Genomic DNA, 57,671 nt, shown 5'->3' with positions numbered 1-57,671 from the left:
TGTACCAGACCATCGGCATCGTTCGGTACTCCGGATGCAGCGGCAGCGCCACCCTGTGCACCTTCGCCAGCTGGTAGACCGGGGACCGGCGCGCCGCGTCGAGCCAGTCCTCGTCGATGCCCTGCTCGCGGGCCACCCCCACGACCTCGGGGTCGTCCGGGTCGAGCAGCAGGTCCAGTTGCGCCTCGTACAGGTCCTTCGGGTCCTTCGTGGTCGCCGCCAGCGCCACCCTGTCGGCGTCGTAGAGGAACAGGCCGAGGTACCGCAGGCGACCGACGCAGGTCTCGGAGCAGACCGTCGGCTGCCCGGCCTCCAGCCGCGGATAGCACAGGGTGCACTTCTCGGCCTTGCCGGACTTGTGGTTGAAGTAGACCTTCTTGTACGGGCAACCGGACACGCACATCCGCCAGCCGCGGCAGGCGTCCTGGTCCACCAGGACGATGCCGTCCTCGGCCCGCTTGTACATCGCCCCGGACGGGCACGATGCCACGCACGAGGGGTTGAGGCAGTGCTCGCAGATGCGCGGCAGGTAGAACATGAATGCCTGCTCGAACTCCAGCTTCACCTGCGTGGAGAGCTTCTGCAGCACCGGGTCCGCCGGAGCGTGCTCCGGTGCCCCGCCGAGGTCGTCGTCCCAGTTCGCCGACCACCGGATCGCCATCGGCTCGCCGGTGATCATCGACTTCGGACGCGCCACCGGGGTGTGCTCCTGCGCCGGCGCGCTGAGCAGCATGTCGTAGTCGTACGTCCACGGCTCGTAGTAGTCGTCCATGGACGGCAGCCGCGGATTGCTGAAGATGGTCGACAGCTTGTGCAGCCGTCCTCCCGCCTTCAGCCGCAGTCGCCCCCGGCGGTCCAGCGTCCACCCGCCGCGCCACTCCTCCTGGTCCTCGTAGCGGCGGGGGTAGCCCAGGCCGGGCCGCGTCTCCACGTTGTTGAACCACACGTACTCGACACCGGTGCGGTTGGTCCACGCCTGCTTGCAGGTCACCGAGCAGGTGTGGCACCCGATGCACTTGTCCAGGTTCATGACCATCCCCATCTGGGCCATGACCTTCATCAGTACGCCACCTTCCAGCCCTCGTCCGCTTCTCGATCCCGGCCCATCTGGGCGATGACCCTCATCAGTACGTCACCTCCTGCGACCGGCGACGGATGACCGTGACCTCGTCGCGCTGGTTGCCGGTGGGGCCGTAGTAGTTGAAGCCGTAGGACAACTGGGCGTAGCCCCCGATCAGGTGCGTGGGCTTCACCAGCAGCCGCGTGAGCGAGTTGTGGATGCCGCCGCGTCGGCCGGATGTCTCCGCGATGGGGACGTCCACCGTGCGGTCCTTGGCGTGGTACATGTAGACGGTCCCCCGCGGCATCCGGTGCGTCACCACCGCCCGGGCCACCACCACGCCGTTGCGGTTGTACGCCTCGATCCAGTCGTTGTCCTTCACCCCGAGGGTCGCGGCGTCCTCCACCGACATCCACAGGTCCGGTCCGCCACGCGACAGTGCCAGCATGAACAGGTTGTCCTGGTACTCCGAGTGGATGGACCACTTCGAGTGCGGCGTCAGGTAGCGCACCGTCACCTGCGCCTCGCCGTAGCCGTCGTCCTGCTGCGAACCGAAGATGCGGTGCATGTTCAGCGGCGGCCGGTAGACCGGCAGCTGCTCGCCGACCTCCGTCATCCAGTCGTGGTCGAGGAAGAAGTGCTGACGCCCGGTCAGCGTGTGCCAGGGCTTGAGCCGTTCGACGTTGATGGTGAACGGGGAGTAGCGCCGCCCGCCGTGCTCCGAGCCCGACCACTCCGGCGACGTGATGACCGGCTGCGGCCGGGACTGGGTGTCCGCGAACGTGATCTGCCGCCCCTCGGAGTCACGCGCGAGATCCGCCAGCGGTCGGCCGGTGCGCTGCTCGAGCACCTCGAAGCCGGCAGTGGCCAGCCGGCCGTTGGTGGTGCCCGACAGCGCGAGGATCGTCTCGCAGGCGTGCTCGGCGCGGTCGAGCCGCGGGCGGCCGTCCGCGGGCCCCCCGTGGACGGTGCCGTTCACGCGCTTCAGCCGCTCGACCTCCGGCTCCGGCTTCAGCGCGATGCCCTTCACCACGGTGCCCAGGTTCTCGACGTTGGGGCCGAGCGCCGTCATCCGTGCGTATGTCGCCGGGTAGTCGCGCTCGACCACGACCAGGCCCGGCATGGTCTTCCCCGGAACCGCCTCGCACTCCCCGGCCCGCCAGTCCAGCACCTTGCCACCGGGCTGCGCGGTCTCGCCGGGGGTGTCGTGCATCAGCGGGACGGCGACCACGTCGCGCCGCACGCCGAGGTGCTTCTCCGCCAGGATGCTGAACACCCGCGACAGCTCCACGAACGCGTCGTAGTCCGATCGCGTCTCCCACGGCGGCGAGATGGCCGGGTTGAACGCGTGCACGAACGGGTGCATGTCCGTCGACGACAGGTCGTGCTTCTCGTACCAGGTGGCCGCCGGCAGCAGGACGTCGGAGAACAGCCCGGTGCTCGTCATCCGGAAGTCCAACGAGCACAACAGGTCCAACTTCCCGATCGGGGCGTCCGCGCGCCACACGACGTCGTTCGGGCGCGCGTCCGGACCGGTCTCCTCCGCCCGGACCGACCCGTCGGTCCCGAGCAGGTGCCGCAGGAAGTACTCGTTGCCCTTGCTCGACGAGCCGAGCAGGTTGGCCCGCCACACCGTGAGCACGCGCGGCCAGTTGGCCTCGGCGTCGGGGTCCTCGCAGGCGAACCGCAGGTCACCCGAGCGCAACTGGTCGACGACGTACGCCGGCGCCTCGACCCCGGACTCCGCCGCCTCGTCCGCGAGGGTCATCGGGTTGCGGTCGAAGGTCGGGTACGACGGCGTCCAGCCCAGCCGGACCGCCTGCGCGTACGTGTCGGCCAGCGCCCGGTCGGCGAACAGTCCCTTGCCCAGCGGGCTGGAGATCGCGTCCGCGCGGAACCCGTCGTAGCGCCACTGGTCCGTGGCGAGGTACCAGAACGCGGTGCCGGCCATCTGCCGCGGCGGCCGCGACCAGTCCAGCCCGAAGGCCAGCTGGGCCCAGCCGGTGAACGGCCGACACTTCTCCTGGCCGACGTAGTGCGCCCAGCCCCCGCCGTTGACGCCCTGGCATCCGGTCAGCACGACCAGCGACACGATGGCGCGGTAGATCGTGTCGGAGTGGAACCAGTGGTTGGTACCCGCGCCCAGCATGATCATCGATCGGCCGCCGGACCGCTCGGCGTTGTCGGCGAACTCGCGCGCGATCCGGACCACCTGTCCGGCCGGGACCGAGGTGATCTCCTCCTGCCAGGCGGGGGTCCCCGGCTGCGGGTCGTCGTACCCGGTCGGCCACTCGCCGGGCAGGCCGTCGCGGCCCACGCCGTACTGCGCCAGCATCAGGTCCAGCACGGTCGTGACGAGCCGCCCCCCCACGGTGCGCACCGGCACACCACGCAGCAGCACGCCGCCGTTCTCCCCGGTCTCCTGACCGAGGTCGAACCTCGGGAGGGCAACGGTCCGGGAGTCACCGGTCGATCCGGCGTAGACCGTCAGCGCCGGCTCGACGCCGTCGAGGTCGAGGTTCCACCGGCCGGCGCCGGACGGCGTGTGCCGGAACCCCAGGGACCCGTTGGGCACCACCGGGTCACCGGTGGCCGAGTCCAGCAGGACGGTCTTCCACTGCGCTGCCTCCTGCTGGCCCACCTCGCCACCGAGGTCGGCAGCGGTGAGGAAGCGGTCGGCCACCAGCACGCCGGGCTCACGCTCGGCCAGCGTCACCAGGAACGGCAGGTCGGTGTAGCGGCGCGCGTACTCGGCGAACGCCGGCGCCAGCCGGTCGACGTAGAACTCGCGCAGGACCACGTGGCCCATCGCCATGGCCAGCGCACCGTCGGTGCCGGGGTGCGCCGCCAGCCACTCGTCGGCGAACTTGGTGTTGTCGGCGTAGTCCGGGCTGACCGTTACGACCTTGGTGCCCTTGTAGCGCGCCTCGGTCATGAAGTGGGCGTCGGGCGTGCGGGTGGTGGGGATGTTGGACCCCCACATCACCAGGTACGACGCGTTCCACCAGTCCGCGGACTCCGGCACGTCGGTCTGGTCGCCCCAGACCTGCGGCGACGCGATCGGCAGGTCGGCGTACCAGTCGTAGAAGGACAGCATCGCGCCGCCGAGCAGCGAGGTGTAGCGCGCACCCGCCGCGTGGGACGCCATCGACATGGCCGGGATGGGCGAGAAGCCGGCGACCCGGTCCGGTCCGTACGTCCGGATCGTGTGCACCTGCGCGGCCGCGACGATCTCCAGCGCCTCGGCCCAGGTGGCGCGGACCAAGCCGCCCTTGCCGCGCGCGGACTGGTAGCGACGCCGCTTGTCCGGATCGTCGGCCACCTCGGCGAACGCCTCGACCGGGTCGCCGAGGCGCTGCTTGGCCTCGCGGTACAGCTCCAGCAGGGTGCCGCGCACGTACGGGTAGCGCACCCGGGTGGGCGAGTAGGTGTACCAGGAGAACGCCGCGCCGCGCGGGCAGCCGCGGGGCTCGTACTCGGGGCTGTCCGGCCCCACCGACGGGTAGTCGGTCTGCTGCGACTCCCAGGTGATGATCCCGTCCTTGACGTACACCTTCCACGAGCAGGAGCCCGTGCAGTTCACCCCGTGGGTGGACCTCACGACCTTGTCGTGGCTCCACCGGTCCCGGTAGAAGACGTCGGCCTGACGGCCGCCCTCCTTGGTGATCGTGCGCAGGTCGCCCGACACTGCGTCACGCGAGAAGAAGCGGCGCGCCTTGAGCAGGGTCTGCTCCACGTCCCCGTCCAGCCGGCCGGTCCCGGGGGCGGGCACTGTCTCGGTCATGGTCATCCTTCGCGGTCCGGGACGCGCGCGTCCGGAGTCACTGCCCGGGGCGCTCCCCCGGGCGGGAGTCACTGCCCGGCGGAGTCCCCCGACCCGCGTTCCGTCGGGGACGTGCTCCCCTCCCGCGCCAGCAGGGAGACCTGGCAGCGGGTGGGGCTAAGCCGTACGTCGAGCCCGACGGCCGCGATCGGAGCGCCGAGCCGCTCGAGGGTGCCCTCGAGCAGTCCTTGGTGGACGCCGCACACCACCGGCAGATCACGGGCCGGGGAGCCGTCGAGGTAGGGGCACGCGTGCAGCGCGATCCGTGACCGGGCCGGGTCGGGGCGGGGGTCGAAGCCGAGGTCCTGCATGAGCGTGACGAGCGCCTCGTACGCCTCCGCCAGGGTGGTGACCGGGTGCTCCTCGGCCAGGTCCTGGGTGGCCGCCGCCCAGGTGCGCCCGGCGACCCGGGCGATCTCGTGGGCCTCCCGTGCCGATCCGGCCCGGGCGGCGATCTGCTGGACCAGGACCCGGGCGAGGATCCGGTAGTTCGCCGCGGCGACTGCGGACTGCTCATCGGGCACGGGGCGAGCGGTCGCCGCATACAGGATCCGCGGGCGGCCGGGGCTGTTGCGGTGCTCGGTGGTCCGGTTGAGGAAGCCGGTGTCGGCGAGCAGGTCGAGATGCCCGCGCACGGTGTTCACGTGCAGCCCGACGGCCTCGGCCACCTCGGCGACGGACATCGGCCGATCGGCAGCCCGGACGACCTCGAACACGTCCGCCCGGCTGTCGCCGGCCAGGACGCGGTGCGCGTCGCGGTCACTGCTCACGTCCCCATCCTGCGCCCCGTTCGCGGATAAACACATGTTTGACCGTGAAAACGGGACGGATGCCCGGAACTGGGGACCGAGGTCCCGGGACAATCACCGACCACCCCGGTCCCCGCCGCACCCCGTGCCGCGGGCGGTACTCGGCCCGCGCCCCACCCGCGGCCGACCCGAGGGACCGACACCGGCCGGTCGCTGCACCACCCGACGGCCCGGCAGGGCTAGCGTCGGGCCGTGGCCGGACCCAGGGAGCACCTCGGGCTCGACGACGAGCCCTCGGCGGGCGGCCGGCTGAGCCTGCCGGTCCGCCGGTTCAGCCCGCTGCGCAACATCGGCGTGCGGGTGCTCATCGCCGTCGCCTGCGTCGTGGTCGTCACGGCGATCGCCTACCTGGAGCGGGACTGCTACTCCAACGGCGACACCACCGGCACCCTGACCGTCCTCGACGCGCTGTACTACGCGACCGTCACGCTGTCCACCACCGGCTACGGCGACATCGCCCCGGTGTGCGAGACCTCGCGGCTGGTGAACGTCGTCGTGGTCACGCCGCTGCGGTTCCTGTTCCTCATCGTGCTGATCGGCACGACGATCGAGGTGCTGACGCGCCGCACCCGCGACGAGTTCCGCACGTCCCGCTGGAGGCAAAGCGTGAAGGACCACACCGTGGTCATCGGCTTCGGCGTCAAGGGCCGCAGCGCTGTCCGCACCCTGCTCGACAGCGGCCTGGACCCGCTGCGCATCGTGGTCGTCAGCCCCGACCCGGAGTCCATCGCCGAGGCGACCCGGATGGGCCTCGCTGGAGTGGTGGGCGACGCGCGCCGGGAGGACGTGCTGCTCGACGCCGCCGCGGACAAGGCCGCGCGCATCATCGTCGCGACCGACCAGGACGACACCTCCGTGCTGGTCACCCTCACCGCCCGAAGACTGAGCCCCAACGCCACGATCGTCGCCGCCGTACGCGAGGCCATCAACGCCCAGGTGCTCCGGCAGAGCGGCGCCGACGGCGTGATCCCGACCGCTGAGTCCGCGGGGCGCCTGCTCGGGCTGTCCCTGCTGTCGCCCACCGCGGGCAACCTGATGGAGGACCTGCTGGACTCCGGCCGTGGGCTGGAGGTCGTCGAGCGCGACATCACCCGCGAGGAGCTCGGGGTGTCGCCGGCGGAGCTGGACGCGCGCGGCGAGATCGTGCTCGCCGTCATCCGTGGCGGGATCGTGCACCGGTTCGACCGGCACGACGTACGCCTGCTGCAGAAGGACGACCGCATCGTCGTCATCCGGTCCTCGCCGGAGATCTGAACCACGCCCCGTCGTCGTCGGCCGCGTACGCTCACGCGGGTGCACGCGATCCTCGTCGACGAGCCGGGCGGACCGGAGCGGATGCGGTGGGCGGAGGCGCCCGACCCGGTGCCCGGCCCGGGAGAGGTCCTGCTCGACGTGGCCGCGACCGCGGTCAACCGGGCCGACCTGCTCCAGCGCCAGGGGTTCTACCCACCCCCGCCCGGGGCGTCGGACATCCTCGGACTGGAGTGCTCGGGGACGGTGGCAGCACTCGGCGAGGGCGTCGACGGGTGGGCCGTCGGCGACCCGGCCTGCGCGCTGCTGGCCGGCGGGGGCTATGCGGAGCGCGTGGCCGTCCCGGCCGGTCAGCTCATGCCGGTGCCCGACGGCATCGACCTGGTCACCGCGGCCGCGCTGCCCGAGGTCGCCTGCACGGTGTGGTCCAACCTCGCCATGGTGGCCGGCCTGCGCGAGGGCGAGCTGCTGCTGGTGCACGGTGGCGGCGGCGGCATCGGCACGACCGCGATCCAGGTGGGCCAGCTGATGGGGGCACGCGTGGCGGTGACGGCCGGCTCCCCGGAGAAGCTGGCCCGGTGCGCGGAGCTCGGGGCGCAGATCCTCATCGACTACCGGACCGAGGACTTCGTCGAGGTGGCGCGCGCCGAGTCCGGGGGCGCCGGTGCTGACGTCGTGCTGGACAACATGGGTGGGGCGTACCTCGGCCGCAACGTCGACGTCCTCGCCCGCAACGGCCGGCTCGTGGTCATCGGCCTGCAGGGCGGCGTACGCGGGGAGCTGGACCTCAACGCCCTGCTGCGCAAGAACGGGACCGTGCACGCCACCTCGCTGCGCCCCCGACCGCTGGACGAGAAGGCCGGGATCTGCGCGCAGGTCCGTGATCGGGTGTGGCCGTGGGTCTCCGACGGGCGGCTGCACCCGGTGGTCGACCGGGTACTGCCGCTGCCGGACGCCGCGGAGGCGCACCGCGTGATCGCCGACGGCGAGGCGGTGGGCAAGGTCGTGCTGGCGGTGCCCGGCCGGCCCTAGGGCTCGGCCGGGTCTAGCGTGCCCCGGAACGCGTCGATCACCCGGATCGGTCGCATGCCGACGCCCTCGTACAACCGCGTCGCCCCCGTGGTGTTCTCGCTGTCCACGGTGAGCGCCACGCCCGTGTGCCCACGGGCGGCCGCGTCGGCGAACGCCACGTGGAGCAGCCACCGTGCCAGCCCCCGGCCCCGCGCCCAGGGCAGCACCCCGAGGGTGCGGACGTAGCCGTCCCCCAGCTCGGCCCGGGAGTCGTCGAGCACCAGCAGGGCGGCCGGGCGGCCGTGCAGGCGGATCACGTACCAGCGATCCGGGTCGGCACCCGGCGTCGCGCCGAGCATGGTGATCCACTCCTGGTACGGCCGCACCACGGTGCCCCAGTGTTCCCCGAAGGACCCCACGAACAGCTCGTGCAGCAGCCGAGTGTGGTCCGCGTCGCGAGCGACCTCGATCGTCACGCCAGAGGGTGGCGGTGGCGCCTGCGGCCCGATCCCGTTCTCCCCCAGGTCGATGCGCATCCGCCAGAAGCGGCGGGCGGGGACGAGCCCGTGCGCGAGCAGGACCTCCCGGTAGGGCTCGTCCGCGGCGAAGGCCCCGGCATCCACCTGCCACGCGGTGCCGCACGGGTGCACGAGATCGGCGTCGGGTCCGGGCCCGGGCGCCGGGTCCGCCTCAGCGGTGGCGTAAGCGGCGACGACCCCGTCGGCCACCAGCGCGGCCAGCAGCCCGTCCGGTGCGGCCGGGTCGACGTACGCGTCGACGAAGACGTCGCGCCCCTCGCTGTCGACCTCCACGACGAGCAGCCCGGCCGCGCGGCCGTCGACGGTCGCCAACCGGCACGCCTCGAGCGCGGTGCCGGGTCCCTCGACCAGGGCCCGGACGTCCTCCCGCGTGGTCTCCGACTCCCCGACGGCGGCCCGCTCGCAGGCGTCGGCGACCTCGTACGCCGCGGCCAGGTCGGCCGGGTCGGTGGTCAGGGGTCGTACGTCGACCTCGGCGGGGTAGCGGACCTCCGCCGGCCGGGGCACCCGTCCCGCTCGCATCACCGGGGGATCCTCCCCCTCGCGGAGCCCCCGGGGCCACCGCGTATTCCCCCGCCCCACCCGTCACCCCCGGTGGAACGCACGACCGCCCGAACCACGCCTGGGGATGGCCGGAGGTTCCACCAGCGGGGGTCCGGGGCGATGCGGGGGCGTGGGCGCGGACCGGATGGAACGATGGGGCGCATGACGGACCAGCCCCAGGAGCCGACCCAGCCCACCGGACCCGCGGCCGACGACGAGGTGCCGGAGCACCGGGTCATCGTGGTGGGCCCGGACGGCCGTCCTGTCGGCGAGGTCGTCGGCGGCGTCGTGGTGGAGCCCGGCGGCGAGGGCGGCGACGGGGAGGGCCGCAGCATCACCGACCTGGTGGAGCACCCGGCCAAGGTGATGCGGATCGGCAGCATGATCAAGCAGTTGCTCGACGAGGTCCGGTCGGCCCCGCTGGACGAGGCCGCGCGGGTCCGGCTGAAGGAGATCCACGAGCGGTCGGTGCACGAGCTCGAGGACGGCCTGGCGCCGGAGCTGATCGAGGAGCTGGACCGGCTGTCCCTGCCGTTCTCTGACGACGCGACCCCGAGCGAGGCGGAGCTGCGGATCGCGCAGGCCCAGCTGGTGGGCTGGCTGGAGGGCCTGTTCCACGGCATCCAGACCACGCTGTTCGCCCAGCAGATGGCGGCCCGCGCGCAGCTGGAGGAGATGCGCCGCCGGGCCATCGCGCCGGGACCCGGCGGGGTCCCCGGCATGGTCGTCGGGGCCGACGAGGACGCCGCTCCGCGCCGGGGCAGCAGCGGCCCGTACCTGTAGCCCGGTCGCCGCCGCCTAGGCTGGCGCCCATGCTCGACCCCCGCGTCCTGCGTGACGACCCCGACCGGCTGCGCGAGTCGCAGCGCCGCCGCGGCGAGAGCGTCGAGCTCGTCGACGCCCTGGTGGACCTGGACAAGCGCCGTCGCGCGGCCCAGCAGGCGTACGACGAGCTGCGCGCGCAGCAGAAGCAGCTGTCCAAGCGGATCGGCCCGCTGCAGGGCGCGCTGCGCAAGGCCTCCGACGAGGAGCGACCCGCGGTGCAGGCCGAGGTGGACGCGCTGATGGCGCAGGCGGCCGAGCTGTCCGAGCGGGTCAAGGAGGCCGACCGGATGGCCACCCTCACCCAGGAGGAGGCCGACGAGCTGTGGCTGGACGTGTCCAACCTGGTCGAGGCGGACGCGCCCGTCGGCGGTGAGGAGGACTTCGTCGTCCTCGAGCACGTCGGAACCCCGCGAGACTTCGCAGCCGAGGGCTTCGAGCCGCGCGACCACCTCGAGCTCGGTGAGCTGCTCGGCGCGATCGACGTGCAGCGCGGCGCGAAGGTGTCGGGCGCGCGGTTCTTCTACCTCACCGGGCCGGGGGCGCTGCTGGAGCTGGCGCTGGTCAACCTGGCCATGGCCCACGCGGCCCGGCACGGACTGGTGCCGATGATCCCGCCGGTCCTGGTGTCCCCGTCGGCGATGGAGGGCACCGGCTTCCTCGGCCAGGCTGCCGAGAACGTCTACCGGCTCGAGCAGGACGACATGTACCTCGTGGGCACCGCCGAAGTGCCGCTGGCGGCCTACCACTCAGGCGAGATCCTCGACGCCGCAGCGCTTCCGCTGCGCTACGCCGGTTACTCGTCCTGCTTCCGACGCGAGGCCGGGACGTACGGCAAGGACACCCGGGGAATCATCCGGGTGCATCAGTTCGAGAAGGTCGAGATGTTCTCGTTCTGCCGGCCGGAGGACGCGGTCGAGGAGCACCGGCGACTGCTGGCCTGGGAGAAGGAGTTCCTCGACGACCTCGAGGTGCCGTACCGCGTCATCGACGTCGCCACCGGCGACCTCGGGTCCAGCGCGGCCCGGAAGTTCGACATCGAGGCGTGGATCCCGACGCAGGACAAGTACCGCGAGGTCACGTCCACGTCGAACACCACCGAGTTCCAGGCCCGCCGGCTGCAGATCCGGATGCGCGACGGCGACGAGGTCCGGCCGCTGGCGACGCTCAACGGGACCCTGTGCGCGATGCCGCGGATCATCGTGGCGCTGCTGGAGAACCACCAGCAGCCCGATGGCTCAGTGCGCATACCGGTCGCGCTGCAGCCGTTCCTCGGGGGCACCGAGACGTTGTCGCCCGCAGCGGCTGGACGCTGACCTCCGGACGTTCGAGCGGAGCACTGCGATGACCGAGACGCGGCCGATGCCGGAGACCCTGTTCGCTGTCGACCGCCTCGCCGCCGCCGGCTGGCGGCCGGGACTGGTGGCCGTCGACGTCGACGACACGCTGGTGGGCCGAGACGGGATCGTGGGTCAGCGCGTGCGGGACTCATTCGCACGGGCCCGGGCCGCGGGGACCGAGGTGGTGCTGGCCACCGGGCGGACGCTGTCGACGACGGCGCCGGTCGGCGTCGCCGCCGGGCTGGACGGCTGGGCCGTGTGCAGCAACGGCGCGGTGCTGGCCAGGGTCGAGCCCGAGCAGGTGGTGGAGACCGAGACGTTCGACCCGGGGCCGGTGCTGTCACGGCTGCGCGAGGCCCTGCCGCACGCGGTCTTCGCGGTGGAGGACGTGCACGGGGTGTTCCACACCACCGAGCCCTTCCCCACCGGTCCCCTGGGCATGTCGATCCTGCACGCCCCGATGGAGCGGCTGCTGGCCGAGCCGGTCGTACGCCTGGTGGTGCGCAGCGAGGAGCACGCGGAGAACGGGTTCGGCGAGGTCGTGCGCGAGCTCGGCCTGCACGGAGTGATCTTCGGCGTCGCCGACGTGGCCTGGATGGACATCGGGCCGCGTGGGGTCTCCAAGGCGTCCATGCTGGATCACGTGCGGGAGCGGCTCGGGGTAGCGCCGCAGGACACGATGGCGTTCGGGGACAACTACAACGACGTCGACATGCTCCGGTGGGCCGGCCGCGGGATCGCGATGGCCTCCGCCCCGGAGTCGGTGGCCGCCGCCGCGGACATCGTCACCTCCGGCACCCCGGGCGACGGCGTCGCCGACGTGCTGGACCGTCTGTTCCCCTGACCCCTCCCGCCGACCCCCTCCCGGACCCCACCCGTCGAGAGAGGCGGGGCTACCAGCGGTCGTGGACGTGCTCGCGGATGCTGCGGTCGTACACGTCGCGGACGGCCGCCTGGATGGCCATCCCGAGCGGGGGCAGGTCCGCGGCCGCGGCATTGCCCCGGGCCTGCTCGGCGTTGCGCGCCCCGGGGATCACGGTCGTCACGCCCGGCTGATCGATGATCCAGCGCAGGGCCAGCTGTGCCGTGGTCGCACCCGCCGGCGTGTACGCCGAGATCTCCCGCGCCGCGGCGACGCCGACGTCGTACGGAACACCGCTGAACGTCTCGCCCACGTCGAACGCCTCGCCGTGGCGGTTGTAGGTGCGGTGATCGTCCGCGGCGAACGTGGTCGTCTCGTCGTACTTCCCGGAAAGCAGGCCGCTGGCCAGCGGCACCCGGGCGATGATTCCGACGCCGGCCTGCGCCGCCGCGGGCAGGACCCGCTCCAGCGGCTTGCGCCGGAATGCGTTGAGGATGATCTGGATGCTCGCCACATGCGGGCGCGCGATCGCCGCCAGCGCCTCGTCGCAGGTCTCGACGGAGACGCCGTACGCGGCGATGCGCTCCTCGTCCACCAGGGTGTCGAGCGCGTCGAACACCGCGTCGGAGCCGTACACCGCCGACGGCGGGCAGTGCAGCTGCACCAGGTCGAGCCGGTCCACGCCCAGGTTGGTGCGGCTGCGGTCGACCCAGCCGCGGAACGCGTCGAGCGTGAACGCTTCCGCCACATGGGGATCCGCGCGTCGCCCCATCTTGGTGGCGACGAACAGCCCGGCGTCCGGTCGTTCACGCAGCAGCCGGCCGACGAAGCGCTCGCTTCGGCCGTCGCCGTACACGTCCGCGGTGTCGAGGAACGTCACCCCGGCGTCGACCGCTGCATGCAGCACCGACATCGCGTCGGAGTCGCCGACGACACCCCAGTCGGCGCCGAGCTGCCAGCAGCCCAGGCCGACCACCGAGACGTCGCGGCCGATCCGCGGGAGGGGCCGGACCTCCATCAGCACGCGCTCCCGACCGTCACCCGACCGGGACCTCGGGCAGCGTCTGCAGCGCGGCGGCGAACCGCTCCTCGCTGACCGCCTCGTCGGCCATCCGGCCGTTGAGGTAGTCGTCGTACGCGGCCAGGTCGAAGTGGCCGTGGCCGCACAGCGCGGTGAGGATCACCGTCTCCTCGCCGGTCTCCTTGGCCTTCAACGCCTCCTGGATGGCCAGCGCGAGGGCGTGCGTCGGCTCCGGCGCCGGCACGATGCCCTCGGTGCGCGCGAACTGCACCGCCGCGGCGAAGCACTCCGTCTGCGGCACCGCCTGCGCGTCCATCAGCCCGAGCTCGTAGACGTGGCTGATCAGCGGCGCCATGCCGTGGTAGCGCAGGCCGCCCGCGTGGATGGGGTCGGGGACGAAGTCGTGGCCGAGGGTGTGCATCTTCATCAGCGGCGTCATGCCGGCGGTGTCGCCGAAGTCGTACGCATAGACGCCGTGCGTCAGCGACGGGCAGGAGGCGGGCTCGGCGGCGAGGATGCGCGGCGAGATCCGCCCGGCCATCTTCTCGCGCAGGAACGGGAAGGACAGCCCGGCGAAATTGGAGCCACCACCGGTGCAGCCGACGATGAGCGTCGGGGTGTCCCCCGCCTTCTCCATCTGCAGCAGCGCCTCCTCGCCGATGACCGTCTGGTGCAGCAGGACGTGGTTGAGGACGCTGCCGAGCGCGTAGCGGGTCTCCGGGTCCTGGGCCGCGACCTCGACGGCCTCCGAGATCGCGATGCCGAGGGAGCCGGACTGGTTGGCAGGGTTCGCGCCGAGCGCGCGGCCCGCCTCCGTGAGGTCAGAGGGCGAGCGGTGCACCTTCCCGCCGAACGCCTCGATCATCAGCCGGCGGTACGGCTTGGAGTCGTACGACGCCCCGACCTGCCAGACCTCGCAGTCCAGGCCGTACAGCGCGCACGCGAAGGCCAGCGCGGTGCCCCACTGGCCGGCACCGGTCTCGGTCGTCAGCCGCTTCACGCCCTGCTTGGCGTTGTAGTACGCCTGCGGGACCGCCGTGTTGGGCTTGTGCGAGCCGGCGGGCGAGACGCCCTCGTACTTGTAGTAGATGCGCGCCGGGGTGCCGAGCGCCTGCTCGAGCCGGTGCGCGCGGAACAGCGGGGTCGGCCGCCACTGGCGGTAGACGTCCAGCACCCCGCCGGGGATGTCGACGAACCGGTCCTGCGTGACCTCCTGCAGGATCAGGTCCATCGGGAACAGCGGCGCGAGGTCCTCGGGGCCGACCGGCTGCATGGTGCCGGGGTGCAGCGGCGGGGGCGGGGGCTCGGGCAGGTCGGGGACGATGTTGTACCAGGCCGTCGGCATCTCGTCCTCGGTCAGCAGGTACTTGTGCTGGCGCACGGCGTCGTCCACGACGACCCTCCCTCGGTGTCGGACTCCCTCGGCGGCAGACCGCGGACCACGCCCGGCGGACTCCCGGGGCGAACCTAGCGGGCGGCTGCGAGGCTGGGGGGCGTGACCCCCGTTCCGGTGCCGGCCGACGTGCGACTCGTCGCCACCGACCTCGACGGCACCCTGCTGCTGCCGGACGGGTCGGTCGGCGCGCGGACCCGGGCCGCGCTGGACCGGCTGGCCCGCGCCGGTCACCCGGACCTGGTCATCGTGACCGGGCGCCCGCCGCGGTGGATCTCGCCGGTCGCGGAGATGACCGGGCATACCGGCACGGCGATCTCCGCCAACGGGGCGGTGGTGCTGGACCTGCACGACGGGGTGGTCGTCGAATCGTTCCCGCTGGACCCGGCCGTCGCCGCGCTGGCGGTGCAGCGGCTGCGCGAGGCGGTCCCCGGGGCGGTGTTCGCGGTCGAGCGCGTCCGCCCCGGGTCGGTGCTGTCCCGGACGCGTGCGGCGTCGTACGCCGACCTGGACGCGCACGGGGCGGACCCGACGGAGTACGCGCTCGGGCTGGACTACGTACCCCGGTGGCCGGTGCCGGAGGGGACGCTGATCGCCCCGATCGAGGACCTGGTGGGGTCGGGTGACGTGGTGAAGCTGCTGGCCCGGCCGGCCCCGGAGCACGCGCACGACGCGGACTCGTTCCTCGCCGCGGCGGAGGGTGCCCTAGCGGGGCTGGTGGAGGCGACGCACTCCAACACCCGGGACGTGCTGCTGGAGGTCAGTGCGCCGGGGGTCAGCAAGGCCACCACGCTGGCCCGGGTGGCGGCCGAGCGCGGGGTCGGCCCCGAGGCGGTGGTCGCGGTGGGCGACGCGCCCAATGACCTGCCCATGCTGCGCTGGGCGGGCACCGCGTACGCCGTCGCCAACGCGCACCCGGCGGTCCTGGCCGCGGCCCGGCACGTGCTGCCCGACCACGCCGACGAGGGTGTGGCGGACCTGCTGGAGGCGCTCGCGCCCCGCTGATCCTCGGCCCCCCGTCCCCCCTCACCCTGTGGTGCCGCTTTCGCGACCCCTGGCTCACGAAAGCGGCACCGCAAGGAGAGGGAGCGCGGCCGTGCGGAGGCGAGGTACGCGAGGTCCGCCCCCGTACGCGAGGTCCGCCCCGTACGCGAGGTGCGCGGGCCAGGGAGGGAGGCCCGAGGCGTCGAGGCCCGATGTCGTCCCAGGAGTCACATCCGTCACGTGAGCCTCGTCACATCGGGCGACCACGGTCCGTAGTGCCCCCGGGGGTATCGGTGTTCCTACTCGTGAGTAGTTGAAGGCGAACGATTACTTTCCGTATCTGATGTGACGGTTCTGCGACGGGGCCGTCACTCTGTGCCCATGTCCGTTACCCGGACGAGGATTTGGCGTGACCTATTCGTGACCTTATGGTCCTCCGAGTCGTCCGTTCGACCGATCCGCACCCGCGGGTCGCGGACGACCCGCCTAATCGGCGCGACGGACCGCCACCCCGCGGCCCCGACCGTCGACCCGGGGACCCACCGGTACCGATCCGGACGCGCCAGGTGCGCGCCGGCCGGAGCCAGGGGCGAATCCGCACGGCCGACCCGGCCACCGCGGTAGGGCGCACCTTTCCGCCCGAGCCCGACAGCTGACCTGGGCGGCGGTGCGAGAAGGAGCCCTACTTCCCCATGCGTTCTCCCCTGCGCGCCCGCATGCGCTCGGCCGCCACCCGCACCGGCATCGTGCTGGCCGGAACCGGCCTGCTGGCCACCACCGCGTTCGCCGCCCTGCCGGCCCACGCCGACGACGCCGTCCCGGCCACGCCCGCCACCCCGGCGGCACCCGCGGACCCGGCCACGCCCGCCAGCCCGGCCGCACCGGCGACGCCCGCCCCCGCGGCGACGCCCGCCAAGCCCGCCAAGCCGGCCCTCACCCCGGCTCAGATCAAGGCCAAGAAGCAGAAGGCCCGGGCCAAGGCCCGCGCCAAGGCCTACCGCGCCCGCGTCGCCAAGATCGAGCGGCTGCGCGCCGACGTCGTCAAGGTGGCCAAGAAGCAGATCGGCGACTCGTACGTCGCCGGCGCCTCCGGCCCGAACGCCTTCGACTGCTCCGGTCTGACCCGGTACGTCTACCAGGTCGCCACCGGCAAGAGCCTGCCGCACTACTCCCGCGCCCAGTACGCCGCGGTCAAGAAGGTCTCCCGCAAGAACGCCAAGCCCGGCGACCTGGTCTTCTACTTCCGCAACGGCGCGCACCACGTCGGCGTCTACATCGGCGGCGGCAAGATGGTCCACGCGGCCAACCCGCGCAGCGACGTCCTGGTCAGCCACATCATGGGCCCGTGGTACGGCTCCCACTACTCCGGCATGGGCCGCGTCCTCACCGTCTGACGACCGTCTGACGCACCCCCGCGCCCCCTCGGACACGCGGGCGCCCATCCCACCCTTCGCACGGAATGAGTCCGGGCGTCGTGATGGTCCCGCAGAGCGGGTCAGAAGCGACGCCCGGACTCATTCCGTCGCGGGGGGCGACAGACCTCCCGCGGACCCTGGGCATCGGGCCGGGCGCGCTGGGAGGATGCGCGGGTGACCGACATCGTGCCCTTCACCGACAACTACCGGGACCTGTCCAACACCGACGGGTACCAGTTCGAGTTCTTCTGCGAGCGCTGCGGCAACGGCTACCGGTCGCCGTTCCAGGCCGACCTGATGGAGAAGGGCCGCGGCCTGCTCCGCTCGGCCGGCGGCCTGTTCGGCGGCGCCCTGTCCAACATCACCGGGGCCGCCGACGACCTGATGGACCGGGGCACCAACTCCGCGGCCAAGGACAAGGCGCTGGCCCAGGCGGTGGAGGCGGTCCGCCCCCAGTTCCGCCAGTGCCGGGCGTGCGGCAACTGGGTCTGCGTCGATGTCTGCTGGAACGCCGAGATCGGGCAGTGCGCCACCTGCTCCCCGTTCGTCACCGACGAGCTGTCCCGCGCCCAGGCCGCCGCCCAGGTCCAGCAGATCCAGGAGAAGGTCAAGGAGACCGACTGGACCGCGGACATCGACGTCACGACGCGGGCGAAGGTGGCCTGCCCCTCCTGCGGCGCCCCGGTCGAGGGCGGGAAGTTCTGCTCGTCCTGCGGGGCGAAGCTCAGCCCCACCGCCTTCTGCACCGAGTGCGGTGCCGAGATCAAGGCGGGGGCGAAGTTCTGCGGCGAGTGCGGCACCCCCGCCCCGGCGTAGCGGCGCCTCGCCCCTCGACACCAGGACCGTGACCGCGTACCCCGGCCGCCTCGCCGGCGAGCCGACCACCCTCACCGTCGCCGAGGACGGCGCGACCGTTGGCGACCGTCACCTGGACTGGCTGGACGTCGACGACGTGCGGTACGGCGCGCACGCGCTGACTTTCGTCCTCCCCGACGGCGAGGCGGTCGAGGTAACGCACCTGGGCCGCGGGTTCGACGCGTGCGCGGCGCAGGTACGCACGCTGCGGGGTGCCGCGCGCCGCCCGGCGCTGACCCAGGGCGCGTTCGACCCGCTCGTCACCTTCGAGGCTCGGGACCTCCGCGCGGCCACGGCCGGCGCCGAGCCCCCCGTCACCGACGTCCTGCTGTTCCCGCACGCCCTGACCGTGGAGCCCCGCGGCGGCCCGGCCACCTGCCTGCCGCTACCTCTCGTCGCCGCCGTCGAGAGGGACGGCTGGACCCTCACCCTGCGGATGCGCGGACTGGACGACGTGACCCTGTCCGGCCTGGGCGCGCGTACCGACGAGCTGCTGCAGCGGCTCGACGCCGCCCGGGCCGAGCTTCAGCGGGCCACCGACGCCGCGTACGCCGAGACCGACCCCTCGCTCACGGGGATCGACGCGCCGGACGGCTGGGCACTCGGCCCGGAGGACGCCGGCCCGCGCTGGGAGCCGATGCGCGCAGCATGGCTGGCACGCGCACGCGGCGAGCAGGCGCGCACCCTGGTCGGCCTGGCGGCGCCGGACGGCCTGCGGCTCGGCCTGTGGACCGAGGGCGGCACGCTGCGGCTGCCGTTCCTGCTCGCGGCCAGCGGCACCGGAGCGGCCGCGCGGGTCGCCGTGGAGGCCGTCGACGCCGACGACCGCGCGACGTTCGTCTTCGCCACCGACGACCTCGACCGGCTCAACGCGGCCCTGGTGCAGACCGCGTTCCGGCGAGACGCGCTCGCGCTGCCGGACGCGGAACTGGGGCGGTGGGCGGTGGCGGTGCGCACCCAGCCGGTGGTGCGGTGGGCCCGCGAGAGGCTGGTCGCGCGGGTCGTGCACGACGTCGGCTGGACCGCCGCGGTCACCGCGGCCCTCGCCGCCGACCTCCACCCGCGTGCAGAGGGGGATGGTCGCTAACTCGGCCGATCCGCCCGTGTGATGTCTCACCACTTACCGGACAGTTCTGTCTCATGAGTTACCGGACAGTCCGGTGGCGTGACGGATGACCATCGGATCCCGGTTCATGTCCGGTTGGCGATCGCGAACTGGCCCGAGGACGCGCCGTGGGGCGCGGTGTCGGCGTTCTGCCGGCAGCACCGGATGTCACGGTCGTGGTTCTACGAGTTGCGCCGCGTCGCGGCGCGGGAGGGGCCGCTGGCGGTGAGCCGGCGACGGTCCACCGCGCCCAAGAAGCCGGCCGGCGGCACCCCGCAAGCGGTGGTGGCGGCGGCGCTGGCGATGCGGGCGGAGCTGATCGCCGAGGGCGGCTACGGCGGCCCGATCAGCGTGCGGCACGCCCTGCGGGCCCGGGGGCTGCCCGCGCCGTCACGGGCCACCCTGGCGCGGATCTTCACCCCGGGCCGGGGTGGCCCAGGCCAACCCGCGCAAGCGTCCGGCGACCCGGCACCGGTTCACCTACCCGGCCCCGAACGAGTGCTGGCAGCTGGACGGGTTCACCCACCCGCTGGGTGACGGGACCACCGCGACGGTGCTGCAGGTCCTCGACGACCACTCCCGCCGGGTCCTGGCCTCGCGCGCCGCACCGGGGGAGACCACCGCCGACGTCCAAGCCGTGCTGGCGGCCGCGATCAACCGGGCCGGTGTCCCCCAACGGTTCCTGTCCGACAACTCCGCCGCCATCAACCCCGCCCGCCGCGGGCGACGCGGCGTGGTGGAGACCTGGCTACGCGGCAAGGGAGTCCAGGTGATCACCTCCACCCCGGGGCACCCCCAGACCACCGGCAAGAGCGAACGGCACCACCAGACCAGCCAACGTTGGCTGGCCGCCCGACCCGCCGCGGCCACCCTGGACGACCTGCAGCACCAGCTCGACGCCCTGGAGGACTACTACAACCACCGCCCCCACCAGTCCCTGGGCATGATGACCCCGCTGCAGGCGTGGGCCGCCACCCCGGTCGCCCCACCCCCACCGGCACCGGACGGTCCCGGCGACGGCTACGACCCCACCGGGGACGCGATCATCACCCGCACCGTCACCGGCCAAGGCGTCGTCCGGCTCGGCAACGTGCGGATCATGCTCGGCGTCCAGCACGCCCACGCCACCGTCCTGGGCACCCTCGACCACGACCGCATCCACGTCTGGGACCGCGACGGACTACACATCCGCACCATCACCACCACCCCCGGCCTCCGCTACTACGGCAACGGACGACGACCCGGCCGCCCCAAACCACCCAGCGAACTGTCCGGCAAGTGATGAGACATACCAACCGTCCGGAAGGTCATGAGACATCGCACGGCCGATCCGCCCGAGTTGACGACCATCGGACTCTGCGCGCCGCGGAAGGGGATCGGCGCGGAGGGGGAGCGCCCGCCGCGGAACGAAGGGGGACGGGCGCCACGGTGCGTCAGTGCGCGCGGCCCTCGCGCATCCGGGCCAGCCAGGCCTGCGCCTCGGTGAAGTCCGCGTCGGTGACGCCGCTGCGCAGCACCGGCTGCCGGCCGTCGTGCCGCGGGTACGAGCCGAGGAACCGCACCTGCGCGCACACCCGGTGCAGCCCCATCAGCGCCTCGCCGACCCGGGAGTCGTCGATGTGGCCCTCGCAGTCCACCGAGAAGTAGTAGTCCCCCAGCGCCTTCTTGGTCGGCCGCGACTCGATCCGGGTCAGGTTGACGCCGCGCACGGCGAACTCGGTGAGGATCTCCAGCAGCGCGCCGGGGTGGTCCTCCCGCATGAACAGCACCAGCGTCGTCTTGTCCGCGCCGGTCGCCGTCGGCACCTCGCCGGGCCGCTCGGCCAGCACGAACCGCGTCCACGCCTCCTCGTTGTCGCCGATCCCGTCGGCCAGGACCTCCAGGCCGTACGTGTCCGCGGCCAGCCGCTGGCTGATCGCCGCCTGGTACGGGACGTCCGGCTCGCGCAGCCCGGCGGCCGCCGCCGCGGTCGACATCGCCGGGATCACCTGCGCCTCCGGCAGGTTGCGGGCCAGCCAGCCCCGGCACTGCGCCTGCGCGTGCGGGTGCGTGGCCACCCGGCGGACGTCGGCCAGGGAGGTGCCCGGCCGCGCCATCAGGGTGAACCGCACCGGCAGCGCGACCTCCTCCACGATGACCAGCGGCGCTCCCGCGCCGAGCTCGTCGAGCGTCGCCGGGACCGAGCCCTCCACCGAGTTCTCGATCGGGACCAGCGCCCCGGTCACCTCCCCCGCGCGCGCGGCGTCCAGCGCCGCCGTGACGGTCGGGTACGGGACCAGCTCGGCGCCCGCGGACAGCGGCATCGTCCGCAGCGCGGCCTCCGCGAACGTTCCGCGCGGGCCGAGGAAGGCGTACGTGCGCACGGCCGCGTCCTCGCCGGGCGCCGTCATGCCACGCCCCCGTGCATGGCGGACTCGATGGCCTGCTCCTCCTCGGGTGACAGCACGACGTCGGCCTTGCCGGAGCGCACGCCCTTCATGTAGGCCCGGGTCTCGGTGCGGCCGTGGATCGACGTGAGCACCAGCCCGTCTCCGCCGTCGTCGAGCAGCGCGGCGCTGAACGACAGCCGGCCGCCGAGGTCGCCGAACGCGTCGTAGCGGACCACCGACACGTGCCGGATGGCGTCCGCGAGCTCGGTCCGCGTACGGCCGAGCAGCCCGTCCAGGCGGGCCACGTCGGTGCGCAGGCCCTCCACCTCGTGCGTCATCCGGGCGACGGAGTCCAGGAACGACTCCGGCCCGTCGTCGGCCTGCAGGAGCGTGTAGTCCCGGCGCATCCGACGGGTCCGCAGCAGGGCGAGGAACCCGAGGAGGAGGGCCACCGCCGCGAGGGCGACACCGACGATGACGAGCACGTCCCGGGCGAGGGGGTCCAGCGACACGGCGACAGGGTATCCGCCGCTAGTGTCGGCGCCCGTGGGGCTTCAGCCGCCGACGGACGGACCCGGTGATGCGGGTGACACGGGTGCCGCGGGCTGGCACGACCTGGGTTTCGCGCGCCTGGACACCCACCGCGAGCACCGGACCGGCGACCCCGAGGTGGTGTACGGCGCCGGCAAGTCGCCGGCCCAGACGGTCGCCCTGCTGCGTGCCCTGCGGGAGGCCCACCCGGAGCGGGCGGCGCTGGCGACCCGGCTGCCCGACGAGACCCTGCACGCGGTCCGGGCCGAGCTCGACGGCACGGGGGACACCCTCGTGGTGGACGAGGTGGCGCGCGCCGTGGCACTGGGCCCGATGCCGCCGCCGCGCGGCCTGGTCGGGGTCGTCGCCGCCGGGACGTCCGACGCGCCGGTCGCCGCGGAGGCCGCCCTCACCGCCCTGGTGTTCGGCGCAGGGGTGGAACGCATCGACGACGTCGGGGTCGCGGGGGTGCACCGGACGCTGTCGGTCCGGGACCGCTTCGACGCCTGCGACTGCCTGGTGGTGGTCGCCGGGATGGAGGGCGCGCTGCCGTCCGTGGTCGGCGGCCTGACGGGGACGCCGCTGGTGGCGGTGCCGACGAGCGTGGGCTACGGGATGTCGCTCGGCGGCGTCGCCGCGCTGCTCGCCATGCTCAACTCCTGCGCCCCGGGCGTCGTGGTCGTCAACGTGGACAACGGGTTCGGCGCCGGCGTCCACGCGGCGCGGGTGGCCCGCGCCAGCGCCCGAGCGCACACGCGGCCCGCCCCCGATGGCGGGACCCCGGGGTCCGCGTGAGCATCGCCTGGGTCGACGCCTCGGTCGGCGTCGCCGGCGACATGCTGCTCGCTGCCCTCGTCGACGCCGGTGCCTCGCTGGACGCCGTACGGGCCGCCGTCGCGGCGGTGTCCGACGAGCCGCTCGACGTCGACGTCGAGGTCGTGCGGCGCGGGGGCCTGCGCGCGCTCCGCGCCGAGGTGACGTACGCGCCGACCACGACGCGCCGGACCTGGTCGGACCTCCGGGCCCGCCTGCAGACAGCCGCGCTGGACGACGCCGTCCGCGCCGACGCGCTGCGGGTCTTCGGCCTCCTGGCCGACGCGGAGGCGGCGGTGCACGGCACCGCCGCCGACGACGTCCACTTCCACGAGGTCGGGGCGCTGGACAGCGTCGCCGACGTCGTCGGGGTGTGCGCCGCGATGCGCGCGCTCGGCATCGACCGGCTGACCTGCTCCCCGGTGGCGGTCGGGTCCGGGACGGTCCGCACCGAGCACGGCCTGCTGCCGGTTCCCGCACCCGCGGTCGTCCGGCTCCTCGCCGCGGCCGGCGCCCCGTCGTACGCCGGCCCGCACGCGCACGAGGCCTGCACGCCGACGGCGGCCGCCTGCTCGCCGCCCTCGCGACCGGCTGGGGGCCGCAGCCGCCGATGGTCGTCCGCGCGGTCGGCATGGGGGCCGGCAGCCGCGACCTCGACGGTGCGCCCAACCTCGTCCGCGTGCTCGTCGGCGAGGCGGCCCCCGAACCCGGCAGCGAGCGGGCCCCGATGGGGACCGACGATGCCGTCGTGCTGTCGGCGAACGTGGACGACATGGACCCGCGGCTGTGGCCCGGGGTGCTGCGCGCCCTGCTGGCCGCGGGCGCGCTGGACGCCTGGCTGGTCCCGATCCTGATGAAGAAGGGGCGCCCCGCCTCGACGCTGCACGTGCTCGCGCGACCGGCGGACGTCGCGGGCCTGGGCCGCGTCGTCGTCGAGCACACGACGACGCTGGGGGTCCGGGTGGCACCGGTCTCCCGGCTGGTGCTGGACCGCGAGGTGCGACGTGTCCTGGTCGCCGGCATCGAGGTCGCGGTCAAGGTCGCGCTGCTGGACGGCCGGGTCGTGACCGTGCAGCCGGAGTACGAGGACGTGGCCGCCGCGGCGGAGGTGCTCGGCCGGCCCGAGCGCGCGGTCCTGGCGGCGGCAGCGGCTGCGGCGGACGCGGGCGCCTGGGTCTGACCCGCCGCGGCACTGCCCCCGGACGACAGAGCTCGGGCACCACCGACGGGGGATGCGGCAGTGCCCGAGCAGGACGTGACGGTAGGCCCCGTTCCCCTGCACCACAAGGGGCACCGGGTCCACCGATCGGATGGATCTGCGCCACCGGTCCGCTCCGCGGGATGTGCGAATGCGCTGTGCTGACCGGTCGACAGCGCAGTGTGATCGGCGCAGGGTGATCAGCGCCGTGGGATCAGCGCAGCGTGATCTGCCGGGTCTGCAGACTCGACCGGGCCCGGCGGGCCTCGTCCGGCAGCGGCGAGCCGTCGGCCAGCGCCTCCTCCAGCCGCGCCAGGAACTGCGCGGCCGGCTCCTCCACGTCCTCGGCGGTGTCCCCGGGGGCGAGGTCCCACACCGGGACCAGCAGGCCGTGGGCGCGGAACGTCCCCAGCAGGCGGGTCCCCGGGCCGAGGTGGTCGGCCTCGGCGGCCCTCAGCCGGGCCAGCGCGTCCAGCAACGGCTCCTCGTCGTACGGCAGCACCCAGCGCAGGTGCTCCTTGGTCCCGATCTGCACCCAGTACGCGGCCTCGACCCCGGTCAGCCGGCGGGTCGGCACGACGCCGGCGTTGGCCCGCTCGAGGGAGGCGCGGACGGCGCCCCCCGCGTCCTCCACGCCCTCGACCCAGAAGTCGAACCCGTCGTGCAGGGTGATCCGCAGCGGCTGGTCCGGGTCCAGCAGGTCCTGCAGCCGGGGCCCCTCGTCCGGCAGGCCCTGCGGGGGGACCGGGTTGCCCGGCTCCGCGGTGGCCGCCCGCACCAGCGCGTCGGCCACGTCACGGCTGGCATCGCCGGACCCGCCGTTCACCTGCAGGCCGACGAACACCGAGCCGTCGGTGCGGACCAGCCCGGGCCAGGCCAGCGGCAGCACGGTCGCGAGGGTGACCGACGGAGGCTGCTCCACCACGCCGGCCGCGGCCAGCGCCCCGGGGCGCAGCGCCAGCGGGGCCGTGGCCGCGGGCACGATCTCGCGCAGTGCCACCCAGTCGCATTCCGACGCCAGTCCCTGGAACGGCCGCGTCACCAGGTGCTGCCCGCGGTGCGCGGCCGCCCGGCCGTGGCAGGCCTTGTAGCGGCGGCCCGACCCGCACGGGCACGGCTCGCGCATCCCGACGACGGGGACCTCGTCCGCGCTCACGGGTGCCGCGGTCGCGGCGGGTTCGGGCCTGCGTCGCTTCGCCATGGCGTTGCAGCCTAGGCGACCCGGGGTCAGGCCCGACCCAGGTGCTCCAGCACCGCCAGCGGCCGGTTGGTGATGACCGCGTCCACCCCGAGCCGCACGCACAGGTCGACGTCCGCGAGCCGGTCGGCCGTCCAGACGTACACCTGGCCGCCCTGGTCGTGCACCCGGCCGACGTACCGCGGGTGCGCCTTGAGGACGTCCACCGAGGGCCCGGCGACGAGCGCGCCGTACGGCCGGGTCCCGTCTCGGAAGCGCAGCGGGACCCGGTCCATCAGGAACACGGTCGGCACCCCGGGCGCCAGCGACCGCATCCGGCGCAGCGCGATCTCGGCGAACGACATCACCCGCACCGGCGAGCTCAGGTCGCCGCGCGGCAGCCGGGCCAGCCCGTAGCGCTCGAGCGCCTCCACCACCGCCTGCTCGACCCAGCCGGCGTAGCGCGTGGGGTGCTTGGTCTCGATCAGCAGCCCGAGCGGTCGGGGGGTGTCCACGACGAGCTCGAGCAGCCGGTCCAGGGTCAGGACCGAGCGGCGCTCCTCGTCGTACTCGGGCGGGTCCTCGAAGTCGTCCCACGAGTCACGCCAGGCACCGAAGTCGTTGCGGGACAGATCTTCCAGCGTCTTGGCGGACACGACACCGAACCCGTCGGAGGTCCGGTCGATCCTGCGGTCGTGGACGCACACCAGGGTGCCGTCGCGGGTCATCCGGACGTCGCACTCCAGCGCATCGGCGCCCTGCTCCACCGCGCGGCGGTAGGCCGCCAGCGTGTGCTCGGCGAGCTCCTCGCTGGCCCCCCGGTGCGCGACCACCAGTGGGTTCCGGTCGGGCATGCCGACGTGTGCAGGCAGCCCGCCGCGGGCAGGGTCCCCGTCCCCGGTGGCCTGGGAGGAGCTCACGCCGCCGAGGATGCCAGGTACGGGCACCGGGTGCGCGACCGCGGGGCGAGGGGCGGGTGTCGGCCGCGCGAACGGCCAGGTCGGCTCTCGCGCCAGCCCGCCGGGGTCAGCCGGTCGGGTCGTCCAGGAGCACCCCGGGGTTGAGCAGGCCGTCCGGGTCCAGGGCCCGCTTGAGCCGGCGCATCGTCGCGATCTCCGCGGCCGACCGGGACAGCGGCAGCCAGTGCGCCTTGGCCCGCCCGATGCCGTGCTCGGCGGACACGCTGCCGCCGTGCCGGGCGATGGTCTCGACCACGAGGGCGTCGGCCTCGAGGTCGTCGGCGTCCGGGCCGGAGATCTCGACGTGGATGTTGCCGTCGGCCAGGTGGCCGAAGACGCCCACGCGGTCCACCGAGTCCAGCGCGGCCACCGCCTGCTTGAGCTCGGCCGCGCACCGGGCGAGCGCCGGCAGCGGCACGGACACGTCCAGCTTGTGGATCACGCCCAGGGAGGAGAAGGCCTCGGACTGGCGCTCGCGGTACTGCCACAGCCGTTCCTGGTCGCCGGCGTCGAGCGCGGCGGCCACGTCGGCGTCGTCGGGGACGACCAGCCCGTCTCCGGTCCCCCCGTCCTCGACCTCCAGCAGCAGCACCAACGGGTGCGGTCGCTCCAGCGGCCAGGGCAGCCCGGCCACGGCCATCACCAGGTCCATGCCGACGTCGTCGACGAGCTCCGCAGCGAGCAGCCGGGTGCCGGGTGCGACGTACGTGCGCACCGCCGCCATGGCCTCGTCGTACGAGTCCACGCCGACGAGCACGACCGTGGTCGCGCCGACCGGCCGGTGCAGACGGAGCCGGACCGCGGTGATGACGCCGAGGGTCCCCTCGCTGCCCGTCAGCAGGGCGCCGAGGTCGTAGCCGGTGTTGTCCTTGAGCAGCCCGCCGAGGTGGGAGACGACGGTGCCGTCGGGCAGCACCGCCTCGACGCCGGCGACCTGCGCCCGCGTCATGCCGAAGGCGACGACCCGGATGCCTCCGGCGTTGGTGGCCACGGTCCCGCCGACGGTGGCGGAGTCCCGCGCGGCGAAGTCGACGCCGTACTCCCAGCCCGCCGCGGCGACGTGCCGGCGCAGGTCCCCCAGGGTGACCCCGGCGCCGGCGGTCACCTGGCCGGACAGGTCGTCGACCGGGTCCAGCCGGGTGAGGCGGCGGGTGGACAGGACCACCGGGGGTCCGGCCGGTCCGGGGGCCGAGGCCGGGACGCCCCCGCCCACCAGACCGGTGTTGCCGCCCTGCGGGAGGACGGGAGCGCCGGCCGCGACACAGGCCCGCACGACCGCAGCGACCTGCTCGGTGTCGGCAGGTCGGACGACGGCGCGCGCGGGTCCGGCGAAGCGGCGGCTCCAGTCCACCGTGTACGGGGCGACCAGCTCGGGGTCGGTCAGCACGTGCTCGGCGCCCACGACGTCGCGAAGCACATCGAGCAGGGGGTCGGTCCTCGGCGCGGAGTCCACGTGGCCATCCTGCCCGGACCGGTTCGTGCATCCGAAGTGCGCACCCGGCCGGAAGGGGATACAACAGTGCTCCGCCCACCGGGGCGGTACTCGGGATCATCACAGGAGGAACGAATGCGGATCCGCCGCACGCTCGCCATCGCCACCACCACCGCGCTGGTCGCCGGTGCCGGGCTCGTCGCCGCCGCCCCGGCGCAGGCAGCCACGAGGACGACCTACTCGGGCAACACCGCCATCACCATCCCCGGCGCCATCACCAACGCCGCCCTCGGCGCCGGCCTCGGTGTCTACACCGTGGCTCCCGGCACCGCCTCGCTCGGTGCCGGCAACGCTCTGACCGTCAACTTCCCGGTCTCCGGGGCCACGGGCGGCATCAACCACAAGGGCACCCTGGTGTTCACCAACGGCGCGGCGGGCAAGATCGTCACGTTCGCCAACCCGACCATCGACCCGTCCAACAAGACCATCACCGGCGTCGTCGGCGGCGTGGGCGCGCCCTTCGACGGCCAGCGGCTGCCGATCCTCGTCTACAGCGGCGGCAAGACGGTGACCAAGACCGTGACCGTCAACAGGACCACGAAGCGGACCACGACCACCATCACCGGGGTCAAGGTCGCGCTGAACTCCGCGGTGGACGTGTCCGGCGTGCTCAACAACGCCCTGAGCACCACGATCTTCCAGAACGGCATGACGATCGGCTCGGCGAAGGTCGTCTCGATCAAGACCGTCGTCCGGCGGTGATCCCAGCCCGCTGAGGCGGGCATGACGCAGTACCGATCTCCCTCCTCGAGATCGGACGGGCCCGGTCCCCACCACGGGGGCCGGGCCCGTTCGCGTGCGCGGCCCCACGGCCCCGCGGGACCTCCGTCCCTCGTACGTCCGCCGCCGTGGGACGAGGCTGGAGGCACCAGGAACCCTCGGGGGCGCCTGGTGCACCGCGCCGCGGCGCCTCCCGGAAGGGAGGAGCCATGCGCATGGGCAGCGGACGGCGCGCGGCGCTCGCGGCCGTCATCGGGGCGGTGCTCCTCGTCCCGCTCACCACCAGCGCGCTCGCCGCGGACGCCACCGGGTGCTCGGGCAGCGCGATCTCGTTCGACGCCGACGGCATCCCGATCGACAACGTCAAGGCACCCGGCGAAGGCGGAACCCAGGCCGACCCGTTCCTCATCGACCTCGACGGCGAGGTCGCCTGGGTCGGCAGCACCTCGACCGTCCTCACCGACGCGACCTGGTCGGTGAACGCCGGCGGCATCCCGATCCTCAGCGGCGAGTTCGCCAACGAGGAGGGGAAGACCAAGGACGCGGGGCGGCTCTCGATGTCCTCGACCCTGCCCGGCCCGGTGGCCGCCTTGCTCAAGGGCAGCCAGGTCGTCCCGGTCAGCGGGTCCATCGTCTCGACGGCGGGCACCTGCGAGGGCAGCGGCTACATCAGCGCGGGCCTGCCGGCCTTCGGGACCCCAATGTGGATCACGGCGATGGCACTGATCGTGCTGTCGCTGCTGCTGCTGGGGTTCCTGTTCCTGCGCACCGAGATCATCATCCCGGGCATCACCTACGCGCCGCCGCTGTGAGGAGGGGACCACGATGACGACCACGACCCCCGGGTACGCGGCTCCCGAGACCCCCGCGAAGGTCCGACGGCACCCCGTGCTCGGCTTCTTCGCCGGGCTGCTGCTGGGGCTCGGCGTGATCCTGATGCTGTTCGTGTACGGCCTGGTCCCGATGACCTGGATCTGGCTGGTCGTCGGCGCGGTGGCCGGTGCGGCCGTCGGCGTCGTGCTGGCCTACCTCGCCCCGGCCCGCCACCGCGCACCTCCGCCCACCCCCACCGGCTGACCCCCAGCCGGGGTGTCTCGGGCACACGATCCGCTTAGCGGATCGTGTGCCCGGGTGGGGTGGCGTGTCGCGGGCGGACTCGGTCACACGATCCGGGTCCGGTGACGGATGAGTCGGGTGTGACAGTCCGTGGCCCGCGTCAGACCAACGGGTCGTGCATGATCTCGCGGACCTCCTGGGCGCAGCGGCACGCGGCGGCGATCCTGGCCGCCCACTCCAGGGCCTCGGCGTGGGTGGGCACGTCGATGATCGAGAACCCGCCCACGACCGCCTTGGTCTCCGGGAAGGGCCCCTCGGTGACCGACCCGTCGGTACCCACGATGCTGGCCCGCTGACTCTCCAGCCCACCGCCGGTCACCCAGACGCCCGCCTCCTGGGCGGCGCGGACCACGGCGTGCGCGGCCTCGTCGACCTCAGGCAGGTCCTCCTCGGGGAAGGCCATCGCCCCGTCGTCGAACGAGATCAGGTATCGCGGCATCGCCACTCCTCCGCCCTACCGGCCGGCCCGGGACCCTTCTGCGTCCGGGACGACCCGGCTCCGCCGCAGCATGCCAAGGCGGGAGCGCTCCCGTCGACCTCCGGGACCGTGCCCCGACTCGGAGGCGGGAGCCTGTCGCATCGCGACCGTCGCCAGGGAGGCGCTCCGCGCACCTGGCCGGCGCGGTCCGGGGTCCGACCCCGTACGCGGTCGGACCTCACCATGCGCCCCACCTGTCACCACGCCCGGATCGTATGACCGGTTCGCCCCGCGACACGCCGTCCGACCTGGGCAAACGATCCGCTAAGCGGATCGTGTGCCCAGGTCCTTGGGGGTGGACGGTGGGGGCGGGGTTACGCGGCTGACGGGGTGACGGTCAGGGACGCGCCGTCCGGGGCCACGTCCACCACGACCGTCTCGCCGTCGTGGACCGCGCCGGACAGGATCTCCTTGGCCAGCTGGTCCCCAATCGCGGTCTGCACCAGCCGCTTCAGCGGCCGCGCCCCGTAGACCGGGTCGAACCCCTTGTCCACCAGCCACTCCCGGGCCGCCTCGGACACGTCCAGCTCGATCCGCCGGTCCTGCAGCCGCCACCGCAGGTGCTCCACCTGGATGTCGGCGACCTTCTTCAGCTGCTCGCGGCCGAGCGGCTCGAACATCACAATCGCGTCGAGCCGGTTGAGGAACTCCGGCCGGAACTGCTGGCGCACGACCGACAGCACCTGCTCGCGCCGCTGCTCGTACGGCACCGTCAGGTCGATCAGGAACTGAGAGCCGGAGTTGGACGTGAGGATGAGGATGGCGTTGCGGAAGTCGACCGTACGGCCCTGGCCGTCCGTCAGCCGGCCGTCGTCGAGCACCTGCAGCAGCACGTCGAACACCTCGGGGTGTGCCTTCTCGACCTCGTCGAGCAGCACCACGGTGTAGGGCCGGCGCCGCACCGCCTCGGTCAGCTGGCCGCCCTCGTCGTACCCGACGTAGCCGGGAGGCGCCCCGACCAACCGCGACACGGAGTGCTTCTCGCCGTACTCGCTCATGTCGATGCGCACCATCGCGCGCTCGTCGTCGAACAGGAACTCCGCCAGCGCCTTCGCCAGCTCGGTCTTGCCGACGCCGGTCGGGCCGAGGAACAAGAACGACCCGGTCGGCCGGTTCGGGTCGGCGATCCCGGCGCGCGAGCGGCGTACGGCGTCGGACACCTCGCGGACCGCCTCGTCCTGCCCGACCACCCGGCGGGAGAGCTCCTCCTCCATCCGCAGCAGCTTCTGGGTCTCGCCCTCGAGCAGGCGGCCGGCCGGGATGCCGGTCCAGGACCCGACCACCTCGGCGATGTCGTCCGGGCCGACCTCCTCCTTGACCATCGTGTCCTGGGCCAGCTTGTCCTCGGCGGTCGCGCGCTCCAGCTCGGCCTCGAACGCCGGGATCTCGGAGTACAGGATCCGCGACGCCTGCTCGAAGTCGCCCTCGCGCTGCGCCTTCTCCGCCACCGAGCGCAGGTCGTCGATGAGCACCTTCAGCTCGCCGATGCGGTCCAGGCCGCGCTTCTCCTGCTCCCAGCGGGCCCGCAGCCCGCGCAGCTCCTCGTCCTTGTCGGCGATCTCGGCGCGCAGCTTGTCCAGTCGCGCCTGCGACGCCTCGTCGGTCTCCCGCGAGACGGCGAGCTCCTCCATCCGCAGCCGGTCGACCTGGCGCTGGAGCACGTCGATCTCGACCGGAGAGGAATCGATCTCCATGCGCAGCCGGGCCATCGACTCGTCCATCAGGTCGATCGCCTTGTCCGGCAGGAAGCGCGAGGTGATGTAGCGGTCCGACAGCGTCGCCGCCGCCACCAGCGCCGAGTCGGAGATGGCGACCTTGTGGTGCGCCTCGTACTTCTCCTTGATGCCGCGCAGGATCGCGATGGTGTCCTCCACCGACGGCTGCCCGACGAACACCTGCTGGAACCGGCGCTCCAGCGCGGGGTCCTTCTCGATCCGCTCGCGGTACTCGTCCAGCGTCGTCGCGCCGATCATCCGCAGCTCACCGCGCGCCAGCATCGGCTTGAGCATGTTGCCGGCGTCCATCGCGGAGTCTCCGCCGGCACCGGCACCCACGACGGTGTGCAGCTCGTCGATGAACGTGACGATCTGGCCCTCGGACTCCTTGATCTCCTCGAGCACGGCCTTGAGCCGCTCCTCGAACTCGCCGCGGTACTTCGCCCCCGCGACCATCGCGCCGAGGTCCAGCGAGATCAGCGTCTTGCCCTCCAGCGACGTGGGTACGTCGCCCTCGACGATGCGCCGGGCCAGGCCCTCGACCACGGCGGTCTTGCCGACGCCGGGCTCGCCGATGAGCACCGGGTTGTTCTTGGTCCGGCGCGACAGCACCTGCACCACGCGGCGGATCTCGTCGTCACGGCCGACGACCGGGTCGATCTTCCCCTCGCGGGCGCGGGCCGTCAGGTCCACGCCGTACTTCTCCAGCGCCTGGAAGCTCGCCTCCGGATCGGCGCTGGTGACGCGCTGCGAGCCGCGTACGGAGTCCAGGGCGGCCAGCAGCACCGCGGGCGTCGCGCCGGACTGTGCGAGCACGTCCGACACCCCCGGGCCGCCGTCCTTCGCCAGCCCGATGAGGAGGTGCTCGGTCGAGACGAACTCGTCGCCGCGGTTCTTCGCCAGCTCCTGCGCGGCGGTGAGGACGCGGTAGGTCGCGTTGCTGAACGACGGCGAGGCCACCGAGCTGCCGCTGGCGCTGGGCAGCCGGCCCAGGTCCTCGCGCACCCGTCGGGTGAGCGTGGCCCGGTCGGCGCCGGCCTCGTCGAGCAGGGCGGTCGCGATGCCCTCGCCCTGCTGCAGCAACGAGTCCAGGACGTGCAGCGGCTCCACCTGCGGGTTGCCCTGCGACGCGGCGATGCGGACCGCCGCTCCGAGCGCCTCCTGCGCCTTGGTCGTGAAGTTGATGTCCATGTCGTGTCGTCAGTCCTGTGCGTCCGTCGTCGTCTTCTTCGGTGTCGTCGTCGGTGTCGTCGTTCCCATGCCGGCCACGCTCAGGCGCGCCGCTGCTGCGGGCGCCACACGACCAGGGCGGTGGAGGTCTTCTCCCGGGTCAGGTTGTCGACCCGGTCACGCAGGGCCGCCAGGTCCCGCTCCAGTTCGAGGATGCGCTGGATGCCGGCCAGGTTGATGCCGTCGTTGGCCAGCCGCTGCACCCGGCGAAGCCGTTCGATGTCGCGCAGCGAGTACAGCCGGTTGCGCCCGGCGGTGCGGTCCGGGGACACCAGGCCGAGCCGGTCGTACTGGCGCAGCGTCTGCGGGTGCAGCCCGGACAGCTGGGCGGCGACCGAGATGACGTAGACCGGGGTGTCCTCGTCGACGTGCACGCGGTCGTGGGCGCGGGCGTCACGGGCGGCCATCAGGCACCCCCGCGCGCCGCCGCGTCCGCGGCCGTGCTCATCAGGTCGGCCCGCGGGTCGTGGTCCTGCGTCGCGGCCCGGTAGGCCTCCAGCGCCTCGCGCGCCTCGCCGGACAGCTTCTGCGGGACGGAGACCTCCACGGTCACCATCAAGTCGCCCTTGCTGCCGTCCCGCTTGGTCGCCCCCTTGCCGCGCACCCGGAAGGTGCGCCCGTTGGCCGTGCCCGCGGGCACCTTGAGCTTGACCGTGCTGCCGCCGGGCGTGGGTACGGAGACGTCGGCGCCCAGCGCCGCTTCGCTGAACGTGACCGGGACGGTGACGGTGAGGTTGTCGTCACGGCGCCCGAACACCGGGTGCGGGCTGACGTGCACGACGACGTAGAGGTCGCCGTTGGGTCCGCCGCGCTCGCCCGGGGCGCCCTTGCCCTTCAATCGGATCCGGGCGCCGTCCTTCACCCCGGCGGGGATGCGCGCCTGCACGGTGCGGGTGCTCTGCCCGCGGCCGGAGCCGTGGCAGGTCGGGCACGGGTCGTCGACCACGAGTCCGCGGCCGCGGCACTCCACGCAGGGCTCCGCGAACGCGAAGCCACCGGCGTTGCGCGACACGTGCCCCGAGCCCTCGCAGGACGGGCACACCCGCGGCACGGTGCCGGCCTTCGCGCCGGTGCCGGCGCAGGTCGTGCACGCGCCCTCGCTGGTCAGCCGCAGGGGGATCGTGGCGCCGTCCAGCGCCTGGTCGAACCCGAGCGTGATCTCGCTCTCGACGTCGGCGCCCCGCCGCGGCTGGCGGGACGTGCTGGTGCCACCCCGGCCGCCGCGGTTGAACAGGCCTCCGAACAGGTCGCCCAAACCACCGCCGCCGTCACCGCCGCCAGCACCACCACCGCCCATGCGGCCGAACAGGTCGTCGAGGTTGACGCCGCCGCCGAACCCGCCGCCACCGCCGCCGGGGGCGCGGAAGCCGCCGGAGCCGAACAGGGTGCGGGCCTCGTCGTACTCGGCGCGCTTCTTCTCGTCCGACAGCACGTCGTAGGCCTCGGAGACCTCCTTGAAACGCTCCTCGGCCTTGGGGTTGTCGGGGTTGGCGTCGGGGTGCAGCTCGCGGGCGAGCTTGCGGTAGGACTTCTTGATCTGGTCGGGCTTGGCGTCCTTGGGGACGCCGAGGACCTTGTAGAAGTCCTTCTCCAGCCAGTCGTTGTTCATCGGCGTCCCCTCCTCTCGCGGGTCGTGATGTCGCTTCTCCTGTACGGGTTCCTGGGCAGTGCTGCCGTGCGGGTGGGCCGGCCGGCACGCAGCGGGTGCCGGCCCGCCCACCTGCTGCGGACTATGCCGAGTCGGCCACGCCGACGCGCGCCGGGCGCACGATGCGGTCGCCGATCCGGTAGCCGGCCTGGTAGACCGTGGCGACCGTCGGCTCGCTGACGCCCTCCCGCACCTCGTGCGTGAGGGCCTCGTGCACGGTCGGGTCGAACGGCTCGCCGACCTCGCCGAACCGCACCAGTCCGAGCCGGCCGGTGGCCGCGACCAGCGACTCCCCGACCGTCTTGAACGCGCCGACGAGCTCGTCGTGGTCGCGGGCCCGGTCGATGTCGTCGAGCACCGGCAGCAGCTCGTTGACCGCCGAGGCGACGGCCTGCTCGCGCACCGCCTCCCGGTCGCGCTCGACCCGCTTGCGGTAGTTGGCGTACTCGGCGGTCAGCCGGCGCAGGTCGTCGGTCAGGGACGCGACCTGCTCCTGGGCCGCCGCGACGTCGGCATCCGCCGCCGCACGGTCGAACGCCTCCTCGGCCGCGACCTGCTCGGCGTCGGCGGGCGAGGGAGCCGGGGGCACCGGCTCCCTCACCTCGTACGTCACTGGGTCGATGCGACGGCGGTCGGTGAACCGGATGCCCTCCGACGACGCCTCGTGGCCCTCGTCGTACGGCGCGGTCACTTCGAATCGCCCTCGTCGACGATCTCGGCGTCCACGACGTCGTCGTCACCGCTGTCGGTGCTGTCGCCGCCCGCGGACGCGCCACCCGCCGCAGCCTGCTGGTCCTGGGCGTACATCGCCGCGCCCAGCGACTGGCTGGCGGTGGCGAGCTTCTCCGACGCGGCCTTCACCGCACCGATGTCGGTGCCCTGCAGCGCCTTCTTCAGCTCCTCCAGCGGACCGTCCACGTTCGACCTCGCGTCGGCCGGGATCTTGTCCTCGTTGTCCTTGAGGAACTTCTCGGTCTGGTAGAGCAGCTGCTCCGCGGTGTTGCGGACCTCGGCCTCCTCGCGGCGCTGGCGGTCCTCCTCGGCGTGCGTCTCGGCGTCGCGCATCATCCGGTCGATGTCGTCCTTCGGCAGCGCGCTGCCGCCGGAGATCGTCATCTTCTGCTCGCGGCCGGTGGCCATGTCCTTGGCGGACACGTGCACGATGCCGTTGGCGTCGATGTCGAACGTGACCTCGATCTGCGGGATGCCGCGCGGTGCGGGCGGCAGACCGGTGAGCTCGAAGGTGCCGAGCCGCTTGTTGTAGGCCGCCATCTCGCGCTCGCCCTGGTAGACCTGGATCAGCACCGACGGCTGGTTGTCCTCCGCCGTGGTGAAGATCTCCGACCGCTTGGTCGGGATCGTGGTGTTGCGCTCGATCAGCTTGGTCATGATCCCGCCCTTGGTCTCGATGCCGAGGGACAGCGGGGTCACGTCGAGCAGCAGCACGTCCTTGCGCTCGCCCTTGAGCACCCCGGCCTGCAGCGCGGCGCCCACGGCCACGACCTCGTCGGGGTTGACGCCCTTGTTGGGCTCCTTGCCGTCGGTGAGCTCCTTGACCAGCTCGGTCACCGCGGGCATGCGGGTCGAGCCGCCGACCAGGACGACCTGGTCGATGTCGCCGAGCTTGATTCCGGCGTCCTTGATGACCTGCTCGAACGGCGCCTTGGTGCGGGCCAGCAGGTCCGAGGTCATCTCCTGGAACTTGGCGCGGGTCAGCGTCTCGTCCAGGTGCAGCGGGCCGTCCGGGCCGGCGGTGATGTAGGGCAGGTTGATCGAGGTCTGCATCGACGCGGACAGCTCGATCTTCGCCTTCTCGGCCGCCTCACGCAGCCGCTGCATCGCCATCTTGTCCTTGGACAGGTCGATGCCGTGCGCGTTCTTGAACGAGGTCACCAGCCAGTCGACGATCTTCTGGTCCCAGTCGTCGCCACCGAGGTGGTTGTCGCCGCTGGTGGCCTTCACCTCGACGACGCCGTCGCCGATCTCGAGCAGGGACACGTCGAACGTGCCACCGCCGAGGTCGAAGACGAGGATGGTGTGCTCGGTGTCGCCCTTGTCCAGGCCGTACGCCAGCGCGGCCGCGGTGGGCTCGTTGATGATGCGCAGGACGTTGAGGCCGGCGATCTCGCCCGCCTCCTTGGTGGCCTGCCGCTGGGCGTCGTTGAAGTACGCCGGGACGGTGATGACGGCGTCGGTGACGGGCTCGCCGAGGTAGGCCTCGGCGTCCCTCTTGAGCTTCTGCAGCACCCGCGCGCTGATCTCCTGCGCGGTGTACTTCTTGCCGTCGATCTCGATGTCCCACGAGGTGCCCATGTGCCGCTTCACCGAGCGGACCGTGCGGTCGACGTTGGTGACGGCCTGCCGCTTGGCGACCTCGCCGACGAGGACCTCGCCGTTCTTGGCGAAGGCGACGACGGACGGGGTGGTCCGCGATCCCTCCGCGTTCTCGATCACCTTGGGCTCGCCGCCCTCGAGGACGGTGACGACGGAGTTGGTGGTGCCGAGGTCGATACCTACGGGTCGTGCCATGTGTGTGTGCCTCCTACTGAGCAACGTCTCTGGTCGCGATCGTCCTCCGCCTCCGACTCCCTGGCAAGGCCGGGATCCGAAGACATGAGTCGATCCGACTCAGGTCTGCTCAGTGCAACCGGGTGAGGGAGGCGCGGATTCCCGGTGTCGAGGGTCGATCGGGGCTCGTCTGCGTGATCCCGGTCACACTCATGGTTCGCCGAAGGGGGTGCGCGGCCGCGCGGCTCGGCGGGCCCGGACGCCCAGCGGGCCGGACGCTCAGCGGGCCCGGACGGTGAGCCAGGGGCCGGCGCCGGCGAGCAGCCCGCCCGCGGCGGGGCGGACCACCCGCAGCACCGACCGACCGCGCACCGAGTCCCGCCAGGTCAGCCGGAACCGCGCGGTCGAGGTCAGCGTGCCGCGCGCCACGGTCCGCCAGCCGGTGGCCGTCCGGCGCTGGAGCAGCACCTTTGCTCCGGCCTTCTTCGGCCACGAGCTGCCGGCGACGACGACGGTGCCCCGCAGCGGCACCGTCGTGCGGGCCGCGCGGGCAGCGACCTTCGGCACCACCGAGACCCGGACCCCGCCGGAACCGGCCCGCGACCAGGGGCCCGCGGCGACCACCCGGGCGCGGTACTCCATGGACCGCTTCGGCGCGACGGGGAACGTGGCCAGTCCGTCGGCGTCGGCCGTGCGCGTGGCCAGGTAGCGCCAGGTCGTGGTTCCGACCGGACGCTGGTCCAGCTTCACGGCGGCCGCCGGCTGCCCGCGCAGGGCGCCGACCGCCACCGCGTCGGTGACGCGGACGCTCACCGAGGTCCTGGCGCCGTAGCGCACCCGCGTCGTCGCGGCGGACGTGACCACGCGGCGCTGGGTCAGCTCGGTGGCGTCGACCGCGGCGGACACCTGCGCACAGTCGTCCCCCGTCAGCCCCGCCACGCCGGCGACGACCAGTTCGTCGCAGGCCTGCCGCAGCTGGCCGCCCAGTACGGCGTACGTCGTGCCCGGCGCCAGCCGGTTCTGCACCTCCCAGTACAGCGCGAGGGTCTTGTCGATCCCGAGTCCCCGTACGGAGACGCCGTGGAACTCGCCGCCGGCGGCGATCAGGTAGGCGGCCTTGTTGCCGACCCCGCTGTTGACGTGGACCCCGCCCTGGTCCTCGTCGGACGTCCACCACAGCGGGGAGCCCATCCGGTCCGGCTGCCGCGGCTGGCCCAGGTAGGTGCGGGTCGGGTCGGCCATGCTGCGGACCGCGCCGATGGGCAGGCTCTCGCCCAGCAGCCACAGCGCCTCGTCGGCGGCGTTCTCGCCGGGGTCCGCGATCGACTGGTCCAGCAACTCGCCGAACACGTCGCTCATCGACTCGTTGATGGCGCCGGGCTCCTCGGAGTAGACCAGTCGGCTGGTCGCCGAGGTGACCCCGTGGGTGATCTCGTGCGCCACCACGTCGTCCGCACCGGCCAGCCCGGCGCCGAGGTACATGGCGCCCCCGCGGTACGGCAGCGTCCCCTCGCCGTCGTCCAGCCAGAACGCGTTCACCATCGGGCAGGAGTCGACGTCCTTGGGCGGGCAGTAGCGCACGGTGGCCCGCAGCTGGCGGCCCCGCCCGTCGCGGGCGTCGTAGCCGACCAGCGCGGTGAGGTCGACGCCGAGGCGCGCATACAGCGACGCGGTGCGACCCAGGGACTCGTACGCGGCGTCGATGTCGCGGGTCGGGGAGGAACCGACCGGGGCGTCGCCCTCGCGGCGGACCGCGGCGACCGCCCGGCACAGGCCCTGGTCGAAGGTCTGCCGGGTGTTCGCGCCGTCGCACACGACCCGGTCCAGGGCGGCCCGCCCGTGCGGCTGCACCAGCAGGACCCGACCCGTCACGGCGTCGACGACCACCTCGGCGCCTCCGGTCGGGTCGCGGCGATCCCGTACGGACACCGCCCACGCGGTCCGCCCGCCGTCGCCGTCGGCGCCGGTCAGGGAGGGGTCGTACACCTCGCGCATCGGCGTGCCCGGCTCCAGCGCGGCCGCGCCGTCGGCGCCATCGATCGCGGCAGCGTCGCCGAGCGCGGCGGTCGCGGCCACGGCCGTCCGGGTCGCCGCCGCCGGGGACACGGCCCACTCCCACCGGGCCGGCCGGGCCGTCGCACCGCCGCTCACGGTGAGCAGGGAGCCGTCCGCCGCGACGACCACGACCAGCTCGCCGGCCCGGACCGGGACGCCGTCGATGCGCTGGACGACCCGCACGACCGTACGGCCACCGGGGCGGGTGGCGACGGAGGCGACGGACAGGTCCGAGGGGCCGGCGCCGAAGCCGGCGGCCCAGGCCGAGGCGTGCGCCAGGGCGGCGGCCACCGGCCCGAAGGCCGCCGGGGCGACCGCGTCGGCGGGCAGGTCGCCGGGGGTGGCGGTGACCAGCGCGAGGTCCCCGTCCGGGGCGCGCTGGACCTCGACGTCCGCGGGGGCCCCGCCGACCGAGCCCACCGAGGACCGGGGGTCGCCGGCTGGGGCAGGCGCCCCGTCGTCGGCGTACGCCGGAACCGTCAGGAGACCCCCCGCGAGCACGGCCACGAGGCCGGCGGCGAGCCCGCTGCGTCGCACCGCGGGCGCGGTGCCGGTGGCGGGTCGGCGGGTCATCGGGCTCCGGGGGTTCGGCGCCTGCGCGCGTGAGTACGGTGGTGCGGGTGGGACGGACGGCTCGGCGTCCTGGCTCCACGGTACGACGCGGGCGTGACGGACGTCCCACCCGCGCAGGGCGGCGACCGCCCGGGTGGTGGGCCACCGGGGCACGGCGACCGCTAATGTTACTGACCGGTAGGTACCGCACTCACTGACCGGTTGGGTCGACACGACGCCCCGCGGGGCCGTGCCGGAGGGTAGGTCGCGATGGACTCGATGATGCTGCTGCGACTCGTGGTCGGACTGGCCATCACCGTCGTGGCGCTGGCCTGGGCGGGCAAGCGGGCGTGGTTCCTGTACTCGCTCATCCGCAGCGGTCAGCCGGCCATGGGCCGCGACGAGGCGGTCGGCCCGGCCGTCGAGGCCGAGGTCACCGAGGTGCTCGGGCAGCGCAAGCTGCTGCAGTGGGCCGTCCCCGGCATGGCGCACGTGTTCGCCTTCTGGGGCTTCCTCATCCTCGGCCTGACGATCATCGAGGCGTACGGCGCGCTGTTCCAGGAGGACTTCGCCATCCCGATCATCGGCCACTGGCCGGTGCTCGGCTTCATGGAGGACCTGTTCGGCGTCCTCGTCCTGGTCGGCATCGTGATCTTCGCGATCATCCGGCTGCGCACCAACCCCGCGAAGCAGGGCCGCTGGTCCCGCTTCTTCGGCAGCCACACCGGCGCCGCGTGGCTCGTGCTGTTCATGATCTTCAACGTCGTCTGGACGCTGTTCCTGTACCGCGCGGCGCAGATCAACACCGGGGTGTTCCCGTTCGAGTCCGGGGCGTTCGTCTCGGAGTGGGTCGCCGGTTGGCTGGAGCCGCTGGGTGAGACCGCGAACGAGTGGCTGGAGACCATCGGCATCTGGCTGCAGATCGGCGTCGTGCTCGTGTTCCTGCTGATCGTGCTGCACAGCAAGCACCTGCACATCTTCGCGGCGCCGGTCAACGTCGCCGCCTCCCGCCGGCCCAACGCCCTCGGACCGCTGCTGCCGATGTACTCCGGCCGCGACAAGATCGACTTCGAGGACCCCGCCGACGACGCGACGTTCGGCGTCGGGCGCATCGACGACTTCAGCTGGAAGGCCATGCTGGACATGGCCACCTGCACCGAGTGCGGCCGCTGCCAGTCGCAGTGCCCGGCGTGGAACACCGAGAAGCCGCTGTCGCCCAAGCTGATGATCATGGATCTGCGCGACCACCTGTTCGCGGCCGCGCCGTACGTCATGGCCACCGCCGACAACCGCCCGCCGATGGGCGAGGTCGACGAGGACGTCCTGGCGACGATGCCCGAGCGAGTGCAGGAGGAGGTCGCCCGGCCCCTGGTCGGACCGCGTGACGACGACCCGCACCGCGCGACCGACGGCTACGACGCCAAGGGCCACCGCTCGCACACCGGTCCGGTCATCGACGAGGACGCGCTGTGGTCGTGCACCACCTGCGGCGCCTGCGTGCACCAGTGCCCGGTCGACATCGAGCACATCTCGCACTTCGTCGACATGCGCCGCAACATGGTCATGATCCAGACCGAGTTCCCGGCCGAGCTCAACGGCCTGTTCAAGAACCTCGAGACCAAGGGCAACCCGTGGGGCATGAACACCTCGGTGCGCACCTCGTGGATCGAGGAGGTCGACTTCGACGTCCGCGTCTTCGGCATGGAGGGCGAGGACAAGATCCCCGACGACGTCGAGTGGCTGTTCTGGGTCGGCTGCGCGGGCGCGTACGAGGACCGGGCGAAGAAGACGACGAAGGCCGTGGCGGAGCTGCTGCACACCGCCGGCGTCAGCTTCATGGTGCTCGGCGAGGGCGAGACCTGCACCGGTGACCCGGCGCGGCGGGCCGGCAACGAGTTCCTGTTCCAGATGCAGGCGATGCAGAACGTCGAGGTCCTCAACGAGGTCGGCGCCAAGAAGATCGTGGTGACCTGCCCGCACTGCCTCAACACCCTCGGCCGCGAGTACCCGCAGCTCGGCGGCAACTACGAGGTCGTGCACCACTCGCAGCTGCTCGCGCAGCTGGTGAGCGACGGCCGGCTCACCCCGGTCACGCCGCTGACCGAGCGGGTGACGTACCACGACCCCTGCTACCTGGGCCGGCACAACCAGGTGTACGTGCCCCCGCGCGAGCTGGTCGCGTCCGTCCCCGGTGTGCGCCTGGTGGAGATGGAGCGGTCGGTGGAGACCTCCTTCTGCTGCGGCGCCGGCGGCGCGCGGATGTGGATGGAGGAGAAGCTCGGCACCCGGGTCAACCAGAACCGGGCCGACGAGGCGATCGCGACCGGCGCGTCCAAGGTCGCCGTGGCCTGCCCGTTCTGCTCGGTGATGCTCAACGACGGCGTGACGACGCGGCAGCAGGACGGCGAGGCGCAGGGCGTCGAGGTCGTCGACGTGGCCACGCTGCTGCTGGACGGGGTCCGGCCGAAGGCCTGACCCGAGAGTCAGTCGCGGGGCCCGGTCGGATCTGTCGGATCCGGCCGGGCCCCACTGCCGTCGTTCCCTACCGAAACCGTCGCCTCCGGACCTCCGCCGGGGCGGGCAGCGACGGTTTCGGTGGGACGCGGATCGCGGGTGTGTGATGCGGATCGCGGGTTATCGATTCGACGCCGACCCGGTGCTGCTGCCAGCCTCGCCCGGTGACCCTCGCCACGCCGCAGACCCCGGGCACGCGCGCACCGCGCGACCGGCGGTCGCTGCGCGCGCGGGTGCGCGGCTCGGTGCTCGGCGTACCCGGCTTCCGCTGGCTGTGGACCGGCCAGGCGGTGTCGACGCTGGGGGACCAGGTGTTTCCGGTGGCGGTCACCGTGGCGGTGCTCGACGCCGGCGGCGGTGCCGGCCAGGTCGGTCTGGTGCTCGGCGCCCGGTGGCTGGCCGTCGTGCTGTTCGCGCTGGTCGGCGGGGTATGGGCGGACCGGTTGCCGCGGCGGGTCGTGATGATCTCCGCGGACGTGTTCCGACTGCTCGTCGTGGGCGCGTTGGCGGTCATCCCGGTCATGCCCCCGGTCGCGGTGCTCGCCGGCCTGGTCTTCCTGGTGGGAGCCGGCGAGGCGTTCTTCCGCCCGGCGGAGACGGCCCTACTGCCGAGCCTGCTGCCCGCTGAGCGGCTGCCCGCGGCCAACGGGCTGATCTCGATCAGCTACCGGTCGATGGCGGTCCTCGGGCCCGGGCTGGGTGGCCTGCTGGTCGTCGGCCTGGGCGACGTACGGCTGGCGTTCGCGGTCAACGCGGTGACGTTCCTGGTGAGCGCACTGTGTCTGCTGCGGGTGCCCGAGCCCGGTCGGGTGGCTGCGGGGCCGCGGTCGTCGTTCGTCGCCGAGCTGCGCGAGGGGCTGGCGGAGGTGCGGCGGCACCGCTGGGTCGTGGCGACGCTACTCGGCGCCTCGGTGCTCCTGATGGCCGTGATCGCGCCGGAGAACGTACTGCTGCCGATCATCGGCCGGCGGGAGTTCGGGACCGATGCCGTGTACGCGACGGCGCTGGCGGTGTTCTCCCTCGGCGGCGTGGTGGGCGCGCTGATCGCGATGCGGGTGCGGCCACGCCACCCCGGGCGCGTGGCGTGGCTGTGGGGGCTGGTGTGGGTGTCGATCCCGCTGGCGCTGCTGTTCCCGGTGTCGCCGTGGCTGATCTACGCCGCATACGCCGCGTCCGGGGCGGCCTGGGAGCCGTTCGCCGTGTACTGGCAGTCGGCCATCCAGCGGGAGATCCCGCAGGACCGGCTGGCCCGGGTGTCGAGCGTGGACTGGATGGCGTCGCTGGCGCTGATGCCCGCCGGGCTGGCGCTCACCGGTCCGCTGGTGGGGCTGGTCGGCGAGGCCGTGGTGCTCGTGGGCGCCGGAACGGTCCTGGTCCTGGTCACCCTGATCGTCCTGCGGGTGCCGGGCGTCGCCGACTTCCGCGACCCCCGCTCCACCAGCACCGCCCGTCCCGCTCCCTCCGCACCGGAGTAGGCGGACCGCTCCCGACCCGGCTGCCCCCGCTGTCTTCCGACGGAATGAGTCTGGGCGTTGTTTGTGGGGCCGAAGAAGGCCCGCAAACAACGCCCAGACTCATTCGGCCGCGCCGGGCACGGGTCACGGAGGGGACCAGCCACCGGAGCGAAGGGCCCGGGCGATCCGCTCGACCACGACGGTGGGGGTGCGCGCGACCTCGTCGTACGTCCAGCGCACGACCGCCCAGCCCGCGCGGCGCAACGCGTCCTCCCGCCGCTTCTCGTCGAACAGCGCCTGCGGGTCGACGTACTTCAGCCGGCCGTCGGCCTCACCGAGGACGCGGAACCGCTGCCAAGCCTGGTCGGCCCAGTACGTGAGTCCGTCGTCCCCCAGGACCGGCACCCCGCAGTCCGGAGCCGGCAAACCGCCGTCCAGAACCACCCCGCGGGACAGCGACTCCAGCGGCGACTCGGCTCCCGGGTGGGCGTGGGCGACCGCTCGGCGGGCGCCGACGACTCCCGGCCAGCCGTACATGCGCGTCACGACCTTGGCCAGCTCCGCGCGTGCGCCTTCGACTGCCCCGGGATCGCGCACGAGCCAGCGCGGGTCCTCCTCCGGCCGGCTCCGCGCCACGAGGCGGCGCAGCGCCGCATCCACCGGGATCAGGGCGCGGGGGAGCGGCAGGTAGCGGGCACCGTCTACGGCCGTACGGGCCAATGACGTCACCGGGATCCCGCCCTCGAGGACCGGCTCCTCGGTCAGGGGGCAGCCGTGCACGCGGAACCCGCGTCCTCGCCACCCCGAGGAGCCCGGCACAAGCAGTTCGGCGTCAGCCTGCCCCAGCGGCGGGATACCGAACGGGTCGGGCAGCACGTGCACGGCCCGGGCGGACCGGAAGCAGGCGAGACCGTCCGGGACCCCCTCGATCGCGGCACGAACCGTCAGCAGGTGACTGCCGCGCTCGTCCACCGCGTCCAGGACTTCGCTCGCGACGACCACACCGGGTTGGAGCACGGTCAGGGCTCCCGCCGCCACAGCCGCGCGCAACCTTCCCTCGGACAACCCGCGCTGCGACGCCCGGCTGATCGTCACGGGGACCGGGCCGAACTCCTCGGTCAACTGGGCGGCGGTGGCGACGGTGCTCAGACCGCGGCGGCGTGACAGGGCATCGGGCATCCGGCCACCGTGGTCGACGCGCGCCGCGGGCGCATCCGGCTGTCCACAGGCCCGGCAACGGCTCCGACGTACCCGCCCTCCCCGGCCGAATGAGTCCAGGCGTTGCTTGTGAGCCCGAAATCGGCTCCAAGCAACGCCTGGACTCATTCCGTCGCCATGGGGGGCCGCGGCGGGGCGCGGGTGGGTGAGCGGAGGAGCGGAGGTGGGTCAGAGGGGGGTGCGGTGGAAGTTGGCGAAGGAGCGGCTGGGGGTGGGGCCGCGCTGGCCCTGGTAGCGGGAGCCGTACACCGCCGACCCGTACGGGTGCTCCGCCGGCGACGACAGCCGGAACAGGCACAGCTGGCCGATCTTCATCCCCGGCCACAGCTTGATCGGCAGGGTCGCGACGTTGGACAGCTCCAGCGTCACGTGCCCGGTGAACCCGGGGTCGATGAAACCCGCGGTGGAGTGGGTGAGCAGGCCCAGCCGCCCCAGCGACGACTTGCCCTCCAGCCGGCCGGCGACGTCGTCGGGCAGCGTGACGACCTCGTACGTCGACGCCAGCACGAACTCGCCCGGGTGCAGGATGAACGGCTCCTCGCCCTCGGGCTCCACGAGCCGGGTGAGGTCCGCCTGCTCGGTGGACGGGTCGATGTGGGGGTACCGGTGGTTCTCGAAGACCCGGAAGTACCGGTCCAGCCGCACGTCGACGCTGGACGGCTGGACCATCGCGTCGTCGAACGGCTCGAGCACGACCCGGCCGGCGGCGACCTCGGCCCGGATGTCACGGTCGGAGAGCAGCACGCCCCGGAGGCTACCGGGGTCCCCGCGCGCGGTCAGGCACGGTCCGGCAGGTCCTCCTGCGGCGAGGAGAACGGGTCGTCCTGCTCGTCGACATCGTCGGCCAGCTCGTCGGGCACCACGCCGTACGGCGGGCCCGCGGCGATGATGCGCCGCAGCGAGTCGATGCGGCCCAGCGCGGTGATGCTCTGCAGGACGACGTCCACCTGGTAGCCGCGGGTGACCTGCGCCAGCGCGTCCCGGATCTCCTGGCGCAGCAGGTGCGAGCGCACCTCGCACGGCGCGGGGCCCTCCGCGGCGACGACCCGCACCATCTCCGCCAGAGCCCGCAGCAGGTGGCCGGCCGTGGCTGGGGGCAGCACCGGCGGCAGGCCGGGTCGGTCGTAGAACCGGTCGTACGCCGACGACAGCGCACGGACCTGGACGGTGACGCTGTTCAGCCAGCGGACCTGCGCGGACAGCCGGTCCAGCTCGCTGCCGGCCCTGCGCCCCCGCGGGTTGAAGCGGGCGCTGTCCACGGCCTCGTCGTACGCCTCCCGGGCCCGCAGCGTCAGGCCCCGCAACGAGGACGTGGCGGCGGAGAACCGGTGCCGCTCCCCGGTCGCCAGCGGGCGGTCGTAGGTGCCGATCTCGGTCGCGAGGGCGTCGAGGACGTTCGCGATCCCGGCGGCCCAGGCGTCTCGGGCGGCGCGCGCCGGTCCCATCCGCGCCCGCGGCGGCGGGAGCATCATCACCGCGACGCCGATGAACCCGCCGGTCAGTACGTCGATGACCCGCCACACGTCGGTGTGCAGGACCGACGGCCCGATCACCATGACGAACAGGACGGTGACGGGGATCTGGAGCTGGCCGGTGATGGACAGCGGCAGCTTCCGCGCGGCCAGCAGCGCCACGAGCATCGCGAATGCGAAGGACCACCAGGACGTCCCGACGGCATTGACCCACAGCGTGGCGAGCAGGACGCCGGCGGCGGTGCTGAGGACGTACTGCGCGGCCATCCCCAGCGTGACGAACGTCGACGACTGCACGACCGCGAGCGCCGTGGCCGGCGCGAACAGGGGCAGCGGGGTCTGGCTGTAGCGGGCGGCGAGCATGTACGACACCGTCGTCGCGACCGTGATGCGGATGACCTGCGACGTGGTGACCAGTCCTCGGCCACGCGCGCGCAGCACCTCGGTGACGACGGGGGTCAGGGCCGGCGGTCGGGTGTCGGCGCGTATGGGTGCGCCGCCGGAGGACGTCATCCCGTCATTGTGGTGACGCGGACGGCGTCGTTGCCGACCGCGAGGGCTGCCCGACTACCGGTACCAGGTGATGGTGCGCACCGGCGAGATGCCGCGGGCCGTCTCCGGGGTGGCGGGGAAGATGGCGCGGTACGACCGCACCGCGGGGGTCTCCTTGGAGACCCACGCGGACACCGTGCCGTCGCGGCGCATCTTCAGCGACCCGAGGGTGCGCCAGCCGGCGCCGTCCCGGTACTGGATCTTCACCGACCGGTAGGCCACGTCCGACGGGTACGGACGGACCCGGACGGTGAAGTCAACCCGGGTGCCGACCTTGGCCCGGGCTGCCTCGAACGTCAGCGACACCCGGACAGGGGTGAGCGCCGCCGGGCGCGCGACCGGCACGGCCGCGGGCGCGGTCACCGGCGTCGCTGCGGCCGTCGGTCCCACGACCGCGACCGGCACCACCGCCAGCGCCGAGATCAGCAGCACCGTCGCCGCGGTGCGGCGCCGGGTCCCTGCCTGCCACATCGCCATCGTTGCCCCTCTCGCACATGCGACCCCCAGGGTCGCCCCATCGCGGACGGTAGGGCAGACCCCGCCTGCACGGGAAGCCCCTGGCGGGCGATCGGGATGCGCGGGTACGGCATACTTCTCCTCGTCCTTCGGGACGGCCGCCCCCCGAGGCGCCGTCCCGGCGGCACGCGGGTGTAGTTCAATGGCAGAACATCAGCTTCCCAAGCTGACAGTGCGGGTTCGATTCCCGTCACCCGCTCACGGAGGTCGCCGGGAATCGGGAGGAGGCTCGCGCCAGCGAGCCGACGGATCCCGTCACCCGCTCGGGATGAGACCCTCGCAGCATGACGGCCCACTCCGCACCGGTACGGGGACGCCTCGGCGCCGACCCCCGGCGGCCGTCGAGAACCGCGTGACGAGGGCGGGCGTATGCGCACGCGGGGTGTGGTTTGGGGGTCAGCGGCCCTGGGCCTCGTCGTTCTTCTCGCCATCGTCGACCGTGGCGTCGCAACTGCTGCCGCGCGTGCCATCAGCGACGGCGTGGCCGAGGCGGGCTGCGCCTCCGCGTCGATCAGCACCGAACTGCACGACTTCCCGTTGCTGACGCAGTTGGCGAGAGGACGGTTGAACCGCGTGACGGTCACGCTGGACGACGTCAGGGACCGGGGTGCGCCACTCGACTCGGTCGTGCTGGACCTGTACGACGTCTCCACCTCGCAGCCCCGTACCGCGGGGAGGGTGGAGCTGGTCGCCACCGTGTCCCCCGCTGACCTGCGGGCGGTGGCAGGGAGGGGCTGGGACGTCGCGGTCGGCGATGGCGCGCTCGTCGTGACGGGGATGGACGACTCGACGCCGGTGCAGTTCCGGCTCGCGCCCCGCTTCGCCGAGGGACGGTTGCGCTTCGACCTGCGCGACGTTCTGCTCTTCGGCAGCCCCGTTGCAGGCGACCGGATCCCCACGGAGATCGTGGACGCGGTGTCCCGACTGGACAGCGACCTGCAGGACCTGCCCTTCGACCTCGATCCGACCGACGTCAGGGTGGAGCAGGCGGGTCTGGTGGTGCGGGCGGCCGGCACCGACGTGGACGTGAACGGCGCCTGCTGAACCCTGAGCCGTCCCCGCACCAACCCCCGGGACCAGGTCTCCCAGAAGGCGCCGCAGCGCGCGGCGGCGGCCTTCGGGGTCTCGGCGAAGATCCGGCGGGCGAGGGGCTCCGCCCGGGCTCTCAGCTCTGCTTGCCGGCGGTCGAGAAGGCCGACCAGCACCTGGGTGTCACGGGGCTGGTCGAGCAGCTGCGGCTCGTCCCGCAACGTGGTCCGGAGGACGTGCAGGTCCTGGTGGTCCCCGAGCAGGTCCGTCAGTCGGTGCGCCGCCTTCAGCCGCGGCTTGAGGAGGTCCGGCCACAGCGGAACGAGGATCCGGATGTGGAGCCGGTGGTACTTGGCGCGCTTGCGCAGCTCGTGCACCTTGTCGCCGCTGGGGGAGGCGTAGGCCGCGGTGACCGCGGCCCGTCCACGCCCGTACGTCGTGGCCAGCCCGGGTCCGACGGCCTCGAACCCGTCGGTGTCGAGGGTCCAGCCCGTGATCCGCTCCCGAGCGTCGCCGAGGTCATCGACCAGGGCGTCCAGCAGCCGCCGGACGCCGCCGTCTTGCTCGGCCAGGTCATCCCGCCGCTTCACCAGCGCCGTCCGCGCACGTTCGCCGAACGCCGGGTCCAGTTGGTCGGAGAAGACCTCCCCGAGCTCCTCGACCGTGCTCAGCAGGGCCGAGGCATCCCGGATCGGGGACAGGGCGCGGGCTCGGTCCCGGTACCACGCGTTCTCCAGGGCACAACTGTCCCCCAGAGCTGGTCGCACCAGTCGGATCGCAGCCCGGATCCGCTTGAACGCCTTGCGCGCCTCATGCACCCCCTCGTGCACGTCCACGTCGGCATCGGTCAACGTGCTCTCGACCCTGTCCACCTGTTCTCGGCAGAGCCGCCGGACCATCTCGTCGACCGGTTCACCGTGCCGGAGCTCGTAGTCCATGACGTCCCGCCTCCCCGTCCACCGTACGTGCGTACGTGGCGTGCCGACGAGCAGAGAAGTGCGGCAACCAGCCCGAGGCCTCGCACACCGGTGCCTGTGGACGGGCAGTCCACGCCAAGGCCTCCGTTCGACGCCTCAGGAGTGTTGACTGGTCCCCAGCAATGCCGACGGGAGGCGCCATGGGTACGGGCGCGACGGTCGCCAGCCTGCGGGCGGTCACCAAGACGTACGGCGAGGGCGACGCCGAGGTGCACGCGCTGCGCGGGGTGGACCTGGAGCTGCGCACCGGGGAGGTCGTCGTGGTCCTGGGGCCCTCCGGCTCCGGCAAGACCACGCTGCTCAACGTCGCCGGCGGGATCGAGCCCGCGACCAGCGGCCGGGTCGAGCTCGGCGGGGTCGAGCTGGCCGACAAGGACCCCGAGGAGCTGGCGACGGTGCGGCGCGACACCGTCGCGTTCATCTTCCAGTTCTTCAACCTGATCCAGACGCTGACCGCGGCCGAGAACGTGCGCGTCATCGCCGAGCTGTCCATCGGAAGTGTCTGCGTGGTGGGCGTCTGCCTGGTTGACGGCATGGCATGTCCTCTCTGCGCGGGTACCTGTCTGCTGCAGGGCAAGCCGAGGTAGACCTACGCCGTCGTCCTAGAGCCACCCCCGCCGGGAGCAGCCGGGGTAGTCCGCAAGGTCACGGTGCACGCTTCCCCGCGGCCGATCTCATGCAGCACGTCCTGGACTTGTGCTGTGCCCAGGTGGTTCCCGGCGGCGGGCGACGGTCGAGCAAGGCCTGAGGTTCACTCCTAGTCGGCGATGATCCCTGACGACGCGGCCAGGATGTTGCCGTCCGGGTCGGCGAACCACACGGACTTGGTTCCGTCCATCACGGCGACGCCGTCCTCCCAGTTGGCGCCCTCGTAGTCGAAGGTGATGAAGTCGATTCCGGCCTGCCACGCAGGCTCACCTCCCGGTCGAAGGACGTGTCGTCGACCTCGAAGCCCATCAGCGTGGCCTGGTTCGTGCCAGCCGTCGGGGATTCGTACAGCAGGACGTCGGAGCCGGCGACGTCGTACAGGTCCGCTCCTGACCTCGCGGCCACGAACCCCGGGACGCCCTCATAGAAGGCCCTCGACAGGTTCATCGGACACCGGAACCAAGCTGATCGCGAGCGCGAATCGGTTGAGCATCGGTCCTCCCTCGGATCGTCAGTCACTCGGATGTACCCGGAGTCCGCCGTCCTTACACCGCGTCCTGCCCAGCCGATTCCTCGATCGCTGCCCCGGGCGGTCGCTGCTCGGCGGGCTGGTCTCCCAGACCTGCCAGTAGGCCCCCCGTGCGGCGGCAGCCTTGGGGGTCTCGGCGAAGATCCGGCGGGCGAGGGCTCCGCCAGGCTCGCAGCTCACCAACGCGGCGGTCGACAAGGCCCATCAGGAGCTGGGTGTCACAGGGCTGGTCGAGCGTCCGCAACGTGGTCCGGAGGACGTGCAGGTCCTGGTGGTCCCCGAGCAGGTCCGTCAGTCCGGTGCGCACTTCAGCCGCGGCAGGGAGGTCCGGCCACAGCGGAACGAGGATCCGGATGTGGAGCCGGTGGTACTGGCGCGCTGCGCAGCTCGTGCACCTTGTCGCCGCTGGGGGAGGCGTAGAAGGCCGCGGTGACCGCGACCCGTCCACGCCCGTACGTCTTGGCCAGCCAGGTCCGACGGCCTCGAACCCGTCGGTGTCCGAGGTCCAGCCCGTGATCCGCTCCCGAGCGTCACCGAGGTCATCGACCAGGGCGTCCAGCCGTCGGACGCCGCCGTCTCGCTCGGCCAGGTCCTCCCGCCGCTTCACCAGCGCCGTCACGCACGTTCGCCGAACGCCGGATCCAGTTGGTCGGAAGACCTCCCCGAGCTCCTCGACCGTGCCCAGCAGGGCCGAGGCATCCCGGATCGGGGACAGGGCGCGGGCTCGGTCCCGGTACCACGCGTTCTCCAGGGCATAACTGTCCCCCAGAGCCGGTCGCACCAGTCGGATCGCAGCCCGGATCCGCTTGAACGCCTTGCGCGCCTCGTGCACCCCTTCGTGCACGTCCACATCGGCATCCGGTAGTGCTCTCGACCCTGTCACCTGTTCTCGGCAGAGCCGCCGGACCATCTCGTCGACCGGTTCACCGTGCCGGAACTCGTAGTCCATGACGTCCCGCCTCCCCGTCCACCGTACGTGCGTACGTGGCATCCCGACGAGCAGAGAAGTGCGGCAACCAGCCCGAGGCCTCGCACACCGGTGCCTGTGGACGGGCAGTCCACGCCAGGGCATCCGTTCGACGCCTCAGGAGTGTTGACTGGTCCCTAGCAATGCCGACGGGAGGCGCCATGGGTACGGGCGCGACGGTCGCCAGCCTGCGGGCGGTCACGAAGACGTACGGCGAGGGCGATGCCGAGGTGCACGCGCTGCGCGGGGTGGACCTGGACCTGCGCACCGGAGAGGTCGTCGTGGTCCTGGGGCCCTCCGGGTCCGGCAAGACCACACTGCTCAACGTCGCCGGCGGGATCGAGCCCGCGACCAGCGGCCGGGTCGAGCTCGGCGGGGTCGACCTGGCGGACAAGGACCCGGAGGAGCTGGCGACCGTACGCCGGGACAACGTGGCCTTCATCTTCCAGTTCTTCAACCTGATCCAGACGCTGACCGCCGCGGAGAACGTTCGTGTCATCGCCGAGCTGACCCGCCGGGGCGAGCTGAACGCCCTGGACGAGCACGTCGCCGCCGCCCTGTCCGGGGTCGGGCTGGCGCAGCGCGCGGACGCGTTCCCGGGCCAGATGTCCGGAGGCCAGCAGCAGCGGGTGGCCATCGCGCGGGCGCTGGTCACCGACCCGCGGCTGATGCTGTGCGACGAGCCGACCGGCGCCCTGGACCTGGAGACCGGGCGCCAGGTGCTGTCCCTGTTGCAGCAGGACGCGCGCGACGGCGACCGGTGCGTCGTGATCGTCACGCACAACTCCGGCATCGCCACGATGGCCGATCGCATCGTCCGGGTGCACGACGGCACCATCGCGGAGATCACCGAGCAGGAGGCGAGGCCGGCGGACGAGGTCACCTGGTGAGCGGGCACCCGACGCTGCGCCGCAAGCTCCGGCGGGACATCCGCCGGACCTGGCCGCTGTTCACCGCGCTGGTCGTGACGGTGCTGCTCGGCATCGCCCTGTACGCCGCGTCCAACAACGCCTACCGCAACCTCACCGACTCCTACGACAACGCCTTCGTGGTCCAGTCCTTCCCGGACCTGTTCGTGACGACTCCCGATCCGCAGGCGTACGCGGACCAGATCAGGGACGACCCTGCCGTGCAGGCGACGCGCACCCGGGTGCAGGCGGACCTCCCGATGGCCGTGACCAGCGGATCCGGTGGGACGGACAAGCTGACCGGCCGCATCGTCGGCTACCCCGCGAACGGGACCCCCGCGGTCGCGAGCCTCACGACGCTGTCCGGGGCGTCGAACCCCTCGCCCGGCGAGGTACTGGTCGAGGAGCACATGGCGGACACCTTCGGCCTCGAGGCGGGCGACAGCGTGCGCGTGAGCACCGCCGCGGGCGAGGTGGAGGTCGAGGTCGCGGGGGTGGTCTCGAGCGCCGAGTACCTGTGGCCCGCGCCCAGCCGCCAGGAGATCATCGTCCCGCCGAGGTCCTTCGGCGTCCTGTTCGTCACCGATGCCGACGCGCGCGCGTGGAGCGGCGGGGGCGACAACCAGGCACTGGTGCTCCTGACCGACACCGCCCGGAACTCCGCCGACGCGGGCGCCGCGCTGTCGTCGCTGTCGTCCACGGCGACCCAGGACGGTGCGACCGAGGTACTGACCCGCGCCGAGCAGCCGTCGAACTCCTTGCTGCAGGAGGACATCTCCGGCTTCCAGCAGATGGCGGTGGCGTTCCCCGCGCTGTTCCTCACCGCGGCCGGGCTGGCCATGTACGTCCTCCTCACCCGCCGGGTCACCCAGGAGCGCCAGGTCATCGGGACGCTGCGGGCGTCGGGCGTACGCAGCCGCACCGTGGGGTGGCACTACCTGTCGTACGGCCTCGTCGCCGGCGCGCTCGGGGCGCTGCTCGGACTACCACTGGGGATGGCGATGGCCGGGGCCATGTCCCGTGCCTACGTCGCGGTGATCGGCCTGCCCGACCAGCTCACGGTGTTCACCGCCTTCCGGCTCGAGACCATCGCGGTGGGCGTCGCCTTCGCGCTGGTCGCCACGGCCATCTCGGCGGGCTTCCCCGCTCGACGGGCCGCTCGGGTAGCGCCGGCAGAGGCCATGCGCGGGGATGGCGCCGACGGGCATGCCCGCACCAGCCGGATCGAGCGCCTGGTACCAGGGCTCGAGCACCTGCCCGCCCGCTGGCGGATGATCGTCCGCAGCATCGCCCGCAACGGCAAGCGCACCGTCTTCACCGCCAGCGGGGTGGTGCTGGCGCTCATCCTGGTCCTCGCGTCGGTGGGGATGCTGGACACGATGAGCTCGCTGATCAGGGTCCAGTTCGACGAGGTCACGCTCGCGGACGCCCAGGTCGAGTACGCCGCGCCCGTGGGCACCGATCAGGTCGTTGCCGTCAACGGCGTCGAGGGGGTCACGCACGCCGAGTCCGTCATCTCGCAACCGGTCTCGGTCGCGGCCCACGGGAGCGTCTACTCCACCCAGATCACCGGGTACGACCCGAACACCCGACTGCACGGCTTCATCACCCGCGGCGGTGACCCGGTGCCGCTGCCCGACGACGGCATCCTGATCGACGAGGCCATCACCGCCGCCATCCCCGACCTGCAACCCGGGGACGAGGTCCAGCTGACCTTCCCTGCTGACGGCAGCACCGTGACGACGACGGTCGTCGACTTCACCTACGAGCCGCTGGGCACCTTCGCGTACGCGACCAAGGACTGGATGCGGAAGAACGTGCCCGGCGCCGAGGCGACGACGGTGCTGGCCGCGACCGACCCCGGAGCCGACCAGGACGCGGTCCGCCGTGCAGTGTCCGACCTCCCCGGCGTCGTCGCGTACGTGCCGACCTCCGCGCTGCAGACCACGTACGAGCAGTACGCCGGCCTGTTCAACGTGTTCCTCGGCGCGATGCTGCTGCTGGGTGCGGCGATGGCCTTCGCGATCATCTTCACCACGATGAGCGTGAACATCGTGGAGCGGCAGCGGGAGCTGGCCACGCTGCGGGCGGCGGGGGTGCGCTACCGCACCCTGGCCGGGCTGGTGGGTGGGGAGAACACGGTCATCGCTGCGCTGGGGGTGGTGCCCGGCCTGGTGCTGGGGGTCGTCTCGGCGGCGGCGCTGCTCCAGACGTACTCCAACGACCAGTTCACCCTGACGCTGGACATCCGCTGGACCAGCCTCGTGCTGGCGGCGGTGGCCATCATGGCCGTGGCGGTGCTGTCCCAGTGGCCCGGGCTGCGCTCGGTGCGCCGGATGAACGTCGCCGACGCGGTCCGCGAACGTTCGTAGCACCGCGCCCGCGGCGTGCCCGCGCGAGTCAGACCAAGGGACCCTGCAAGTAGTGGTCGAGCACCGGGCCGACCAGTCCGGCCAGCGTCTGCGCCGGGAGATCCTTCAGCGGGGGGATCCCGATGACGTAGCGGGCCAGCAGCAGACCGCCCATCTGTGACCCGACCAGGGCGGCGCGAAGCTCGGGCCGGTCGGCGTCCGCGAGTCCCTCCAGCCCGTGCAGGAGAGTGCGGGACAGGACGTCGCGCAGCGCCTGCGCCGCCCGGTCGTGCGAGATCCCGGTGCGCAGCAGGGCCACCATCGCGCCCTGGGTCTGCGGGGAGTCCCACAGCCCCAGGGCCCGGGCGACGATCGTCTCCCCCACGCCGGGCATCCCCGCGTGCAGGTCGCCGAGCACGGCGACCGGGTCGACGGGCAGATCGACGGCGGCGACGAGCAACTCGTCCTTGGTCCCGAAGTAGTGGTGCACCAGCGCCGGGTCGACCCCGGCGCGCTCGGCGATCGCGCGGATCGTCGCCCGCTCGAAGCCCTTGGCGGCGAACAGCTCCCGGGCTGCGTGCAGGATGTCGTCGCGCGCCCCGCTCTCCCCAGGGCGGCGGCCGATCGGGCGCGTCGTCGGCCGGGGCGTGGCTCGACTCACGCGGGCCCCGCGGCTCTGGCCAGCACCGTCATCCGCTCCTCGATCGTCGCCGGAACCGACCGCACGTCAGCGCCGAGCCCCGCGGAGTGCAGAAGCTCGCGCAGCCGCTCCGGATCTCCGTCGGCCACCCGGACCGCCGTGCCGTCGAGAGTGACCGGCTCCCCGGCCCGCTCCAGCGCGGCGAACGCGGCCGCCCAGTCGTCGGTGACCACCTCCACCGCGGTGGTGCCGCCGACCACGTCCGTCTCGCTGCCCTCCGCCACGAGCCTGCCGCCGGACATCAGCAGCAGCCGGTCGCACTGCTGCGCCTCCTGCATGTAGTGCGTGGTCACCAGGACCCCGACGCCGGCATCCGACTGCCGATGCACGGTGTCCCACAAGCGGGCCCGGGACAGCGGGTCGACGCCGGAGGTCGGCTCGTCGAGGACGAGCACCTCGGGCCGGTGCAGCAGCGCGCACGCGAAGGCGAGGCGACGTTGCGTGCCGAGTGCGAGCGCGCCGACGAGCGTGTCCGCGTACGACGCCAGGTGCTCCGGCACCTCGGGACGCGGCTGTCCGTACGCGGCGGCGGTGAAGTCGAGGTTCTGCCGCACGGTGAGGTCGTCGTAGAGACCCAGGCCCTGCGGCACATAGCCGATGCGCCGTCGCGACTTGCGGTCCGGCGGCCCGCCGAATAGCAGGGCATCACCCTGCGTCGGTGCGAGCAGCCCCAGCAGCATCCGGATCACCGTGGTCTTGCCGGCTCCGTTCGCGCCCAGCAGCCCGACCACCTCGCCCGGGAGCACCCGCATCGACACGTCGTCCACGGCCACGAACGACCCGAACCGGCGCACCAGGTGCCGCGCCTCGAGCAGGGGGGCGGCGGGCGTCCCTGCGTCCGCGGTCACGGTGCGACCTCCGCGGCTCCCGGCGCGGTGTCACTGGGATGCCGCCGCAGGGAGGAGGCGATCACGACGTCCTCGAGGTCCGGGACCACCGCGGAGCCCTGCTGCTCAGCGGTCCCTCCCGAGGCTGGCCACCACTCGTGGAACACCCGACCGCGTCGCCACGCGTACTCCGGCCGCACCGGCTCACGGGTCGCCACGATCGTGCCGTCCACCGCGGCCCGCACCGTGGCCGGCGACCCCTCCAGCAGCGTGTGCCCGCCGTTGAGCACCAGGATGGACGCGCACCGCTCCGCCTCGTCCAGGTACGTGGTCGACATGAGCACCGCGGCGCCGTGCGCGGCCGCCTCCGACACCAGCCGCCACAGGTCGACCCGGCTGACCGGGTCCACGCCGGTGCTCGGCTCGTCCAGCACCAGCAGCCGGGGGTCGGGCAGCATCGCGAGGACGAAGCCGAGCTTGCGCCGCATCCCACCGGACAGCTGGCTGGACAGCCGGTCGCGCACGTCCGCCAGTCCGGCCCGCTGCAGCAGCGGGTCGGCCCGCGAGCGCAGCGCATCACCGCGCAACCCGTACGTGCCGCCGACGAAGTCGACGTTCTGCTGCACGGTGAGGTCGAGCCAGGACCCGGCGCTCGCCGGCAGGTAGCCGATCTCCTGGGCGGGCGGTGCGTCGACCGTGCCGGAGTCGAGGACGACCTCGCCGACCATGGCGCGCAGCAACGTGGACTTGCCGGCCCCGTCGCCGCCGACGACCGCGGTGACCAGGCCGGCCGGCACCGGCAGGGTCACGTCGTCCAGCGCGGTCACGTGGCCGAAGCGGACCGTGGCGCCGGTGAGCCCGTACGTCACGACGACGCCCCAGCGCCTGCCGTCGCCTTGGCTCGGTGGTGCCGCCGGCGACCCGGGGCGAGGTCGCGCCGGAACCGCAGCACCGCGCCGGTGAACACCACCAGCGCCATCAGGGTGAGCATGAGGAACGGCAGCCACAGCGAGTCGATGGGAGCGCCGCGCAGCATGATCCCCTGGGAGATCATCGTGAAGTACGTGAGCGGGAGGAAGAACGCGATCCAGCGCACGCCCGCGGCCATCGCGTCGAGCGGGAAGATCATGCCGGACAGCAGGATCTGCGGGAGCAGGAAGAAGAAGGCCAGCTGGATGGCCTGGCCCGCGTTCTGCGACACCGTCGAGATGAACACGCCGAGGCCGAGGACGACGAACAGGAACAGTCCGGCCCCCAGCGCGAAAGCGAACGGGTTGCCGTTGAACGGGACTCCGAACAGCCACATCCCCAGCAGCGTGACGACCGCCATGTCCAGCGAGGCGAGCAGGAAGTAGGGTGCGATCTTCCCGAGGATCACCGCGCTGGGCTTGATGGGCATGACGGCCAGCTGCTCGAGCGTCCCCGTCTGGCGCTCCCGCACCAGGCCGATGCTGGTGATGATCGTGCCGATGAACGTGAGGATCAGGCCGATGATCGCCGGGACCATCACCCAGGACGTCTTCAGGTCCGGGTTGTAGAGGATCTCGGTGGTCACCCGGTCGCCGAGCCGGTTGAGGACCGAGACGATCGACTGGGCGGCGAACAGGTTCGAGCC

General features: G+C 72.9%; 48 protein-coding genes, 1 tRNA gene and 1 pseudogene (1 of these 50 running past the window's edge). 24 read left to right on the top strand and 26 right to left on the bottom strand.

Going from position 1 to position 57,671, the window contains the following annotated elements:
• The 3 genes from narH to R2737_18155 form a co-directional block, all read right to left on the bottom strand.
• Window positions 1-1,060 carry the 5' portion of a nitrate reductase subunit beta gene (gene narH, locus R2737_18165; GenBank protein ID MEZ5118186.1) on the bottom strand. Its footprint begins 512 nt before the window's first position, so 1,060 of the gene's 1,572 nt are visible here — the first part of the coding sequence; its start codon is at window positions 1,058-1,060; the stop codon falls past the left edge of the window.
• A gap of 64 nt (window positions 1,061-1,124) precedes the next feature.
• A complete protein-coding gene (locus tag R2737_18160) occupies window positions 1,125-4,844 on the bottom strand; it encodes a nitrate reductase subunit alpha (protein MEZ5118185.1) in 3,720 nt (1,239 codons plus the stop codon).
• 68 nt (window positions 4,845-4,912) lie between these two features.
• Window positions 4,913-5,653, bottom strand: a complete 741-nt coding sequence (locus R2737_18155) for a helix-turn-helix domain-containing protein (protein MEZ5118184.1) — start codon at window positions 5,651-5,653, stop codon at window positions 4,913-4,915.
• A 231-nt stretch (window positions 5,654-5,884) separates the two neighbouring features.
• On the opposite strand from R2737_18155, the gene R2737_18150 reads away from it, so the two are divergent.
• Both R2737_18150 and R2737_18145 read left to right on the top strand, forming a co-directional pair.
• A complete protein-coding gene (locus tag R2737_18150; GenBank protein ID MEZ5118183.1) occupies window positions 5,885-6,946 on the top strand; it encodes a potassium channel family protein in 1,062 nt (353 codons plus the stop codon).
• A gap of 39 nt (window positions 6,947-6,985) precedes the next feature.
• Window positions 6,986-7,975, top strand: a complete 990-nt coding sequence (locus R2737_18145) for an NAD(P)H-quinone oxidoreductase (protein ID MEZ5118182.1) — start codon at window positions 6,986-6,988, stop codon at window positions 7,973-7,975.
• Here the strand turns inward: R2737_18145 and R2737_18140 are convergent.
• Entirely contained in the window at window positions 7,972-9,015 is a 1,044-nt protein-coding gene (locus R2737_18140) for a GNAT family N-acetyltransferase (GenBank protein MEZ5118181.1), read from the bottom strand. The two genes, R2737_18145 and R2737_18140, sit on opposite strands and share 4 nt — an antisense overlap.
• A gap of 183 nt (window positions 9,016-9,198) precedes the next feature.
• Here R2737_18140 and R2737_18135 point away from each other — a divergent pair, with 183 nt between their 5' ends.
• From R2737_18135 to R2737_18125, 3 genes are read left to right on the top strand one after another with little or no spacing between them, the layout of a single operon-like run.
• Window positions 9,199-9,819, top strand: coding sequence for a bacterial proteasome activator family protein (locus tag R2737_18135; GenBank protein MEZ5118180.1), 621 nt, complete (start codon window positions 9,199-9,201; stop codon window positions 9,817-9,819).
• Between the two features lie 29 nt (window positions 9,820-9,848).
• Window positions 9,849-11,174: a serine--tRNA ligase gene (serS, locus tag R2737_18130; protein ID MEZ5118179.1), complete on the top strand. Its 1,326-nt coding sequence runs from the start codon at window positions 9,849-9,851 to the stop codon at window positions 11,172-11,174.
• 28 nt (window positions 11,175-11,202) lie between these two features.
• Window positions 11,203-12,042, top strand: coding sequence for an HAD family hydrolase (locus tag R2737_18125; protein ID MEZ5118178.1), 840 nt, complete (start codon window positions 11,203-11,205; stop codon window positions 12,040-12,042).
• A gap of 49 nt (window positions 12,043-12,091) precedes the next feature.
• Here R2737_18125 and R2737_18120 read toward each other — a convergent pair whose 3' ends face one another.
• Window positions 12,092-13,078 (bottom strand): aldo/keto reductase, encoded by a 987-nt coding sequence (locus R2737_18120; protein MEZ5118177.1) that lies wholly within the window; start codon window positions 13,076-13,078, stop codon window positions 12,092-12,094.
• Window positions 13,079-13,097: 19 nt separating this feature from the next.
• A complete protein-coding gene (locus R2737_18115; GenBank protein ID MEZ5118176.1) occupies window positions 13,098-14,474 on the bottom strand; it encodes a TrpB-like pyridoxal phosphate-dependent enzyme in 1,377 nt (458 codons plus the stop codon).
• Window positions 14,475-14,576: 102 nt separating this feature from the next.
• Here R2737_18115 and R2737_18110 point away from each other — a divergent pair, with 102 nt between their 5' ends.
• From R2737_18110 to R2737_18085, 6 genes are all read left to right on the top strand, one after another.
• Complete coding sequence (locus R2737_18110; protein ID MEZ5118175.1) at window positions 14,577-15,479, top strand: HAD-IIB family hydrolase; 903 nt, start codon at window positions 14,577-14,579, stop codon at window positions 15,477-15,479.
• A gap of 671 nt (window positions 15,480-16,150) precedes the next feature.
• On the top strand, window positions 16,151-16,852 hold the full coding sequence (locus R2737_18105; GenBank protein ID MEZ5118174.1) for an NlpC/P60 family protein: 702 nt from the start codon (window positions 16,151-16,153) through the stop codon (window positions 16,850-16,852).
• A gap of 195 nt (window positions 16,853-17,047) precedes the next feature.
• Window positions 17,048-17,689, top strand: a complete 642-nt coding sequence (locus R2737_18100) for a zinc ribbon domain-containing protein (GenBank protein ID MEZ5118173.1) — start codon at window positions 17,048-17,050, stop codon at window positions 17,687-17,689.
• A gap of 28 nt (window positions 17,690-17,717) precedes the next feature.
• Window positions 17,718-18,815, top strand: a complete 1,098-nt coding sequence (locus R2737_18095; GenBank protein MEZ5118172.1) for a hypothetical protein — start codon at window positions 17,718-17,720, stop codon at window positions 18,813-18,815.
• A gap of 78 nt (window positions 18,816-18,893) precedes the next feature.
• Window positions 18,894-19,370, top strand: coding sequence for a hypothetical protein (locus R2737_18090; GenBank protein ID MEZ5118171.1), 477 nt, complete (start codon window positions 18,894-18,896; stop codon window positions 19,368-19,370).
• Window positions 19,264-20,115, top strand: a complete 852-nt coding sequence (locus R2737_18085; GenBank protein ID MEZ5118170.1) for an integrase core domain-containing protein — start codon at window positions 19,264-19,266, stop codon at window positions 20,113-20,115. Before R2737_18090 ends, R2737_18085 begins: the two co-directional genes overlap by 107 nt.
• A gap of 151 nt (window positions 20,116-20,266) precedes the next feature.
• Here R2737_18085 and pheA read toward each other — a convergent pair whose 3' ends face one another.
• Window positions 20,267-21,223, bottom strand: a complete 957-nt coding sequence (pheA, locus tag R2737_18080) for a prephenate dehydratase (protein MEZ5118169.1) — start codon at window positions 21,221-21,223, stop codon at window positions 20,267-20,269.
• Window positions 21,220-21,714: a DUF4446 family protein gene (locus R2737_18075; protein MEZ5118168.1), complete on the bottom strand. Its 495-nt coding sequence runs from the start codon at window positions 21,712-21,714 to the stop codon at window positions 21,220-21,222. The genes pheA and R2737_18075 overlap by 4 nt, the downstream gene beginning before the upstream one ends.
• A 22-nt stretch (window positions 21,715-21,736) precedes the next feature.
• On the opposite strand from R2737_18075, the gene larB reads away from it, so the two are divergent.
• From larB to larC, 3 genes and pseudogenes are all read left to right on the top strand, one after another.
• Window positions 21,737-22,528 (top strand): nickel pincer cofactor biosynthesis protein LarB, encoded by a 792-nt coding sequence (larB, locus tag R2737_18070; GenBank protein ID MEZ5118167.1) that lies wholly within the window; start codon window positions 21,737-21,739, stop codon window positions 22,526-22,528.
• Window positions 22,525-23,103 (top strand): annotated as a pseudogene (locus tag R2737_18065) (LarC family nickel insertion protein). The gene larB and the pseudogene R2737_18065 overlap by 4 nt, the downstream one beginning before the upstream one ends.
• 53 nt (window positions 23,104-23,156) lie before the next feature.
• A complete protein-coding gene (gene larC, locus R2737_18060; GenBank protein MEZ5118166.1) occupies window positions 23,157-23,726 on the top strand; it encodes a nickel insertion protein in 570 nt (189 codons plus the stop codon).
• Window positions 23,727-23,958: 232 nt separating this feature from the next.
• On the opposite strand, the gene R2737_18055 is transcribed toward larC, so the two are convergent.
• The 3 genes from R2737_18055 to R2737_18045 all read right to left on the bottom strand — a co-directional run bounded on the left by R2737_18055 (window position 23,959) and on the right by R2737_18045 (window position 27,333).
• On the bottom strand, window positions 23,959-24,945 hold the full coding sequence (locus R2737_18055) for a DUF5926 family protein (protein ID MEZ5118165.1): 987 nt from the start codon (window positions 24,943-24,945) through the stop codon (window positions 23,959-23,961).
• A gap of 26 nt (window positions 24,946-24,971) precedes the next feature.
• The gene (locus R2737_18050; GenBank protein MEZ5118164.1) at window positions 24,972-25,841 is read right to left on the bottom strand and encodes a glycerophosphodiester phosphodiesterase family protein; all 870 of its coding nucleotides are present in this window, start codon (window positions 25,839-25,841) and stop codon (window positions 24,972-24,974) included.
• Window positions 25,842-25,947: 106 nt separating this feature from the next.
• Window positions 25,948-27,333 (bottom strand): FAD-binding oxidoreductase, encoded by a 1,386-nt coding sequence (locus tag R2737_18045; GenBank protein ID MEZ5118163.1) that lies wholly within the window; start codon window positions 27,331-27,333, stop codon window positions 25,948-25,950.
• Between the two features lie 114 nt (window positions 27,334-27,447).
• Here R2737_18045 and R2737_18040 point away from each other — a divergent pair, with 114 nt between their 5' ends.
• The 3 genes from R2737_18040 (at window position 27,448) to R2737_18030 (ending at window position 29,169) form a co-directional block, all read left to right on the top strand.
• A complete protein-coding gene (locus R2737_18040; protein MEZ5118162.1) occupies window positions 27,448-28,074 on the top strand; it encodes a hypothetical protein in 627 nt (208 codons plus the stop codon).
• Between the two features lie 233 nt (window positions 28,075-28,307).
• Window positions 28,308-28,904, top strand: a complete 597-nt coding sequence (locus tag R2737_18035; protein MEZ5118161.1) for a hypothetical protein — start codon at window positions 28,308-28,310, stop codon at window positions 28,902-28,904.
• A 13-nt stretch (window positions 28,905-28,917) separates the two neighbouring features.
• Complete coding sequence (locus tag R2737_18030) at window positions 28,918-29,169, top strand: hypothetical protein (GenBank protein MEZ5118160.1); 252 nt, start codon at window positions 28,918-28,920, stop codon at window positions 29,167-29,169.
• A gap of 139 nt (window positions 29,170-29,308) precedes the next feature.
• Here R2737_18030 and R2737_18025 read toward each other — a convergent pair whose 3' ends face one another.
• From R2737_18025 to R2737_17995, 7 genes are all read right to left on the bottom strand, one after another.
• Window positions 29,309-29,647 carry a YciI family protein gene (locus R2737_18025; GenBank protein ID MEZ5118159.1) on the bottom strand — a complete coding sequence of 113 codons (339 nt, stop codon included), beginning with the start codon at window positions 29,645-29,647 and terminating at the stop codon, window positions 29,309-29,311.
• Window positions 29,648-30,000: 353 nt separating this feature from the next.
• Window positions 30,001-32,592: an ATP-dependent chaperone ClpB gene (gene clpB / locus R2737_18020; protein ID MEZ5118158.1), complete on the bottom strand. Its 2,592-nt coding sequence runs from the start codon at window positions 32,590-32,592 to the stop codon at window positions 30,001-30,003.
• Window positions 32,593-32,672: 80 nt separating this feature from the next.
• Window positions 32,673-33,038, bottom strand: coding sequence for a helix-turn-helix transcriptional regulator (locus R2737_18015; protein MEZ5118157.1), 366 nt, complete (start codon window positions 33,036-33,038; stop codon window positions 32,673-32,675).
• The gene (gene dnaJ / locus R2737_18010; protein MEZ5118156.1) at window positions 33,038-34,240 is read right to left on the bottom strand and encodes a molecular chaperone DnaJ; all 1,203 of its coding nucleotides are present in this window, start codon (window positions 34,238-34,240) and stop codon (window positions 33,038-33,040) included. Before dnaJ ends, R2737_18015 begins: the two co-directional genes overlap by 1 nt.
• Window positions 34,241-34,361: 121 nt before the next feature.
• A complete protein-coding gene (gene grpE, locus R2737_18005; GenBank protein ID MEZ5118155.1) occupies window positions 34,362-34,970 on the bottom strand; it encodes a nucleotide exchange factor GrpE in 609 nt (202 codons plus the stop codon).
• A complete protein-coding gene (dnaK, locus tag R2737_18000; GenBank protein ID MEZ5118154.1) occupies window positions 34,967-36,808 on the bottom strand; it encodes a molecular chaperone DnaK in 1,842 nt (613 codons plus the stop codon). The genes grpE and dnaK overlap by 4 nt, the downstream gene beginning before the upstream one ends.
• Before the next feature lie 258 nt (window positions 36,809-37,066).
• Window positions 37,067-39,415, bottom strand: a complete 2,349-nt coding sequence (locus R2737_17995; GenBank protein ID MEZ5118153.1) for a M4 family metallopeptidase — start codon at window positions 39,413-39,415, stop codon at window positions 37,067-37,069.
• 249 nt (window positions 39,416-39,664) lie between these two features.
• Between R2737_17995 and R2737_17990 the strand changes: the two genes are divergently transcribed.
• Both R2737_17990 and R2737_17985 read left to right on the top strand, forming a co-directional pair.
• Window positions 39,665-41,869: a (Fe-S)-binding protein gene (locus tag R2737_17990; protein MEZ5118152.1), complete on the top strand. Its 2,205-nt coding sequence runs from the start codon at window positions 39,665-39,667 to the stop codon at window positions 41,867-41,869.
• 203 nt (window positions 41,870-42,072) lie between these two features.
• Entirely contained in the window at window positions 42,073-43,383 is a 1,311-nt protein-coding gene (locus R2737_17985) for an MFS transporter (GenBank protein ID MEZ5118151.1), read from the top strand.
• A gap of 123 nt (window positions 43,384-43,506) precedes the next feature.
• On the opposite strand, the gene R2737_17980 is transcribed toward R2737_17985, so the two are convergent.
• The 4 genes from R2737_17980 to R2737_17965 form a co-directional block, all read right to left on the bottom strand.
• Window positions 43,507-44,541 (bottom strand): DUF559 domain-containing protein, encoded by a 1,035-nt coding sequence (locus tag R2737_17980; GenBank protein ID MEZ5118150.1) that lies wholly within the window; start codon window positions 44,539-44,541, stop codon window positions 43,507-43,509.
• A 207-nt stretch (window positions 44,542-44,748) separates the two neighbouring features.
• Window positions 44,749-45,324 (bottom strand): dCTP deaminase, encoded by a 576-nt coding sequence (dcd, locus tag R2737_17975; protein MEZ5118149.1) that lies wholly within the window; start codon window positions 45,322-45,324, stop codon window positions 44,749-44,751.
• A gap of 32 nt (window positions 45,325-45,356) precedes the next feature.
• Entirely contained in the window at window positions 45,357-46,565 is a 1,209-nt protein-coding gene (locus tag R2737_17970) for an FUSC family protein (protein MEZ5118148.1), read from the bottom strand.
• Between the two features lie 54 nt (window positions 46,566-46,619).
• The gene (locus tag R2737_17965) at window positions 46,620-47,081 is read right to left on the bottom strand and encodes a hypothetical protein (protein MEZ5118147.1); all 462 of its coding nucleotides are present in this window, start codon (window positions 47,079-47,081) and stop codon (window positions 46,620-46,622) included.
• A gap of 167 nt (window positions 47,082-47,248) precedes the next feature.
• Between R2737_17965 and R2737_17960 the strand changes: the two genes are divergently transcribed.
• The 5 genes from R2737_17960 (at window position 47,249) to R2737_17940 (ending at window position 54,550) form a co-directional block, all read left to right on the top strand.
• A tRNA-Gly gene (locus tag R2737_17960) sits at window positions 47,249-47,319 on the top strand.
• Window positions 47,320-47,504: 185 nt separating this feature from the next.
• Window positions 47,505-48,164, top strand: a complete 660-nt coding sequence (locus R2737_17955; GenBank protein MEZ5118146.1) for a DUF2993 domain-containing protein — start codon at window positions 47,505-47,507, stop codon at window positions 48,162-48,164.
• A gap of 1,102 nt (window positions 48,165-49,266) precedes the next feature.
• On the top strand, window positions 49,267-49,713 hold the full coding sequence (locus R2737_17950; protein MEZ5118145.1) for an ATP-binding cassette domain-containing protein: 447 nt from the start codon (window positions 49,267-49,269) through the stop codon (window positions 49,711-49,713).
• Between the two features lie 1,718 nt (window positions 49,714-51,431).
• Complete coding sequence (locus R2737_17945) at window positions 51,432-52,160, top strand: ABC transporter ATP-binding protein (protein ID MEZ5118144.1); 729 nt, start codon at window positions 51,432-51,434, stop codon at window positions 52,158-52,160.
• Window positions 52,157-54,550 carry an FtsX-like permease family protein gene (locus tag R2737_17940; protein MEZ5118143.1) on the top strand — a complete coding sequence of 798 codons (2,394 nt, stop codon included), beginning with the start codon at window positions 52,157-52,159 and terminating at the stop codon, window positions 54,548-54,550. The genes R2737_17945 and R2737_17940 overlap by 4 nt, the downstream gene beginning before the upstream one ends.
• A 28-nt stretch (window positions 54,551-54,578) precedes the next feature.
• On the opposite strand, the gene R2737_17935 is transcribed toward R2737_17940, so the two are convergent.
• The 4 genes from R2737_17935 to R2737_17920 all read right to left on the bottom strand — a co-directional run.
• Window positions 54,579-55,190 (bottom strand): TetR family transcriptional regulator, encoded by a 612-nt coding sequence (locus R2737_17935; protein ID MEZ5118142.1) that lies wholly within the window; start codon window positions 55,188-55,190, stop codon window positions 54,579-54,581.
• Complete coding sequence (locus R2737_17930) at window positions 55,187-56,077, bottom strand: ABC transporter ATP-binding protein (protein ID MEZ5118141.1); 891 nt, start codon at window positions 56,075-56,077, stop codon at window positions 55,187-55,189. Before R2737_17930 ends, R2737_17935 begins: the two co-directional genes overlap by 4 nt.
• Complete coding sequence (locus R2737_17925; protein ID MEZ5118140.1) at window positions 56,074-56,925, bottom strand: ABC transporter ATP-binding protein; 852 nt, start codon at window positions 56,923-56,925, stop codon at window positions 56,074-56,076. The genes R2737_17930 and R2737_17925 overlap by 4 nt, the downstream gene beginning before the upstream one ends.
• A partial coding sequence (locus R2737_17920; GenBank protein ID MEZ5118139.1) for an ABC transporter permease occupies window positions 56,922-57,671 on the bottom strand: 750 nt, incomplete at its 5' end. The genes R2737_17925 and R2737_17920, both read right to left, overlap by 4 nt.

Source organism: Candidatus Nanopelagicales bacterium (genome assembly GCA_041393815.1).
Taxonomy (GTDB): domain Bacteria; phylum Actinomycetota; class Actinomycetes; order S36-B12; family JAWKJK01; genus JAWKJK01.
The sequence above is the reverse complement of the archived record's forward strand: the minus strand, read 5'-3'. Positions and strand labels throughout refer to the sequence as shown.

Excerpts from the sequence above, each read along its gene's own strand:
- R2737_18015 (MEZ5118157.1), bottom strand. The coding sequence starts at position 33,038 with ATGGCCGCCCGTGACGCCCGCGCCCACGACCGCGTGCACGTCGACGAG.
- R2737_18135 (MEZ5118180.1), top strand. The coding sequence starts at position 9,199 with ATGACGGACCAGCCCCAGGAGCCGACCCAGCCCACCGGACCCGCGGCC.
- serS (MEZ5118179.1), top strand. The coding sequence starts at position 9,849 with ATGCTCGACCCCCGCGTCCTGCGTGACGACCCCGACCGGCTGCGCGAG.
- R2737_18055 (MEZ5118165.1), bottom strand. The coding sequence starts at position 24,945 with ATGGCGAAGCGACGCAGGCCCGAACCCGCCGCGACCGCGGCACCCGTG.
- R2737_18120 (MEZ5118177.1), bottom strand. The coding sequence starts at position 13,078 with ATGGAGGTCCGGCCCCTCCCGCGGATCGGCCGCGACGTCTCGGTGGTC.
- R2737_17990 (MEZ5118152.1), top strand. The coding sequence starts at position 39,665 with ATGGACTCGATGATGCTGCTGCGACTCGTGGTCGGACTGGCCATCACC.
- clpB (MEZ5118158.1), bottom strand. The coding sequence starts at position 32,592 with ATGGACATCAACTTCACGACCAAGGCGCAGGAGGCGCTCGGAGCGGCG.
- pheA (MEZ5118169.1), bottom strand. The coding sequence starts at position 21,223 with ATGACGGCGCCCGGCGAGGACGCGGCCGTGCGCACGTACGCCTTCCTC.
- R2737_17970 (MEZ5118148.1), bottom strand. The coding sequence starts at position 46,565 with ATGACGTCCTCCGGCGGCGCACCCATACGCGCCGACACCCGACCGCCG.
- dnaJ (MEZ5118156.1), bottom strand. The coding sequence starts at position 34,240 with ATGAACAACGACTGGCTGGAGAAGGACTTCTACAAGGTCCTCGGCGTC.
- R2737_18160 (MEZ5118185.1), bottom strand. The coding sequence starts at position 4,844 with ATGACCGAGACAGTGCCCGCCCCCGGGACCGGCCGGCTGGACGGGGAC.
- R2737_17995 (MEZ5118153.1), bottom strand. The coding sequence starts at position 39,415 with ATGACCCGCCGACCCGCCACCGGCACCGCGCCCGCGGTGCGACGCAGC.
- R2737_18025 (MEZ5118159.1), bottom strand. The coding sequence starts at position 29,647 with ATGCCGCGATACCTGATCTCGTTCGACGACGGGGCGATGGCCTTCCCC.
- R2737_17965 (MEZ5118147.1), bottom strand. The coding sequence starts at position 47,081 with ATGGCGATGTGGCAGGCAGGGACCCGGCGCCGCACCGCGGCGACGGTG.
- dnaK (MEZ5118154.1), bottom strand. The coding sequence starts at position 36,808 with ATGGCACGACCCGTAGGTATCGACCTCGGCACCACCAACTCCGTCGTC.
- R2737_18140 (MEZ5118181.1), bottom strand. The coding sequence starts at position 9,015 with ATGCGAGCGGGACGGGTGCCCCGGCCGGCGGAGGTCCGCTACCCCGCC.
- R2737_18040 (MEZ5118162.1), top strand. The coding sequence starts at position 27,448 with ATGCGGATCCGCCGCACGCTCGCCATCGCCACCACCACCGCGCTGGTC.
- R2737_17950 (MEZ5118145.1), top strand. The coding sequence starts at position 49,267 with ATGGGTACGGGCGCGACGGTCGCCAGCCTGCGGGCGGTCACCAAGACG.
- R2737_17945 (MEZ5118144.1), top strand. The coding sequence starts at position 51,432 with ATGGGTACGGGCGCGACGGTCGCCAGCCTGCGGGCGGTCACGAAGACG.
- R2737_18035 (MEZ5118161.1), top strand. The coding sequence starts at position 28,308 with ATGGGCAGCGGACGGCGCGCGGCGCTCGCGGCCGTCATCGGGGCGGTG.
- larC (MEZ5118166.1), top strand. The coding sequence starts at position 23,157 with ATGGTCGTCCGCGCGGTCGGCATGGGGGCCGGCAGCCGCGACCTCGAC.
- R2737_18125 (MEZ5118178.1), top strand. The coding sequence starts at position 11,203 with ATGACCGAGACGCGGCCGATGCCGGAGACCCTGTTCGCTGTCGACCGC.
- R2737_18030 (MEZ5118160.1), top strand. The coding sequence starts at position 28,918 with ATGACGACCACGACCCCCGGGTACGCGGCTCCCGAGACCCCCGCGAAG.
- R2737_18105 (MEZ5118174.1), top strand. The coding sequence starts at position 16,151 with ATGCGTTCTCCCCTGCGCGCCCGCATGCGCTCGGCCGCCACCCGCACC.
- R2737_17980 (MEZ5118150.1), bottom strand. The coding sequence starts at position 44,541 with ATGCCCGATGCCCTGTCACGCCGCCGCGGTCTGAGCACCGTCGCCACC.